This window comes from Hyphococcus sp. D3-15 (assembly GCF_055809375.1).
This window is the reverse complement of record NZ_CM147910.1, coordinates 2,682,443-2,739,305: the sequence shown is the minus strand read 5'-3', so window position 1 is coordinate 2,739,305 and position 56,863 is coordinate 2,682,443. Positions and strand designations below refer to the sequence as shown.

The following is a 56,863-nucleotide window of genomic DNA, read 5'->3' as shown; positions in this document are numbered from 1 at the left end:
CTGGCGCTGAATGGCGGCAAGCCGCAGCAATTGTCGCTGCGCGACGTGCTCGCCGCCTTTATCGATTTCCGCGAGGAAGTGATCACCCGGCGGACGAAGTTTGATCTCAACAAGGCGCGCGACCGCGCGCATATTTTGGTCGGCCTCGCCATTGCGGTCGCCAATATTGACGAGATTGTCGCGCTTATTCGCGCCGCGCCCGATCCGGCGACGGCGAAAGAGCAGTTGATGGCGAAAGCCTGGCCGGCGAAGGATCTGGCGCCGCTGGTGCTGCTGGTTGCTGATCCGCGCCATTTGATGACCGACGGCGACACGCTGAAACTGTCGGAAGAGCAGGCGAAAGCGATCCTCGATCTGCGCCTGCAACGCCTGACGGCGCTCGGCCGCGACGAGATCGGCGACGAGTTGAAAGGTCTTGCGGAAAAGATCGCAGATTACCTCGACATTCTGCGCAATCGCGACCGCGTCATGACCATCATCAAAGACGAGCTTATCGCAGTGCGCAGTGAGTTCGCGACGCCGCGCCGGACCGAGATTATCGACGCCGAGGGCGAGGTCGAGGATGAAGACCTGATCGCGCGCGAGGAGATGGTCGTCACCGTCACCCATGCGGGCTATGTGAAGCGGACGGCCCTGTCGACCTATCGCGCGCAAAAGCGCGGCGGCAAGGGCCGCGCCGGGATGAAGTTCAAGGACGAGGATTTCGTCAACCAGCTATTTGTCGGCGAGACCCATACGCCGCTCTTGTTCTTCACCTCCACCGGCATGTCCTACAAGCTGAAGCTCTGGCGCCTGCCGGAGGGCGCGCCGAATTCGCGCGGCAAGGCCTTCGTGAACTTGCTGCCGCTCGGGCCCGATGAGCGGGTCACCAACATTCTGCCGCTCCCTGAAGACGAAGAGTCCTGGGACAAGCTGCATGTCATCTTTGCGACGCGCTCCGGCAATGTCCGCCGCAACAAGCTTTCCGACTTCCAGCGCGTCAATCGCAACGGCAAGATCGCGATGAAGCTTGATGAAGGCGACCGGCTTGTCGGCGTGAAAGTCTGCCGCGAAGACGAGGACGTCTTGCTGACCACCGCGACCGGCATGTGCATTCGCTTCCCCGTCGACACGGTGCGGGTCTTCGCCGGCCGCACCTCGACCGGGGTGCGCGGCATCCGCCTTGATAAAGGCAACACCGTCATCTCCATGGCGATCCTGCATCATGTGGAGACCTCATCGGAGGAAGCCAAAGCCTATCTCAAACACGCCGCCGCCATGCGCCGCGCCGTGGGCGAGGCGGATGCGGAAGAACCGGAAGATACCGATGTGCCTGACGTGGCGATCAGTCCGGACCGGGTCGGCGTGCTTGGCGCGTCGGAACAGTTCGTCCTCACTGTCACCGAAAACGGCTATGGCAAGCGGACCTCTTCTTATGAGTACCGCACCTCCGGCCGCGGCGGCAAAGGCATCATCGCGATCCAGACTTCAAGCCGCAACGGACCGGTGGTCGCTTCCTTCCCGGTCGAAGACAGCGATCAGATCATGCTCGTCACCGATGGCGGGCAATTGATCCGCACGCCGGTGGAAGGCATCCGGGTCGCCGGGCGCAACACGCAAGGCGTCACCATCTTCCGCACCCGCGAGGATGAAAAAGTGGTCTCCGTCGGCCGCGTCGAAGATGTGGACGGGGAGGAAGATGAGGCGGAAGGCGGAGCTGAATGACCAAACTGATCGGCCTGTATCCGGGCACGTTTGACCCGCTGACCCTCGGTCATGTTGACCTGGTCGAGCGCGCGGTGAAGCTGGTCGATGAGCTGATTATCGGCGTCGCCATCAACCGCGATAAAGGCCCGCTTTTTTCGCTGGAGGAGCGCGTCGCCATGGTCGAAAAGGAAATGGCGCGCATTACCAAAGCGACCGGCACGCCGATCAGCGTCAGGCCCTTTGAAAGCCTGCTGATGAAATACGCCGAGGAAGTGAAGGCGAATATCATCATTCGCGGCCTCCGGGCGGTCTCCGATTTCGAATATGAGTTTCAGATGGTCGGCATGAATCAGGCCCTCAATGACGAGATCGAAACCGTCTTCTTGATGGCCGATGCGCGCTACCAGTCCATCGCCTCGCGGCTGGTCAAGGAAATCGCCCGGCTTGGCGGCGATATATCCTCCTTTGTGCCGGCCGATGTGGCCGGACAGCTGAAGGCGAAATTTTCCAGCTGACCCGTTCGCATTTTTCGCCGGAACCCCCTATATGGTGTCCGGATTGAAGCGCTGGCGGGCGGCGTCAAGGAGTTGAAATGCGTTTAAGATCAATGTTGTGGAGCGTTGCGGCGCTTGCGTTGGCTGCGCCTGTCATCGGGGCCCCGGCGGCTTTCGCGGCTGACGAGGACGAGGACAAGGAAACCGCGGCGCAGGTTCTTGAGCGCGCTGGCGAGCCCGATTGGCGCCCGCTCGACCCCGAAAACACAATCTATATGGACCTGCCTGCAGGCACGGTGGTGATCGAGCTGCGGCCCGATTTCGCGCCGGAACATGTGCAGCGGATCAAGGAGCTGACCCGCGAAGGCTTTTATGACGGGCTGTCCTTTCACCGCGTGATTGAGGGCTTCGTCGCCCAGGGCGGCGATCCGAAAGGCGACGGCACGGGCGGCTCCGACAAGCCGAACCTGCCGCCGGAATTCACGCGCGAGGAATCGACGGTGACCGGTCTGCACGAGATCGGCCGCGACCGCATCGCGCCGCGCATAGGATATATTGACGGCATGCCCGTCGCTGCGCAGCCGAAAGGCCTCAGGAGTTTCCTGATGGGCGGCCGCGTTGATATGTGGGCGGTGCATTGCCCGGGCGTTATGTCCATGGCCCGCGCCACCAACCCGGCGAGCGCCAACAGCCAGTTCTTCCTGATGATCGGCGATGCGCGCCTCAGTCTCGACCGCCGCTACACCGCCTGGGGCTGGATCGTCGACGGCTTCGAAGCGACGCGGCGCATTGTGCGGGGCGAGCCGCCCTCACGGCCGACGCCGATCATCCGCATGCGCGTCGCAGCGGACATCCCCCAGGCCGAATTGAAAGACATTAAAATTTTGAAGACCGACAATGAGATCTTCACGGATTATCTCAAAGCCTCTGGCGAACTCAGCGATAATGGTTTTGTGAAAGACATTTGCGAGATCAAAGTGCCGGTCAAAGTAGACGGAAAGATTGAAAGACGATGAGCGACAAACTAATCCTGACCCTCGACACCGGCGAAGTGACGATCGAGACCTTCCCGGACAAGGCGCCGGGCCATGTGGCGCGCGTTAAAGAGCTTGCCGATGCAGGCTTTTACGACGGCATTCCGCTGCACCGGGTGATCGACGGCTTCATGGCGCAGATGGGTTGCCCGCGCGGAGACGGCACTGGCGGCTCTGACAAAGAGAACCTCAAAGCCGAGTTCAATGATGTCAGCCATCAGCGCGGCGTTTGCTCCATGGCGCGGGCGCAAAACCCCAACAGCGCTAACAGCCAGTTCTTCATCTGCTTTGCAGACGCGTCATTCCTCGACGGCCAGTACACCGCCTGGGGCAAGGTTGTAGAGGGCATGGAGCATGTGGACGCCGCCGAAAAAGGCGAGCCGCCGCGCAATCCGACCAAAATCGTCTCCTTTCGGACGGCTGCATAAGCTGAAGGCAAGGAATTCTTTAAGAGAAACTGGCAAAAAGGCGCGAATCCAACGCGCCTTTTTGTTTGAGCAGAATCAGGACCGCCGGTGTCGCAACCACTGAATATCGCCTATCTCATGAACACCTACCCGCTGACGTCGACGACGTTCATCCGGCGGGAGATCGAGGCGCATGAGCGGCGCGGGCTAAACGTCAAACGCTATGCCTTGCGCCAGTGGGACGGCAAGCTGGTCGATCCGCTCGACATCGCGGAGATCGACCGCACGCATTATATCTTAAGCGGCAATGCAGGCGGGCTGGTCAAAGCCTTGTTCCGTGAGCTGATCAATAATCCTGGCGGGCTGTTGAAGGCGCTCGGGCCGTGGTGGTCGCTGTTAAGGCGCGCGCGCGGCGGCGTCATCCGTCATGTCGCTTACCTGATGGAGGCGTGCTATTTCCGCCAGCGCATGGAAGCCGACGGCATTGATCATGTGCATGTGCATTTCCTGACCAACTCGACCGCCGTCGCCATGCTGGCGCGGATCATGGGCGGGCCGAGCTATAGCGCGACCGTGCACGGGCCCGACGAACTGGTTGACGCGCCGTTGCTCGATTTTCCGGCGAAGATCGAACACGCCTCGTTCATCGCGGCGATCACGCATTTCTGTAAGTCGCAGCTAATCCGCTTCTCCTCAATCTCCATGGGCGAGAAAATGGAGATCGTGCATTGCGGTCTCAATCTTGAAGACTTCACCGCGAGCCCGCCGCCGGACAATCATACGCTGGTTTGCGTCGGGCGGCTTTGTCCGCAAAAGGGCCAGGCGCAACTGCCCGCCGCCGCTGCGGCTTTGCGCGATGAATTTCCTGATCTGAAAATCATTCTTGTGGGCGACGGGGAAAGCCGCGCGGAAATCGAAGCGGAGATCGCCCGGCTCGGCGTCGGCGATCAAGTCATCATCAAGGGCTGGATGGCCAATAGCGACGTACGCGAAGCGGTGAAGAACGCCCGCGCTTTCCTGTTGCCGACATTTGCTGAAGGCCTGCCCGTGGTGATCATGGAAGCGCTGGCGCTCGGCCGGCCGGTGATCTCAACTTACATCGCCGGCATTCCCGAGCTGGTGGATGAGGGCTGTGGCTGGATCATTCCGGCGGGCGATGGCGACGCGCTGACGCAAGCCATGCGGTCTGCGCTCACCGCATCGCCGGAACAATTGGCCGCCCTTGGCCGCGAAGGGCGCGCCCGCGTCGAACGCGGTCATGATGTGGACAAGGAAGCGGCGAAACTCGGCGCGCTGTTTGATCCTCGGAGCAGACGTTAAGACCGCATTGCTCAAACGGCAATTTCTCGCCCCCAAGCCAGACATTGCCGATCTCAACTTAAATGTCCGGTTTGTAGCTGGTTTTGCCGGTTGGCGGGGATCAATCTGTCCGCGCGCGATGGCATTATCTTAATGATATTATGCTTCAGTTTTTCAGTGTTTGCTTATATGGCCCGAGTAATCCGAATGTCATTGAAGATGCGAAACTATTTATTTGTTGCCGGTTTGGCGCTGATGGTATGCGTTCTCAATGCAGGCATTTATATTCTGGATGGTGCTGATTACGAATTTGATACCGAAAACAAATTTGGATCTGCAACCTTGATCGCTGTATTAATCGCTGGCCCATTGGCTATCGGTGTGAGTGGCTACATCGTAACGCATTTAAAATACCCTTTGAATAGGGGGAGGGCGACAGCGGCGAAAGCCGGCCTTTTTTCAGTCCTTGGATCATACATTATTCTCAGCCCAATTCTGACCTTTCTGATTCCAGTGTTCAATTTACATACAGGCGGGATTGAAACTGACGCGGCTGTACTGACGAGCAGTTTAATTGGGTTTGTGGCGACGGTTGTGGCATTCATGGTTAGTGCTTGGATTGCGGTTCCGCTGGCGATCTCATGGGCAATGGTACTATCAACACCGTTAGATAAGAATGTATGTTCAAAAAACCCAAGTATTTTGAGGCTTTCTATATTCACACTCTCTATATTTACTGCTGCGGTTTGGGTGTCGCATTTCGTGATGCCATTCTCTGAAAATAAGCAGGGTAATACGCTCAACGAAATGACTTTGCTTTGTGGTTTCGTCTCCGCCATTGTCGCGGCGTTAACTTGGTATTTTTTCATGGAAAAGGAAGAAAGCCGGTCGCGAGGGGCGTTAGCTGGCGTGACAACAGCATGGCTCGCTCTTTTACTGATTGGTCCTGTTGTGGGCATTGGTTTGCTTCATCAAGAAAACGCATTTTCATTCGATGAATTTCTCAAAACATCCATTGTAGCTGCTGTGGTTTCGTTTTTTGCAAATATTTACACAGCATGGATAGCGTTTCCAATTTCAGGTCTCATCGGATTTTTGGTCGCGAAGAATGAATCTGAACAGTAATAGGGTTCGTTGTGTGTCTGCGTGCCGCCTTACTGTCAGTTGGCAAAAACCGGGATATAACCAGACATTCGCGTTGATCTCAGCCACTGCCCAAACGGGCCCCTTTATGATCACTCAACAGCCGTTTCTAATGTTGCCTTTTGCACGCCTAACAGCCATCACGGTCGAACGCTTTTAACGTCTGCCTTTGGCGAATCATTGTCATTTCATTCAAACTAATTTTCATGGCAAATATGCCTACCGCAAACGGGCTATTTTCTATCCGACTTAGCTATACATCCCTCCTTTTACGGGGGAGGTGTCAGCGTAGCTGACGGAGGGGGTGTTTACAGTTGCGCCAAAAGAACCCCCATCGGTCGCTATGCGACCACTTCCCCGCAAGCGGGGGAAGAAAGAGCGCGCCGCAAAAGGGCTGGATATTCGACCCAATAAGTTGAATCGCAGCTTCAAAAATACATCCTATGTGATGAATTCTTTCACCAAACCCGCATTTGGTGCGTAGTTATCCTCACATGTCAGGGCGGGCTTATACTCCTTTACGGTTGTCATCCCGGGGCTGACGGAAGTCAGAACCCGGGACCCATTCTCGGCCATGCCGCTTAATGGGTCCCGCATCTGCACAGCGCTATTTCATCGCGCTGCGCGTGCGGGATGACAGCAGCAACTGGTCTAATCCCGCCGCAGAGAGCTTTTCGGCGACCGCACGGAGTCTGTCTTGAGTTACGTATACGGAATATCAGCAAGCGGATGGAATGTTTCACGTGAAACAATTCCGGCCCCGAAAACATCTGTGCGGCGCTTACTTTCCGAGCCCGCCGAACAGCGCGTATTTGATGTTGAGGTAATCCTCAAGCCCGTATTTGGAGCCTTCACGGCCGACGCCGGATTCCTTCACGCCGCCAAAGGGCGCGACGGGAGTGGAGAGGATGCCTTCATTGATCGCGACCATGCCATATTCCAGCGCTTCCATCATGCGCCAGGCGCGCCCCAGATCATTGGTGTAGAGATAAGAGGCGAGGCCGTATTCGGTGTCGTTCGCCATCTGCGCGGCTTGTTCTTCGCTGTCGAATTTGAACAGGGGCGCGACGGGGCCGAAGGTCTCGTCCTTCGCGACGATCATGTCGGGCGTCACGCCGGTGAGCACGGTGGGCTGAAAGAAGGAGCCGCCAAGTTTGTGACGCTCGCCGCCGGTGGCGGTCCTGGCGCCTTTGGAGAGCGCGTCGGCGATATGCTGCTCGACTTTCTGGACCGCTTTCTCCTCGATCATCGGGCCTTGTTCGACGCCGGCTTCCATGCCGTCGCCGACTTTCATCGCGGAAACGCGCTTGGCGAAAGCTTCGGCGAAGGCGTCATAAATGCCGGACTGGACGAGGATGCGGTTGGCGCAGACGCAAGTCTGGCCCGCATTGCGGAATTTGCAGGCGATGGCGCCTTCGACCGCCTTGTCGAGATCGGCGTCATCGAAAATGATCAGCGGCGCGTTGCCGCCAAGCTCCATGGAAACGCGCTTCATCTGACCCATGGCTTTTGCGGCGAGCTGTTTGCCGATGCCGGTGGAGCCGGTGAAGGTGATCTTCTTCACCGCAGGGTTCTCACAGAATTCGTCGGCGATTGGCGCGGGCGCGCCGGTGATCACGGAAAATACGCCCTTGGGCAGGCCGATATCGTCGGCGATCACGCCCATGGCGAGCGCGGAATAGGGCGTTTGGCTTGCGGGCTTGCAGATAATCGGACAGCCGGCGGCGAGCGCCGCGGCGGCCTTGCGCGCGATCATGGCGTTCGGGAAGTTCCACGGGGTGATCGAGGCGACAACGCCGACCGGTTCTTTGGTGACGATGATGCGCTTGCCGGCCCAGGGCGAGGGAATGACGTCGCCATAGACGCGGGTCGCCTCCTCGGCGAACCATTTGAAGAAAGCGGCGCCATAGGCGATCTCGCCTTTCGCCTCGCCAAGCGGCTTGCCCTGTTCCAGGGTCAGGAGTTCGCCAAGGGCGTCCTGATTATCCATCAGCGCTTCGTAAAAGGCGCGGCACGCCTTGCTGCGCTCATCCGCCGTCTTTGCGCGCCAGGCGGGAAAGGCCTTGGCCGCAGCGGCGATCGCCTCGCTGGTCTCGGCGCGGCCGAGATCGGGCACATGGCCTATGGTCCCGCCATTGGCCGGATTGGTCACCGCGATGGTGTTCGCCGCGCCGCGCCATTCGCCGCCAATATAGCACTCTTCGCGAAAGAAGCGGGATTGGGGTTTCGACTGGGTCATGGCGGGCTCCTCCGGTCAGGCCTTTTTCAAGGACTTAGCACTGCGCTGGCGTTTTGCAATCGCCTTGGGGCAGCGGCATGATGGCGCTCAAAATTCATGCTTAGCCACAGGAAATGCTTCCATGACGGTAAAATATGAAAGTCCGAAAACGGGCGTCGCACAGGTCACATTGAACCGGCCGGACAAGCTCAATTCCTTTAACCGGCAATTGCGCCATGACCTGACCGACGCATTGGCGAAAGCCTCCGCCGATGATGCGGTGCGCGCGGTTGTTCTCACCGGAGAAGGGCGCGCCTTTTGCGCCGGGGCGGATGTGTCGGCAGTCGATGAAATGGGCAATGTGGAAGATATTCTGAATACGGAATATGCGGGCTTTTTGAATATCGTCCAGTCCATGCCGAAGCCGGTCATCGCAGCGATCAATGGTCCCGCCGCCGGCATCGGCATGTCGCTGGCGCTGACCTGCGATCTGCGCGTCATAGGCGAGGGGGCGTATCTGATGAGCGCCTTCGCCAATATCGGTCTCGTACCCGATGGCGGCTTGTCCTGGTTGCTCACTCAGGAGGTCGGTTATGGCCGCGCCTATCAGCTCGCTATTGAAGCAGAAAAGATTGACGCCAAGCGTGCGCTCGACTGGGGGCTGGTCAATCGCGTGGTTGGTGACGCGCAAGTGGTGAGCAATGCGATTGACTGGGCCGCGTCGCTGTCCGAGCGCGCGCCGATTGCGATGGCGCTCACCAAGCGCGCCTTCCGCGTCGCCGCGCAGGACGGGCTGAAAAACGCGATGGCCTATGAAGCGATGTTGCAGCGTCAGGCGATCACGACGGAAGATTGCGCCGAAGGGGTGACGGCGCTGTTTCAAAAACGCAAGCCGGCCTTTAAGGGCAAGTAACCCTTAGGCGAAAAACGGCAGCCGCAATCCGTGCGCGATCATGGCGAGCGCGCCAGCCGCAGCGAGGGCGGGGCCGAAGGCGACGGGCGTTTCCTTTTCGACCTTCGCGCCATGGATCGCCGCCGCGCCGACGCCGGCCAGCGCTGTCAGCGCCGCGAGAAACACAATCGGCGGCAGCGCCGTCCATCCGAACCAGGCGCCGAACGCCGCGAGCAGCTTGGCGTCGCCCTGACCAAGGCCCTCCATCCCGCGCAGGCGCTGGAAGGCGAGGTCGACAAGCCGGAAAGCGGCGAAGCCGATGACGGCGCCCAGCACCGCCGCGCCCGGCGCCGCGTTGAACAGATTAAAGGCGCTGGCGCCGACGCCGAGCGCGATCAGCGGAAAGGTCAGCGCATCCGGCAAATAGCCGGTCTCATAATCGATGACGCCAAGCGCGATGAGAATGAGGAAGAAGATAAAAGCGAGCAGCGCGGTGAAAGTGACGCCGAACAATAAGAGCGCGACGATGCCGGCGATTGCGCCCGCCAGCTCCACCGCCGGATAGCGCAGGGCAATCTTCGCGCCGCAATCGGCGCATTTCCCCCTGAGCAGCGCGTAGCTGACGAGTGGGATCAGATGATGCGCGCGAATCGCCGCCCGGCAGGCGGGACAATAGGAACGGGGCGCAATCAGGTCGCCGCGCGCCGCCGGTTCCGGCGTGTCGATGAGCTTCCACATGGACGGGCCGCGATGGATGACCACATTGAGAAAGCTGCCGAAGATCGCGCCGGTCAAAGCGGCTGTGACGAAAAAGACCCAGCTCGGTATCATTGTATCAGTACCGGTTTTCGCCGCGGAAGATTTCCGGACTGTGTGCGCCGGAATTTGTCCGAATTTTTCATGCTGCGCAATCTCATGTTTCTGCGATCTAATTTATTTGTCATGCGCATTGTGTGCATTTCTTAAAGCGCCCTGTGTGCGCCCGTTAACCAATGCGCAACCTGCGCGCATGGGCGATGGCTCCGGCGCTAATTGTCATCGAACTGAAACAAACATGTCACGGCGGTGTCAAACGTCTCCTCTATCGGCAATCCGTCCGGCGCGTGGGCGCCGCCGATCATGCTTGTAACACTTTTCCCCCGGGGGTCTCTTCAATGAGCCAATTGTCCAACATGAAAAAATTTCTTCTTGCGGGCGCCGCACTAACGCTGGCGGCTTGTACGCAAGGCAGCGACATCGAATCGCCGGGCGCTTCGGCTCCTGGCACGCCGCCAGCTGGCGGCGGCGGTGGCGGCGGCGGCGGCGGTGCAACGGCGGATGCGTGCCCGACCGGCTTCGCCACAGGCACAAGCGTCGGCGGCCTTACGGTTTGCAACATCTCCGGCAGCATTCTCGCCAACCTCACATTGCCGTTCAAAGATGATGACGGCGACGGCGTTGGCGTTGCATACCGCCTTCAGGGCCGTATCGATGTGGGCGCCGACCGCGGCGCAGCAGGCACAGGCGGCACGCCGGCGACCTTGACGGTCGCGCCGGGCGTCACCGTGTTCGGCGCATCGGGCGCTGATTACATCGTCGTCAATCGCGGTTCGCAATTGATCGCAGACGGCACCCAAGCCAATCCGATCGTGTTCACTTCGCAAAATGATATTGAGCGCCGCGCCATCGACCCGACAGACACGGGCGGCTCCGCCATTTCCGAATGGGGCGGTCTTGTGCTTCTCGGCCGCGCGCCGATCAACCGCTGCTTCGGCGGCGGCACGCCGGGCATGAATGATTGCCAGAACACAATCGAAGGCGTCAGCAACCCAGAAGCCCAGTATGGCGGCGACTTCGCAGCCGACAATAGCGGCATCATCCGCTATGTGCAGGTTCGCTTCGCTGGCTTCCCATTGAGCTCCGGCAACGAGCTGAACGGCATCTCCTTCGGCGGCACCGGTTCCGGCACGATCGTTGACTATGTGCAGGTCCACAACAACGCCGATGACGGCATCGAAATGTTCGGCGGCACGACCAACCTCAAGCACATCGTGCTGACCGGTAATGACGACGAATCCCTCGACACCGACAATGGCTGGTCTGGCAATGTGCAATATATGGTCATCGCCCAGCGCGCCGATGGCGGCGACAATGGCATGGAAATGTCCAGCACGCCGGGCGTTTCGCCGGCGACCAACCCGACCATCGCCAACTTCACGCTGATCGGTCAGCAGTCGCGGGCCATTCGCCTCAACACCAACCACATTGGCCGTTTCCTCAACGGCGTGATCGTCCATCCTGACCAGTGCTTCCGCTGGGAAGACGCAGGCGATGGCGACTCGAGCGATTATGACGGTCTTGGCTTCGACCCGACCTTCAACTCGGTTCTGTTCGATTGTCCGGATCTGACCAATGAAGACCCGGAAACACCAGCTGCGGTTGGTTCAGTTGCAGCAGACCCGAACAACATTCTTGCAACGAACACGCTTTCCGCAATGTTCTTCCCGGGCATGACCGAGCAGATGGCGACCGAGTTCGACCTTTCCACGCTGGGCGGCATGTTCTTCGAGGCGACCGATTACATCGGCGCTTTCAGCCCTGAAGAAACTCCGACCAACAACTGGGCCACAGGCTGGACCTTCGCGCTCTTCCCGGATCCGGTTTGCCCAACAGGCACGAATTTGACCGGTTCGAAAAATGGCATGAATGTTTGCTCTATCGCAGGCGTTCAGACCTCGGATGTGACGCTGACACGCGGCAATATCTACGAACTCGAAGGCCGTATCGAAGTCGGCGTTGACGCTGGCGCTGACGGCTCCGGCACAGACACCGCCGACCTCACCATCGAAGCCGGCGTCTCGATCTTCGGCAATAGCGGTTCGGACTTCCTGGTTGTGAACCGCGGTTCGAAAATCTTCGCCAATGGCACGCGTCAGAACCCGATCATCTTCACGTCAGAAGGCGATCTCGACAATCCGAACCGCAACGATGCGGACACGATTGCGGAGTGGGGCGGTATCGTTCTTCTCGGCCGCGCGCCGATTAACCGCTGCTTCGGCGGCGGCACGCCGGGCATGAATGACTGCCAGAACACGATTGAAGGCGTCACCAACCCGGAAGCCCAGTATGGCGGCGACCTGGCGACAGACTCCAGCGGTTCGATCATGTACACGCAGGTTAAATATGCCGGTTTCGAACTCAGCTCCGGCAACGAGTTGAACGGCATCTCCTTCGGCGGCACCGGTTCCGGCACGATTGTTGACTATGTGCAGGTTCACAACAACGCCGATGACGGCATCGAAATGTTCGGCGGCACGACCAACCTCAAGCACATCGTGCTGACTGGTAATGACGACGAATCCCTCGACACCGACAATGGCTGGAGCGGCTTTACGCAGTTCCTGTTGATCGTTCAGCGTCTGACGGGCGGCGACAATGGCATGGAAATGTCCAGCACCGCCGGCATCTCGCCAGCAACCAACCCGACCATCGCCAACTTCACCCTGGTCGGCCAGCAGTCACGGGCCATTCGCCTCAACACCAACCACATTGGTCGCTTCCTGAACGGCGTGATCGTCCATCCTGATCAGTGCTTCCGCTGGGAAGACGCCGGCGATGGCGACTCGACTGACTATGACGGCCTCGGCTTCGATCCGACATTCAACTCCGTCGTGTTTGACTGCCCTGACCTCACCAATGAGGACCCGGAAACGCAAGCCGCTGTCGATGCTGTCGCTGCGGATGCAAATAACGACGCCGCGTTCTCAAACACCTTGATTAACACCTTTATCAACGGCCCATCGGAAAGCGCAGTGACTGAGTTCACACCGCTTTCCGGCATCGATGGGTTCTTTACAGACACCGATTATGTCGGCGCGGTTAAAGACACCAATGATCGCTGGTGGGCCGAGTGGAGCTGTGGTCTCGAAACAAGCACGCCTTGCTAGTTGAGCTGCGGGGCGGCGCGGAAATCGCGCCGCCCCTCTCATTCATTCGCACCCAGATTAAGGTTTATTTGTCATGAAGTCGTATTCCACACTAGGCGGCATGCTCCTCGCGACGACCATGCTTGTTTCGCCCTTTGCGGCGAACGCCCAAACCAGCGAGGCGGACGAGTCCGGAAATACAGCGCTGAGTATTCAGCCAACCGTTTCCGACCAGATCGTCGTGCTCGGAAGAAACATCCCGAACCCGCAACGGGCGACCTCGCAAGTCGCCACCTTTCTTGACGCAGACGATCTCGCCCGCACCGGCGACGACAACGCCGCGCTGGCGCTGACCCGCCTCAGCGGTCTCAGCGTTGTCGGCGGCCGTTTTGCTTATGTGCGCGGCCTTGGCGACCGGTACTCTTCAGCGCGTCTCAACGGCTCGCCATTGCCGAGCCCGGAGCCGCTCAAACGGACCGTGCCGCTCGATCTCTTCCCGTCCAACGTGCTTCAGGGCGCAACGGTTCAAAAGACCTTTTCGCCGAACTATCCCGGTGAATTCGGCGGCGGCATCATCGACCTCCACACGCTGCGCGACCCCGGCGAGTCTTTCCTCAATGTGAAGCTCGGCGTCGGCATGAACACCGTGACCACAGCGCATGACGGCATCTTTGTCAGCGGCGGCGGTCGCGATTGGCTGGGGTATGATAATGGCCTGCGCGATATTCCGGGACCGATCCAGTCTCTGATCGACAGCGGAACATCGCTCGTGGACATCACCGACAGCGAACGTGAAATCGCCGGTGAAAGCCTCGTCAATTCTCCCTTGTCCGTCATTCAAAGCGGCACGCTCGGCCCGAATTTCGAAGGCTCGATCGATGGCGGCTGGTCGCAAGACCTCGACAATATGACCCTGGGGCTGGTCGGCGTCATCGGCTACAAACAGGATTGGACGACTGAAAACTCCACCCGCCAGTCTGTTGCGGGCGGCACTGTCGGTCTCGATTTCGAAAGTCAGGAAACCAGCCTCGACGCTACGGTGAACGCACTCGTTTCCGGCAGCGCGACCTGGGACGATCATCTCTTGCAGACGACGCTGCTTTACATTCACTCCACTCGTAAAGAAGCGCAGGTCAAGACCGGCAACGACTTCAACGCGCCTGGCTCCGGCAATGTGCGCGATGAATCAAGCTCCTGGCTTGAGCGGCAATTGGCGATGGCGCAGGTCACCGGCGAACATGTATTCGGTGATTTTGAAATTGACTGGCGCGGCGCATTCGCCCGGTCAGAGCGTGACTCGCCTTATGAGCGCAGCCTGCGTCGCAATATCGATGACACGGGGACGCCGGTTTATTCGACGGCGAATAATTACAGCATCAACTTCTCTGACCTCGTTGATGACACAATCAGCGGCGGCATTGACTTCAGCTACAATATTCCGGTGTCCGGCGCTCGCGAAGCAATCGTTTCCGTTGGCTATGAATATACGGACAATGAACGCGAAGCGAATGTCTATAATTTCCGTTTCGCCGGCGGCAACTCCTTGCCGGCGGATGTTCAGATGGCGCGTCCGGACTTCCTGTTCTCGCCTGACAATATCGACCCGGCGCGCTTTGTGCTGATCGAGACGTCAACCACTGGTACGGAATCCTACACCGGCGATTTGACGATCCACGGCGCTTATGCGCAGGCGGATCTCGAATTGATCCCGACGGTCCGCACTACGCTTGGCGTTCGCTATGAAGATGCGGAGCAAATCGTTTCGACCTTTGACCGCTTCGGCAATGTCGGACCGGGCACAGTCATCAAGAACGACTACTGGCTTCCCTCGGCGATGGTGACCTGGAACTTCCTCGACAACCTTCAGGCGCGTCTTGGCTATTCCCACACCGTCGCGCGTCCGCAATTCCGCGAACTCGCACCGTCGCTGTTCTTCGATCCGGACACCGACCGCTCTTATCGCGGCAGCACCGGCCTCGTGGACAGCAAGTTCAAGAACTATGATGCGCGCTTTGAATATTATCTGGGCCGCAACCAGTTCGTGACGCTTGCCGGCTTCTACAAAAAGATCGACCGGCCGATTGAAGAAGTGTTGTTTGAACAGGCGACATTCGTCTTCAACACCACCTTCATCAACTCGCCGGAAGCGCGTCTTTACGGTGGTGAATTCGAATATCGCACCCGGTTTGATCTCGGTCTGAACGACTGGACCGATCGTCGCGAGTGGCTGTTCTCGGTGAACTACACCTACACCAACACCGAGATTCAGGTGCAAGCGGGCGACACGGTCATCGATCCGTTCTCCGGCAATGAAGTGGACGCGACCAATTTCGGTCTCGACGGTCAGCCCCTGCAAGGCACGCCTGAGCATATCGCAAACGCCCAGTTTGGCTGGGAAGGCGATGATGACCAGTTCACGCTCCTGTTCGGTTGGGTCGATGAGCGCATCCTGCAACGGGGCGACCCGACGCAGCTTGGCGGCGTTCCTGACGTTGTCGAAAAGCCGGGCATCCAGCTTGATGCGGTCTATCGCTATGACGTGAATATCCATGGCGCCGACTTCACCATCGGCCTGAGCGCCCGCAACCTGCTGGGTACAGAGCATCAGGAATTCCAGAACAGCAGCATCGGCCGGACGGAATTTGACAGCTACAAACGCGGTCGCAGCCTGTCAGCCAGCCTGACAGCCAAGTTCTAGCGTCCCGCAAGGACTGGAAGAGCTAAGGGGGCCGGCGGCGGACATTAACCTTTGGGTGATGTTCGCTGCCGGCCCTTTCTTTTGAAACGCGGCGCCGGGCCTGGCGCCAGTCCGGGCTAACCCAAAAGGCGAAAATGCAGGAATTACATAGCTTTCTGGCATGTTTTTGGAATAATATTTGAATGTAAGCCGCGAGCGATCAGAGCCGGCGCAATATCGTTTTGCTAAAGCTTTTTGGTTACTGTTCCTGCGGATGAGGTGTGGCCGGGCGGTTTTCCGGCACGAGGCGGTTCGAAGTGACGAGCATAAACCTTCAAAGAGCGAGCGCCGGGGCGGCCGGCGCGCAGCGTGCGCCGCGCCTTCTTGCACGCGCGCCGCGCTTGGCGGAGTGGATTTTGCTCGCGCTGATCGCGTTTTTGCTGGCGCGCGCAGTGATCGCGTTTTTTGCGCCGCTGCCGCTTCCCCAGGGCGACCGGCTGGCTGCGGCGGTGACCGCGCCGCAAGGCGAGACGCAAATCTCCGTGCGCAATCCATTTCCGGTATCCGACCTTGTCGCCGCGCCAATCGCCAACACGCCGGATGTCGCGGAAACCGCGCTTGATCTCGCGCTGACCGGGGTCTGGCCGGCGGCGGAAAAACCCTCCGCGATTATTCGCAAGCCTGACGGCAAGCAGGGCCGATTTGCGGTCGGTGAAGATATCGTTCCCGGTGTCCGCCTTTCAGAGGTCTATGCCGATCAAGTGATCATTGAACAAAATGGCGTGCGTGAATCGCTGCGATTTGAAACCAAGGCGCCGATTGAACGGCCGGCGCCTGCGCCTGCGCAATCGCAGCCGCAACAAGAACCGTCCGAGAAAATAGACAATTTCCCGTCGCGCGATCTGCTCAACGGCTTTGCGCGCTTCGGCCTTGGCATTGATCCCAAAGGCGGCGCAGCGGTGATGGTTTTCGCCGGGCGCGATCGCGCGGCGTTTGAACAGGCGGGATTTCGCGATGGCGATATCATCCGTTCGATCAATGGCGTCAAACCAAAACCGAACCCCGCGGATATGTCGACGCTGATCTCGGAAATCAGCCGTCAGGGTTCCGCGTCAATCACCATTGAACGCGATGGCGCACAACAGACCATCGCCTTTTCAGTCAGTCAGTCAGGAAACGAGTAATGATTACCTTTCGCAAGGCGATAGCCGCAGCCGGCTTTGGCGCTGCAGTACTGGCGGGGCCGGGCGTTGCCTATGCGCAGGAAAAATGCGGCGCTGCGCTGAATTACGAAGACGCGGATTTGCGCGCCGTGATTGATGAGATCGCCATTCGCACGGGCCGGACCTTTCTGCTCGACCCGGCGGTGCAGGGAAGGGTCAATGTGAAATCGCCGCCCAATGGCGGTCTTTGCGCGGACGAAGCCTGGGAGCTGTTTCAGGCGATTTTGCGGACGAATGATTTCGTGGCGACGCCGATTGGCGATGGCAAATACCGCATTGTGCCGCTGCAGGAAGCGGCGCGCACCGCCGGACCGGTGGGCGGCGGCAATGGCTCGGATCTAACGACGCAGATTGTCCGGCTCAAATATGTGGATGCGCGTGAGGCCGCCGCAAACCTCGCGCAGATCATCGGCAATAATGGCGTCGTCAGTCCCGTGCGTTCGGGCAATGCCGTGATCATCGTCGATACGGCGGACAACACGGCGCGTATTCGCGAAGTGCTGGCGCAGCTTGATCGCGACACGACGATCTACCGGACGGTGACGTTGAAATTCGCGTCAGCAGGCGAAGTGGCGCGGCTGGTGCGCGAAATCGGTCAGGAAATATCGGAAGAAAGCGGCGGGCGCGGTTCGTTCAGCGTCGTCGCAGCGGAAGCCAGCAACTCGCTGCTCATTCGCGCCGAGCCAAGCTTGATGCGCCGGCTGGAACTGGTGATCGGCGAGCTGGACAAATATGGCGAGGCGACGTCGGAACTTGCAGTTGTCTATCTGAAACACGCGGACGCCGAAGAACTGGCGCCGCTGCTGGAAGATGTTGCAAACAGCGTTGTGAAAGCGCCGAGCGAGGGCGGGGCGAGCTTTTCCTCCAACCGGGCGACGGTCTCTTATCACAAGCCGACCAACTCGATCATCATCAATGGGGACGCGAATATACAGCGCACCCTGCAAAATGTGATCTCCAAGCTTGATGTGCGCCGGGCGCAAGTGCTGGTCGAAGCGATCATCGTCGAGGTTTCGGACACCACTGCCCGCGAACTCGGCGTGCAGTACTTTCTGACCGGCAGCGAAGAAAACGGCGTTCCGTTCAGCGCCACGAATTTTTCCAGCGCGCAGCCGAATATACTGGCGGCGGCGGGCGCGGCGTTGATCCGCGGCGGCGGCTATCCCACGGGGCTTTCCGGCGGCGACGATGATTCCGCATCCGAAGATCTCGGTCGCCAATGATCTTGCGGAAGCGGCGCTGACCTCGCTGCTTGGCGCCAGCGGCTTTTCCATCGGCGGCGGCACGGATCTTGGCGGCGGCAATATTTTCGGCGCCATCCTGACCGCCATCAAGAACGATTCCGATTCAAACGTGCTGTCGACGCCATCAATCGTGACGCTCGACAATGAGACCGCCCGGCTTCAGGTCGGCCAGGAAATCCCGATCACCACAGGCGAGGCGATTGGCGATAACTTCTCCAATGCGTTCCGCACCATCAATCGCGAACAGGTCGGCGTCATTCTGGAAGTCACGCCGCAGATCAATGATGGCGATACGGTGACGCTGGAAATCTCGCAGGAAATTTCCTCCATCGCCGGGCCGATCATCGCTAGCTCAACGGACCTCATCACCAATAAGCGCGAAATTACGACAACCGCGTTGGTCGATGATGGCGATATTCTGGTCATTGGCGGTTTGATTGACGATCAGCGCGAATATTCTTCCGAAAAAGTGCCGCTGCTTGGCGATATTCCGGGCGTCGGCAACCTGTTCAGATCGACATCGAAAGAAAGACGGCGCAAAAACCTGATGGTGTTCATCCGCCCGACGGTCATCCGCGACCGGGCGACAGCCAATGCGGCGACGACGCGCAAGTTTGACTATATGCGTGCGCGGGAATTGCTCCGTGACGGCGAGCCGATTTCGGAGATGGAGCGGCTGATCAATGAAGTGACGGGCGCTGGCGCGCCCGCAGCGACGCCGGAATAGGCGGCTTACGAGCGATGAGTGAAATGCGCGAAGCAGGTACGACGCGGCTCGCCTATGCGTTTGCGAAAGAGCGCGGGCTGATCGTGCTCGACGCCGCCGCGCGGCCGGTGCTGCTCGGTGCGCGGGGATCGGCGCCCGATCCATGGGCTGTGCTTGAAGCGCGGCGCACGGTTGGCGCGCCGGTTACGGTCGAATTACTGCCTGCGGACGCGTTCGAACGGCGGCTTTCCGAAATCTATTCTGTCGAAGGCATTTCGACCGCCGACCTCGACCTTGCGGGCGATGGCGATTTGGCGTCGCTTGCAGAAGGCCTGCCGAAAACCGCCGACTTGCTGGACAGTGAAAACGACGCGCCGGTGATCCGGCTGATCAATGCGCTGATCGCCGAGGCGGTGAAGGTCAAGGCTTCCGACATTCACATTGAGCCCTATGAAAAAGCACTGTCGGTGCGTTTGCGCATCGATGGCGTGTTGCGCGAGGTGTTGTCCTTGCCGGCGCGGATGACGCCGGTCCTGACCTCGCGCGTCAAGGTGATGGCGCGCCTCGATATCGCTGAGCGCCGGGTGCCGCAGGATGGGCGCATTTCGATTGCGCTGGGCGGCAAGACGGTTGATGTGCGCGTCTCCACACTGCCCGCGCGGTTCGGCGAGCGCGTCGTGATGCGTATTCTCGATAAGGATGAAGCCCGGCTCGATCTGGACGGGCTTGGCATGCCGGCGGAAATTCTGGCGCGGTTCAAACATGTGCTCGACCGCCCGAACGGTATTGTGCTGGTCACCGGACCGACGGGGTCCGGTAAAACCACGACGCTTTATGGCGCGCTGACCCTGCTCAATGAGCCGAGCCGTAATATCCTCACCGTCGAAGATCCGGTGGAATATGCGCTGGAGGGCGTCGGCCAAACCCAGATCAATCCGAAAGTCGGGATGACCTTCGCGACAGGATTGCGCGCCATTCTCCGGCAAGATCCGGACATTGTGATGGTCGGCGAAATCCGCGATGTGGAGACCGCAGAGATCGCTGTGCAGGCGTCGCTGACCGGTCACCTTGTTCTGTCTACCGTGCACACCAATCTCGGCCGCCGGCGCGATTACGCGCCTGCGCGATATGGGCGTTGAACCGTTCCTGTTGTCTTCAACGCTGGCGGCGGTAATGGCGCAGCGGCTTGTTCGGCGTTTATGCCCGAGCTGCAAGGAAGCCTATGCGCCGGATGCGGCGACACGCGCGATGGTCGGTCTTGGTGAGCACGATGCGGCGACGCTGTATCGTCCAGCCGGGTGCGGGCGCTGCAATCACACCGGTTATGAAGGGCGCATCGGCGTCTATGAATTGATTGTCATCGATGAAAAACTGAAACGCCTCATTCATGACGGCGCCAATGAACAGGATATCGCCGCCTATGCCTTCGCCCATGGGGATACGCTGACGTCGTCAGGTTTCCGCCATGCCCTGTCGGGGGCGACCTCGATCGAGGAAGTGCTGCGTGTTGTGCGTCAGGAGGACGACAATGCCGGCCTTTGAATATGAAGCGCTGGACTTCGGCGGCAAGACGAAAAAAGGCGTGTTGTCCGCCGACAGCCAGCGTCAGGCGCGCCAGGAATTGCGGCGGATGAATTTAACGCCGCTGAAGCTTTCCGCGCCGCGCGGCGAGCACAAAACCGGCGCGCTGGGGACCACGCAAGCGCCGCGGGTGAAGCCGGGACAGCTGGTGATGATCACCCGGCAATTGGCGGCGCTGCTTGGCGCCGGCACGCCGCTGGAAGAAGCGCTGAACGCTGTCGCGATGCAGGCGGAAGGCCCGGCGCGCACTCGCCTGATCGGCGTGCGCGAACGGGTGATGGAGGGCTGGCGTTTCGCCGATGCGCTAGCGGAAGATGAAAAGTCCTTTCCGGTTCTATATCGCGCGGTGATCGCGGCCGGTGAAACATCGGGGGATCTCGCCGGCGTGCTGGACCGTCTCGCCTCGATGCTGGAAAAGAACCGCGCGATCCAAAACAAAGTCGTTGCGTCGATGATCTATCCGTTGGCGCTGATGTTTATCGCCGGCGGCGTCGTGACCGCGTTGATGGTGTTCGTGGTTCCGAAAATCATCGAGCAATTCAACAGCTTCAATGCAGAGCTTCCCTTGTTGACGCAAATTGTCGTCGGCCTTTCCAACTGGGTCGTCAGCTATGGTCTGCTGGCGGTCCTGGCGATCATCATCGCCTCGGTCGCGTTCTGGCGCGCGATGAAGGAGCCGCCCTTCAAGCTCTCTGTGGACCGGTTCATGCTGCGCCTGCCGGTGATCGGCCGCCTGATCCGGGCGATTGACGGGGCGCGGTTTGCGCGCACGCTGGCGACGCTGTTTTCAGGCGGCGCGCCGCTGCTCGACAGCATTGTCGGCGCCCAGCGGACGATTTCGAACAGCCATATCCGCACCCGTCTCGACCGCACGGTCGCGATGGTGGGCGAGGGAACCTCGCTCGCGGCCTCCCTGAAGCGCGCCGATGTCCTGCCGCCCATGCTCACCCATATGGTGGCGGCGGGCGAGCGCGCTGGGGCTTTGTCGGAATTGCTCGACAAGGCGGCGCTGCAATTGGAGGAAGAATTCGACACCGCCTCGACGATTGCGTTAAGGCTATTGGAGCCGGCCATCATCGTCGCCATGGGCGGGGCGGTGCTGGTCATCGTGCTGTCAATTTTAATGCCGATCCTGCGCATCAACACGCTCGCTGTCGGCTAATCCGGAGAAGTCATATGAAATTCATTTTCCCGTCCTCAAAAAAGCGCCGCGCGCAAAAAGGCTTTTCGCTGGTTGAACTGCTCGTCGCGCTGGCGATCCTCGCGTTGATCTCGGCGATTGTGGTGGTCAATGTGCTGCCCGCCCGCGACAAGGCGGCGGTCGATACGACCAAAATCGAAATCAGCAATATTGAAGCGACGCTCGATCAATACCGCCTCGACATGCTGAACTATCCAACATCGCAGCAAGGGCTTGAGGCGTTGATCAATGCGCCGTCCGATGTGCGCAATCCCGGCAATTACCGCCCCGGCGGATATTTGCGCGGCGGCGTGCCGACCGACCCCTGGGGCAATCCCTATCAGTACCGTTTCCCGGGCGAGCATGGCGGCGCTTACGATCTGTTTTCCTTTGGCGCGGATGGCGAGCCTGGCGGCGAGGGACTGAACGCCGATATCGGCAATTGGACGGATGAATAGACGCGCGACCATAAAGGCGCGCCAGCGCGGTGTTTCGCTGGTCGAAATTCTCATTGTGTTGATGATCGCCGCAATGGTTGCGGGCGTCGTTGTCATCAACCTGCCGCCCCCGCGCAGCAATGCGCAAGATGCGGGCGAACGTTTCGCCGCGCGCGTCACCCTGGCGGGCGAGCAGGCGGTGACCAGGGGCGAGATGATCGGCCTGCGTCTCGCAGAGGATAGCTACAGCTTTTACCGCTATAATCGCGGCGAATGGATAGAAATGGATAGCGCCGTCGCCGGCGAGGACAGCTTTCCAGAAGGCCTGACCGTCGATCTAACGCTTGCGGATGCAGCGAGAAAGAACGAGCGGTCGCAAACCAAAAAAGAAACCGAAGAACGTCCGCGCCCGAATATTCTGTTTTCGCCGACAGGTGAAACAACGCCCTTCGAAGTGTCCTTTGCACAGCGGCGGTCGACTATGCGGGTCGTTCAGGACAGCGCCGGTAAAGTGGAAGTGAAGAAAGATGTCGAGGCGCGGTAAGCAGCGCGGCGTAACGCTTGTTGAAACCCTCGTCGCTCTCGCGGTGATGGGGCTGATCATCGGCGCGCTGCTGGTGCTGATCGGCCAGAACTCCCGCTTTGCAGCGTCCATGCGCGACAAGACCATGGCCCAGATCGCGGCGGATAATCTGATGGTGGAGGCGATGGTGCTGTCTTCGGCGCTGGAGACCGGTGAAACCGAAGGCGAGATTGAAGTCGGCGAACAGCCGCTGCGGTTCAAACGCAGTATCGGGGAAACCGGTGTTGAAAATGTCCTGCGCATTGACATCACCATCAGCGCGGAAAACGGGCAGACCCTCGCCCGCGCAACCTCTATGCGGAGGTCGTCATGATCAGGGCGCAGCGTTCACAGCGCGGCATGACCTTGCCGGAAGTGCTGATCGCGCTTCTGGTTTTCGCAGCAATCGCCGCGACCAGCGTTTACGCCCTGCGCCTCGGCGTCGATAGCCGCGACCAGCTCGCCCGGGTTGATGACGAACTCAAGGCCTTTCAGATCGCCCGGGCGCTGATCAAGGAAGATATGGCGCAAGTGACCGGACGCCGGGTGCGCAATGAATATGGCGATATGGAAGAGACGGTGTTTCGCGGCAATCTCGAAAGCTTTGGCGCGCGCCGTGAAGATGACGAACGGCTGCTGGCCGCTTTTGTGCGGGGCGGCTGGATCAATCCCGATGCTGAAGCGCCCCGAAGCGCGCTGCAATATGTGGAATATATCTATCGCAACGGAGCGTTGATCCGCCGCGCGCGGGCCTATCTCGATGAGGCGTCCGGCGCCGATGTGTCGGAACGGGTTTTGTTCTCCGGTCTGAAAGACGTGCGGGCGGATTTCCTGCTGCGCGAGACGCGCGGCGAACTTGAATGGGCGGAAATCTGGCCGGTTGGCGCGGGGGCGACGCCACCACAAGCGGTTTCCCTTACCATCGAACGCGAAGGCCGTGCGCCGTTGCAGCAACTGTTCTGGATCGGCGCTGTGGGGGCAAGCCTATGAACCGGCGCGACCAACAACGCGGCGCTGCGCTTCTTATCGTGCTGTTGCTGGCGGCGACATTGTCGTTCGTCGCCTTGTCGGCGATGGAGCGCACAACCATGGCGGCGTCGCGCGCGGTAAACGTCAATGCGCGCGGGGAAGCGTTATGGGGCGCGCTCGGCGTAGAAACGCTGGCGCTTGCCGCCCTCGACGAGATTAAAAACCGGGATAATGGCGTCATGTCGCTCGACGACCCCTGGGCCACCGCGCCGATTGAGTTGCCGCTGGAAGAGGGCGCCGCCCGCGTGTTCTTTGCGGACGCGACCGCATGTTTCAATATCAATTCGCTGGGCGCGCCCTATGACGGTCGGAACGAGGAAGGCGCGGTCGCCGAATTCATCCGTCTTTCCGGCCATATCGGGATTAGCGAATTCGACGCGCGCGCGCTGGCGGAAGCCATTGGCGACTGGGTGGACGCGGACACCAACCGGCGCCCCCAAGGCGGCGAGGATGAGTATTACACTGTGCTGCCATCGCCCTATCGCACCGGGAACCAGCCGCTCGCCTCGCTGTCGGAATTGCGGGCGATCAAGGGTGTCACCCGCGAGCTTTATGGCGCGCTGAAACCTTATCTTTGTGCAGGCCGAGACGATGCGCCCATGCGGATCAATGTGAACATGCTGACTGAGCGCCACGCCCCGGTGCTGGCGGCGTTGCTTGGCGATGACGTCACCTTGCAGGCGGTAAAAGACATCATCGCGGCGCGCCCGCCGGGGGGCTACGTCAAAATCGAGGATTTCATGACCGTGCCGGCGATTGCGGGGCTGAATCTTACCGGGTCGGACCGGTTTGACGTGACCTCGCGCTACATGATGGCTCGTGCAGAGATTGTTTATGATACTGCCTTAATTGAGATGACATCGACCATTGAAACCGGAGGGCGCGGCGCGCAGGTGCTGGCGCGGCGCATCGGAGCCGAAGAGTGAACGAAACCTTAATCCTCCTTGCTGACGCGACGCCAGACGATCCCGTTCAATGGGCATTCGTCGGCGAGGATGGCGTCAATGTGTCGAACCGGTCAGATAACGCCGCAGGACTTGCGGCGATCGCCGAGCGCGCCGGAGCGGCGCGCGCCGTCGCCTGCATTCTGCGCGGCGAGACTGCGACCATGCGCGCCTTGCCGGTGCCGCCAAAATCGACGGCGCAGTTCCGGTCTGCGGCGAGCATGTTGCTGGAAGACGAACTCGCAGAAAATCTCGAGCAGGTTCATGTGGCGACGGCGCGCCATGACAGCGGCGCCGGGGTCGCGCTCGCTATCAAGAAATCGGAAATCGACGCCTGGCTCACGGCGCTTTCAGAGGCCGGCCTGTCGCCGGATATTATTACGGTCGATTATGCATTGACCCCCATGACGCCAGAGCGCGCCGTCATCATCGAAGCACCGGACCGTTTGTTCGGCGTGGTGGGGTTGAGAGGGTTCGCCGTCGACAAGCCGCTTGCAGGCAGCCTTTTGCCGTCTCTTTTAAAAGACGATGATTTACGCAAGGTCGTTTTCTGCACCTCGCCGGCATTCGTCACGGAAGGGCGCGACGGTTTAGAGGTTGAGCCGCGCGGGCGCATGGATGTCGAGGCGCTGTTCGGATTCATCGCCGAAGGGTTGGACAAGGCGCCGAATTTGCGTCACGGCGCATATCGCAAACGTCGCGACTGGCGGATGGCCATAGGGCCCTGGCGGCGCGTCGGCGTTCTCGCAGCGGCATCTGTCGCGGCCTTGATGCTGGTCAATATGGCGGTCAGCACGCGGGACATGCGAACCGCAGATCAATTGAAGGAAGAAACGCGCGCACTGCATGAAGCGGCGTTCCCGGATGCGGCGGGTGCGGACCCGCGCCTACATGCCCGTCAGATATTGGCGGCGGGCGGCGGGCGGCCGGTCTTTTTAGCGCTCACCAATTCCCTTGCTGAAGCGGTCGATGAAAATGACGGCGTTGAAATTGATCGCATCCGATATAACGCCGCACGCGGAGATTATTCAGTCAATCTGCACTTTGTCGATATCGCGCAGTTTGAAGCGTTTAAACGCGCGCTCGCTTCGCGTGGGCTAAGTGCGGCGGAAACCGGCGGCGTCGTGCGCGCGGGCGCGTTTTATCGCGGTCAATTGCAGGTGAGTTTTTCATGAGCGCTTGGTGGCATGATCTTTCTGCACGCGAACGCATGCTGATCCTTGCGGCGGCGGCGCTCGCTGGCGTGTTGCTGATCTCTTTAGGCGTCATTCGCCCGCTCGCGGACTGGCGAAGCTCAGCCGAACGCAGCGCGAAGAGTGCGCGCGACGACTATGAGCTGACCGCAGCAGCGGCGGCGGTCGCAGGCGGCGATACGCAATCCTCTCCATTTTCCCAGACGCCGATGCGTGATGCGCTGATCACCACGTCAAATGCAGCCGACATTCAGTTGATCCGTCTGGGGACGGAAATCAACAACCAGCTCGAAATTCAGGTGGAGCCGGTTGACGGTGATGTGTTCTTCGCCTGGCTTGCCGAACTGGAAAACCGGTACGGCGTCACCGTCGCTGTCGCCGACATTACACGCGGCCAATCCGGCGTGGTGAATACGCAGGTTTTGGTGTTTGAACGGCGATGACAGACCGCAAGCCCATATTCAAAGGTCTGAAAGCGCCGCTGGCCGGGGCGGCCGCAATCTTTATCGGAACGCTTATCTTTTCGGCGCCGCTCAGCGTGTTGTCGGCTTTCATCGATTTCGATGCGCAAGGCGTATCCTACAGTGAAGCGCGCGGTACGATCTGGCGCGGCGGCTATTCCGATCTTTCGGTGCGCGGCGCACCGCTGGGCGAGGTGTCGTTTCGGCTGGCGCCGTTATCCTTGCTGCGCGCTGCGCCAGCGCTGTCATTCAAGGCGCATGGCGGCGCGGTGACGGGCGAGGGGCGTGTGATCGCCGGACCGGGACAGAAACTGACGCTGGAAAACATTGCGGCTGATATCCGGTTGGGTGCGGTCGCGCCGCGCGGCGTATTTGGCGAACCGGCTCGCGGCATCGCGAAGGTCGATATCAAGCGCATCGCGTTTTCCCGCGTGAAGGGCTGCCGCGAGGCTGAGGGCGATTTGTGGACAGATGTGCTCGACGCCCCGGCGAAGCGGTTTAACCTGCCAGCGATGCCAATGTCCGGCGGCGTTGCTTGCGAGGATGAGCGGCTGGTGGTTTCGCTCGCTGGCGCCAATACGAGCGCTGACGCGCAAGTGGTGCTTCGGGTCGACCGGACGCTCGCTTATGAGATCGCGGCGACGGCGCGCCCGGCGGAAGAAAGCGTCGCCTCCGCCTTGCGGGTGTTTGGATTTGAGGACGATAATGGCGCTCTGATCTACGGATCAGCCGGCGTGTTCAGAGGGACGGGATCATGATCCGCACGACCATAGCAATTCTGTCGGCCGTCGCCCTGACGGGCGCCTGTGCGACGACCGGAACTTCTTCGGGATCGCCAGCGGGCGCCAAAGCGTCGCGTAATACTGAGTCTGCGCCGCTCGATCTGGCGAGTTCAGATTTCGCATCGCAAGGATTGCGGGCGGTCAGCGATGGCCGGATTCCGTCCAAGGAATGCGGCATGGTGTTGTGGTCGCTTGAAGGGACACGGCCCGCTGCGGTTTTTCAGTTTGTGTCGGGCAAAAATGCGGAAGTGAACATTGCCGGGAAGCCGGTTCGCCTGACGCGCACGGACTACAGCGGCGCAGCCGGATTCGGCGTTTATGAGCGCCAGCATTTTGAAAGCACTGAGGGCGTCAGCATCGAAGTGACGGCGCGTTTCGGCCTTGAATTCAGTGACGGGGCCTATCTTGAGCAGGGATTGATCAAGATCAGCGACAGCGCAGGCTGGAGCATGGTCACGCCGGCGGCCGGGATCGCCGGTTGCCGTCCATAGTCTAGAGCGCCGTCATACCGGGCTCTAATGCATCCCCGATAAATGCTGCAGGATAATCGCGGCTGTGCCGAAGACGACACCAAGCATTGCGAGGTCATAGCCGCGCTTGTCAGGTGATGCCGCCGCATGAGGCCCGAGATGCACGATCAGCACATAGATCAGCGCGCCCGCTGCGCCGCCCAGCATGGTGGCGATGGGCGGGTCTTCTGCGAGACTGAACAGGGAGCCGCCAATCACGGCGCCGGCTATTGTGGTCGCCGCCGCCGCCGCAATGGATAGGATCATGGCGCGCCGTCGCGGCAAATTCGCCTGCGCCAGCAACGCATAGGCGATGACCCCTTCGGGAAATTCGTGAAACATCAAGCCGCTGGTGGCGAGCCAGCCGGTAAAGGGCGCTTCCTGAAACGAGGCTGAATAGACCACTCCGTCAAGAAATGAGTGCACTGCCAGCACAATGATCGAAGCGTAACCGAAGGTGAGGGCGGCGCCTTCCGGACGCTGGCTGACGGCGAATTGCACGGCGATGCCGATGAGGACCATGGCCATGAAGCCGCCGGCGACCCAGCTCAAAGCAAGCCTCGAAACGCTCAACGCTTCCGGGATCAGATGAAACGCCACGCCGACGGTCAAAAGTCCAACCGCAAAAGCTGAGCAATATCCGCTATTACGGCGCGCCCAATCGCTGAACGTCGCCATGGCGAAGACGCCAAGCGTGCTCATGGCCGCAGCCATCAGGCTCGCAATGAGCCCATCAATTATCGGAATGTCCCCAAGCAACCCGAAGGGCCCTTCCAGCCACTATTATGTTGAGCCGGCGCTACTTCCCCACCGGCTCCGTTCTAATCTCGCAAGGCGGGCAAGATAGCAATGAAAATGTTATCATGTCACGTTTTTTAAGCTCGAAAGCGACATTGTAACAGTCTGGGATGATGTTGAATTAACTGTGAAATACGCCCGCGCCGCCTTGCCCTTTTCCGCGCGTACAGACTATTGTCCGCACGCTTTGTACCGGTATCCGTGCGTAGAAAACGACGACAAACGGCGAGCGAATGGTTAACTGCAGTCACGACCATCATCAGTCATCAGGAAAGGTTGCAAAGCGCCTTTTGATGGCGTTCGCCGTGATCGTGGTTTTCATGGTCGTCGAGGCGATTGGCGGCCTGATTTCCGGTTCTCTCGCGCTGCTGGCGGATGCGACGCACATGCTGACTGACGCCTTGGCGCTCGGTCTCGCTGCTAGCGCGCAATATTTTTCCCGTCGTCCTGCGGATTCTGCGTTTGCATTTCGGTTATCGCCGAACGCAGGTGCTCGCCGCATTCGTGAACGGCGTCTTGCTGGCGATCCTGCTTGTCTGGATCGTGTTCGAGGCGGTGCGCCGTTTTATGGATCCGGTCGAAATCGATACGCAATTGATGCTCTGGGTCGCGATTGTCGGTTTCATCGCCAATGTTGTCGCGTTCTTTATCCTTCACCGTCCGGAAGAGCGTAACCTCAATATGCGCGGCGCCATGTTGCATGTGGTGAGCGACCTGCTCGGATCAGCGGCCGCTATTGTTGCAGCGCTGATAATCGGCGCCACCGGCTGGGTCGCAATCGATCCGGTGTTGTCGATCGCCGTCGCTGTGTTGATCGGCATCTCCGCGCTCCGGCTCATGCGCGAGACCGGGCACATCCTGCTTGAAGGCGCGCCGCTGGATATCGACCGCGAAGAATTGAAGTCCGGCTTGATCGCCGCCGCACCGCAAATAACAGGCGTGCACAATATTCAGATATCGCAAATCACGCCCGAGCAACCGCGTTTGACGCTGCATGCCTGTGTTAGTGACGCGAGCGATGCGGCAAGCGCATTGTCCGCTGCAAAAGCGTTTCTTGAAGAGCGCTACGACATTCACCATTCGACTATTCAGGTCGAGATTGGCGAAGACTGCCCCGATGCGAATGCGCCCGGCGAAGCGCATCATTCATTTGAGCCACATGGCCATGGACACAAGGCGGCGGAAAGCTTCAGGCGCCGGGCGGCGCGGCCTATGCCGGTTCTGACTGAGGCGCACTGTTCTAAGCTTGCCCTGCCGTCGACTGCTCCAGAATTTCTCTGAGCCTTTTGCGTCCGCGCCAGTTTCGCGACCGCGCAGCAGCAAGCGCATGACCTTCGGATTTGCGCTCGCCTGCGGTGAGTTTTGTGAGGGCGGCGACGAGCGCAATGACGATCAGATACCCATCCCACATTTCAAGCGAAACGGATGCGCCGCCGACGGCGAATACGAATATCGACATTTGCGCGTAATAGGCGAAACGCCATTTCCACGGCGCGATCTGCTGACTGGCGCGGGAGAGATAAATCCGCCACGCAGAAAAGAACGCGGTGGAAAAGAGCGCCAGATAGATGGCAAGCCCGACAAAACCGGCGCCGCCCAGCACTTCGAAATAGATGCTGTGCGCCGCCTTCGCTCGTTCGGCTCGGTCAAGATCAACTGATTGGGCGATCTCTTTTTGATAGGAGTTTCGCAGTCCAGCGCCGGTGACGGGGTGTTCGATGGCGAGCTTGGTATTGATGACCCAGGCGTCGACCCGCCCCATGAAGGACGCATCCTCTGTCGCTTTGCTGATCGTGCTCATGCGGTCGGTCCATTTGGCCGGCATGAAGGCGATGGTCGGAACCATGATCAGCGCAAGACCCGCAAGGATCGTGAATTTGTGTCTGGCCCGAATCCAGAAGAACCCGGCAAAGGCGATGAGCGCGAGAAACGCGCCGCGCGATTGCGTGCCGATGATCGCAATGATGGAGAGGCCAAAAAGCACCAGCAAACTCTGGCGGATGATCGGCCGGGAAGCTTCGGCGCGCAGATAGAGGATGAGCGGCAGGATCGATGCGATGGCGATGCCGAAATGATTATTGTCTTCGAGCACCGTGTTGGGCAGGCCTTGCACATGGAACTGGCCGAGCGTGACAAGGGTGAACAGCGCGCCTTTCGCGGCGAGAAATCCGATGCAGGCGACAATGGTCCAGACCAGCGCGTTGAAGCGCAGCTTGCCGCCTGCCATTTGAGCGCACAGCACGATGAATAGAAGCGTCTTGATAAAGCGGTCGTAATAGGGTGCGGAGTTGGCCGGATCGAGCGAGAAGGCTTGTGCGATGGTCAGCCAACCGGCGAATAAAATGATCAGCGCTGAAATCGGATCGAGGCGGAACTTTGCGATCTCGCCGGAGAATACATACGCCGCCATGGTGACCCCTGCGATGATCACGTTCAGCGGAACGCCATAGACGCCATAGGCGGCCTGATGCGGGGTCAGCAAGGTAAACCACGCCCAGGTCAGCAGACCGGCGAAAGGGTGGCGCAGGGCGGCCATGAGGCAGAGCGCCGTAAAACTGAGCAAAATAAGATCGCGCATGGGCCTGACGCCGGTTCAATACGGGAAAATTCCCGATCCGGGTTAAGCATATTCAAGGACCGGGCCGCCGCCAGTCGCGACGTTTAGTTAACTCTGCGCTTCGTAAACGGCGCGGGCGATGGCGCGGGTGAGACAGTCAGCCGCCGCGGCGCCGATGCGCGCGACCAGACCATGGCGCAGGGGCGGCGGATCGGACGGCAGTTCCTTTTTCGCGGTCGCCACTGCGAAAACAATATCGCCGTCAAAGGCTGTATGCGCGGGACGCACTGCGCGTGCGATGCCGTCATGGGCCATCATGGCGATGCGTTTGGCCTCCACATTAGTGAGGTCCGCATTGGTGGCGACGATGGCGATGGTGGTGTTGGTTCCCGCTTCGATACGCATATGCAGCCGCGATTTGTCCGGGAAGGGTTCAGCATGCTCCCGCGATGTCGGAGGCTTGCGGCCGCCGAATTCATCGCCAATTTCATAGGGCCAGGCGTGAAAGTTTTCGCCATCCGCCATATAGACAGAGCCTACCGGATTGGCGGCGACCAGCGCGCCTACGGTCACGCCATTTTCCAGCAATAGCGACGCGGAACCGAGCCCGCCTTTTGCAATGCCCGCCATGGCGCCGCGCCCTGCGCCGGAAGCGCCAAGCGAAAATTCATCTCCGGCGCTTCGGACGGCTTGCATGCCAAGATCGCGATAGGGCGGGGCTTCGCCCCATTCCTTGTCGCCGTCATTGGCCAAATCATGAAGCACCGCCGCTGGAACAATGGGGATCGCCGGCCCTGCGCCGCTCAGCTTCAGGCCGACGCCGTCAACGGATAGCGCGCTGGCGGCGCCGTCAGCGGCGGCGAGGCCGAACACAGAGCCGCCGGTGAGCACAATCGCATCGGCGCGGCCAACGAGATTTTCAGATGAAAGCACGTCGGTTTCGCGCGTGCCCGGCGCGCCGCCGCGCACATCGACGGCGGTGACATAAGCATGGGCGCAGCGCAGCACCGTGACTCCGGTCTGGACTTTTTCATCCGTCGCATTGCCGACAGAGATGCCCTCCACATCGGTGATCAGATTGCGTGGGCCCGGTTTAAACATGTGCTCAGCCATTCTTTCCAGTGTCCGATCCTGCGTGCGGCGTTTCTTCAGAGTTTCGCCATCGTATCACAGGCGCCGCCGCAATCAGGCGTTTTGTATAGTCGTTTTCCGGGGCGGCGAAAATCCGCGTAGTTTCGCCTGTTTCGACGATTTCACCATCCTTCATCACCAACACCCTGTCGGCGATATCGCGGATGACGGACAAATCATGGGTGATGAACAGGAACGAAACGCCGCGCGCCGCGGAGAGCGTCTGCAGCAATTGGAGGATGTGATTGCGAGAGGCGATGTCGAGCGCTGAAGTCGCCTCGTCCAGCACAATAAGCTCCGGATCGGTGGCGAGGGCGCGGGCGATTGCGATGCGCTGGCGCTGGCCGCCGGAAAAGGCATGGGGGTATTTGTCGAGCGCATCGGCGGCCAGGCCGACGCTTTCGATCAAGCCGGCGGCGCGTTCCCGCTTTTGCGAGTTTGTCAGCGGCGTATCGAAAAGGTGAAATGGTTCGGCGAGGATCTCGGCGATGCGCTGTCGCGGATTGAAACTGGAATAGGGGTCCTGGAAAACGATCTGGATTTTCCGGCGCAGACGCCGCATCGCCGTTTCATTTTGTGCTGGGAAGCTTTCTCCGCCGATTGTTGCGCGCCCTTCGGCAAGGGGATGCAACCCAAGCAAGGCTTTTGCGAGCGTGGACTTGCCGCATCCGGACTCACCTACCAGGCCCAGCGTTTCGCCTTTTGAAATCTGGAAATTGGCGTTGCGCACGGCGCGAAACACGGTTGGCTTGGCGAACAGGGAATGGCGCGCATTGACGTAATCGCAGCAAAGATTTTCTGCGATGAGCGCGGTCTCGCCGGGCGTGCGTTCGGAAGCGCCGCGTTTCACCCGCGCCGGAATGAATTCCTTCGCCAGAGAGGCAGATGCATTTGCGTAAAAATCATCGGCGCTTTCATTGGCGACAATACGGCCTTCTTTCATCACGGCGATACGGTCGGAAATATGAGAGACGACGGCCAAATCATGCGTAATGAGAAGAAGCGCGCAGCCCTCTTCTTTTGCCAGCGTTTTCAAAAGATCGAGAATTTCCGCCTGTGTGGTGACGTCGAGGGCGGTGGTGGGCTCGTCCGCGATCAGCACTTTCGGGCGCATCGCGATAGCAATGGCGATGACGGCGCGCTGGCGCTGTCCGCCGGAAAGCTCATGCGGGCGCTTGTCGGGAGAAACCTCAGCGGCGGGAAGGCCTGCGCGAGCGAGTGCGGCCTTTGCTCTCTCCATCGCCTCGCCGCGAGTGATCTTTTCATGAGCGAGAAAGGTCTCCGCGACCTGCGCGCCGATGCTCTGCAACGGGTTGAGCGCCGTCATCGGCTCCTGAAACACCATGGCGATCTTGCGCCCGCGCAAGTCGCATTTGGCGCTTTCGCGCATAGCCAGCACATTGTCGCCGTCAATGAGGATTTCGCCTGAAATCTCCGCCGCGCCCGGCGCCAACCCGATCATGGCTAGCGCCGTCATCGACTTGCCCGATCCGGACCGGCCAATCAGTCCGGTGATCTCGCCCTTGTTCAAGGACAAGCTCACGCCTGAGAGAATTTGCGCATCGCCGATCCGCAAAGAGAGGTTTTTGATCGCTAACGCTTCGCTCACATCGCCCCCACTATGCGGTGAGGGTCGAACCGGCGGCGCAATCCGTCGCCTAAAAGATTGAGGCCGAAAACGAAAAGAAAAATTGCCAGGCCCGGAAAGATGGCGAGCCATGGCGCGAAGCTGACCATGGTCTGGCTCTCCGCCAACATGCGACCCCAGCTCGGTGCGGGCGGCTGCGCGCCGAGGCCCACATAAGAGAGCGCCGCCTCCGCGAGCACGGCCAGCGAGAACTGCACGGTCGCCTGCACGATCAGCACAGGCGTGATATTCGGCAGGACGTGTTCAAGCGATATCCGGAAGCGGTTCTTTCCGGCGGTCCGGGCGCTCAACACATAACCCCGCGTCCAGATCGGCAGCGCCGAGCCTCTGGTGAGACGCGCAAACACCGGAATGTTGAAAATGCCGATAGCAATGATCGCATTGATCGCGCCTGGGCCATACACGGCGGTGATGAGAATAGCCAAAATAAGCGCGGGAAAAGCAAAGACCACATCGCTCATTCGCATCACGGCGTCTTCGACAATCCCGCGCGTCGCCGCCGCCAGCAAGCCGAGCGGCACGCCAATGAGCATGCCCATGCCGACAGCCACCAGCGCCACGGTGATGGATGTCCGCGCGCCAACCATGATCATGGAGAAAACATCGCGCCCGAGATGATTGGCGCCAAGCCAGTGATTGAGGGATGGCGCCGACAGCCTGGCGTCGACATCAAGCGCGGTGACCGCATGCGGCGCCCAAAAGAAGGAAAGGATCCCCATCAGGACAAACAATGCGACGAGGGCAACGCCGGTCGCCAGGCCGGCATCCGACCGTAGCGAGGTAATGATGGCGCGCATGTTCATTGCCTGCCCCCGTTCAGGCGCGGATCGACAATGGCGTAGGCGAGGTCGACGAGAAATGCGATGGCGACGACAGCAAACACCAGCACCATGACGACGCTTTCCACGACGATGAGGTCGCGTTGGGCGATGGCTTGAAACACCATGCGCCCGAGCCCCGGCAAGTAGAATACATTTTCGATGATGACGCCGCCCGCGAGCAAAAACGCAAATTGCAGGCCGAGAATGGTCAGCACCGGGATCAGGGCGTTGCGCAGAGCGTGACTGGTCAGTGTTTCGCGGCGCGTCAAACCTTTCGCCCGGGCGGTTCGAATATAGTCTTCGCGCAGGGTTTCGATTGTCGATGAGCGCATGATCTGCGTGAGGATCGCCGCTTGCGGCAGGGCAAGCGCTACGGCGGGCAGGAAAAGCGCTTTTAGCGCCAGAAAAAATCCTGCGTCCCAGCCGGGAAAGCCGCCTGCGGAAAACCATCGCAGAGAGACGGCGAAAACCATCACCAGCAATATGGCGAGCCAGAAATTCGGAATGGCGACGCCCGCTTGCGCGGCCGCGACGATCGTTTTTCCGCCGGCGCGATTGCGCCATGCGGCGGCGGCGAGTCCTGCGGGAATGCCGATAGCAGTGGAGATGGCGAAAGCCATGAGCGCCAGCGGTAGGGAAACCCAAATGCGTTCCGCCATGAGTTCGGCGACGGGCGTGCGATAGGTATAGCTGACGCCGAAATCGCCCGTAAGAATGCCGCCGATCCAATCGCCATAGCGTGCGAGCAGTGATTTGTTGAGGCCAAGTTCGGCCTTAAGGGCTGCGACCGCAGCGGGATCGGCGTTCAGACCCATCATGAAGGCGGCCGGATCGCCGGGCGCGACTTCGATAAGCAAGAATATTACAAGCGAGGCCGCAAAAAGCGTCAGCGCCATGGACAGTGCGCGATTTGCAAGAAACGCCGGGCTGGCCTTCGCGAATATGGCGACGACGGCGAATGCGCCGGCGATGAAAACAAAAATAGGCCAGAGCGGCATGGTTTTCACGGTGCGCTGCTCGTCCGGTGCGATGGCGGCACGCCCTGTGACATCCGCCTTGGTGAGATCGTTTGCCTGAAGCGGCGCATTCGCCCACACGCCAGTGACGTCCTTCGACCAGACCGCGACTTTCGGACCGGACGCGATGAACACATTCACCGCATCGTCAGCAATAATCTTCTGGGCTTGCCGATAAAGCGCATCGCGCCGCGCCGGATCACTCTCGCCGCGCAAGTCAGCAATGACCCGTTTGAAACCGTCACTACTATATTGGAAGTAATAGTCGTCGCGGGCGTAAATCTCGATGTCGAGAGGCTCTGTGTGGGAAACGATGGTGAGGTCGTAATTCTTGTTGGCGAAGACCTGATCGAGCCATTGCGCCCACTCAATATTGCGGATTTCGACTTTGATCCCAACGGCTTCCAGTTCCGCCGCAATCACTTCGCCGCCGCGGCGCGCATAAGCGGGCGGGGGCAGGGCGAGCGTTGTTTTGAACCCATCAGGGTAACCGGCTTCGGCAAGCAGGCGCCGCGCCTCGGAAGGGTCATAAGCGTACAGGTCCGTCAGGTCTTCATAGGCGGGGTGGTGCGGAGGAAAGTGACTGCCGATAGGAACCCCGAAACCGAACAGGCCCGCCTCGATCACGGCGCGTTTATTCACGGCGTGGTTGAGGGCGCGGCGCACGCGGATGTCATCGAAGGGCGGTTCGCCATTGTTGATGGCGAGAATCATTTCGCCTTCGCTTGTTCCGGTGATGATGTTGAAGCGATTGTCGCGCGCAATGAGGCCAAGATTTTCCGCTGCCGGGTAATTTGGAAAACCGTCAACGTCGCCGGCCATGAGCGCAGCGAAGGCGGCCGTCGGATCGGGAATGAAAATAAAATTGATTTGATCGAGCGCAGGATGCGCCCCCCAATAGGCGTCATTGCGGATCAATGTCGCCGAAGCGCCCTTGCGCCACCGTTGAAATTTGAACGGCCCGGTGCCGACCGGGTTGCTCGCATTTGTTGCGGCGCTCTCAGGCGCAACGATGACAGCATCGCCCCAGCCGAGATAGGTCGCAAAGGCGCCAAGCGGTTCCTTCAGCGTGATGCGCACCCGGTGACTGTCTGTCGCCGTCACGCTCTCGATCATTTCAAATATCGGCCGCTGTGCGTTGGTGGAGCCGGGCGCGCGGGCGCGGTTCAGCGTAAACACTACATCCGCTGCGTCGAACAGGGTTCCATCGTGAAAGGCGACGTTCTTGCGCAGGACAAAGTCGTAGATGCGCCCATCTGCAGATACGGTCCAGCTTTCCGCAAGCAACGGCGACACGGAGCCGTCTTCATTGATGCGCGTCAGCCCCTCAAACAGATTGGCGTAGACAATCTCGTCAATTGCAGCGGCGGCGCCGCTGGTCGGATCAAGATTGGGCGGCTCCAGTTGAACGCCGATATTGAGCGCGCCGGATGCAAAGGCGGCGGGCGCAAAAAAAATGGCGAGCGCCAGAGCGGCGAGGGCGCGCAGCAAAATCAAAGGAGACCTTACGGCCATTTTGCTTCCGGCGGCAGCGACGAAAGAATGGAGTCCACATTGCCGCCGGTCTTCAGGCCAAAGGTCGTGCCGCGATCATAAAGCAGGTTGAACTCCGCGTAGCGCCCGCGCTGGATCAACTGCTTCTCCCGGTCGTCATCCGTCCAGGGCTGATCCATTCGTTTGGCGACAAGCGCCGGATAGATTTCACGAAAGGCGCGGCCCACATCCTTGGTGAAGGCGAAATCCTTGTCCCAGTCGCCGCTATTATGACGGTCATAGAAAATGCCGCCTACGCCGCGCGGCTCTTTGCGATGCGGAAGATAGAAATAATCGTCGCACCATTTTTTGTATTTCGGAAAATACGCCTCGTCATGCGCGTCGCATGCGGTTTTCATGGCGGCGTGAAAGATCTGCGTGTCTTCATGGGTTTCGCTGCGATAGGCGGGATGCATCGGGTTGAGATCGCCGCCGCCGCCGAACCAGCTTTTCGTCGTCACGATCATGCGCGTGTTCATATGCGCGGCGGGCGCGTGCGGGTTGCGCGGATGGGCGATCAGCGAAATGCCCGACGCCCAGAAGCGCGGATCTTCCTCCGCACCCGGAATTTGCTTGCGGAATTCTTCGGAGAATTCCCCATGAACCGTAGAGACGTGGATGCCGGCTTTTTCAAAGACGCGGCTATGGAGAATGCCCATGACGCCGCCGCCTTGCTCCGGCCCGCGCTCCCACGGGGTCAGCTCGAACCGGCCAGGCTCCATGCCGGCGTAAGGCGGCCCGGCCTCGGCTTCGAGTTTTTCAAAACTGGCGCAGATCTGGTCGCGCAGTTTTTCGAACCAGGCTCTGGCGGTTTGTTTCTTATTTTCGAGGTCCGTCATGTTTATTCCCAGCCAATCTGCCGTCGCGCTTCGGCCAGAGTCACCGCCGCCGCGACGGAGACATTGAGCGAACGCGCTCCGGGCGCCAAGGGCACTTTCAGCCGCGCATCAGCCCGGGCGTGGACTTCCTCCGGCGCCCCGGCGCTCTCTCGTCCCATTAAGATCACGTCATCGCTTTTAAAGTCGAAATCCCAAAGCGTTTGCTCAGCCCGGGTTGTCAGCAGCAAAAGGCGCGAATCGCCAAGGGTTTCCAGGAATTTTTCCCAGCTCGAATGGGCCGTCGGACCCGCCGCAGCCCCGTAATCCATGGCCACCCGGCGCACCTGGCGCGAATCAAGGGGAAAGCCGCAAGGCTCAATGACATCCATTCGGGCCCCGAAACAGGCCGCGGCGCGAATCGCCGCGCCGACATTTTGGGGTATATCCGGTTGATAGAGAGCTAGGCGCATGGGGCTGTTTTTGCATAGTTTTCCCCTTCTGTCCTAGCCCTGTCGCGACGCTAGGCCGCAGCGCTTCCTCGCCTAGACTTTGTACATAGGACATGCCAAACACCCCCGCGATTCTACTGTTTTGGGGCGCATCCTTCCAAAGGCGACGAGGGCCATGACGACATCCGACGTGAGCGAAAACGGCGAACCGACCCGCCGCGACTTTATTCATATTTTTGGCATAGCCACCGCCGCCGCAGGTGCGGGCGCTGTGCTGTGGCCGCTGGTTGACCAGATGAACCCAGACGCTTCGGTGCTGGCGCTGTCGACCAAAGAGGTTGATCTGGCCTCTGTGCCGGCCGGCCAGGCGATCAAGGTGATGTGGCAGGGCAAACCTGTCTTCATTCGTCACCGGACCGCCGAGGAGATCAAGGAAGGCGAAGCCACGCCGGTCTCCGCGTTGAAAGACGGCGTTGCGCGCAACGACAATATTGGCGGCAAGGACGAGGCGACCGATGATGCGCGCGTTACCGCATCCGATGGTGTCGCGCGTCCGGAATGGTTGATCCTTGTCGGTGTCTGCACCCATCTCGGCTGCATTCCACTCGGCACCAGCGCCGGCGAAAATCGCGGCGACTACAATGGCTGGTTCTGTCCCTGCCATGGGTCGCATTACGATATTGCAGGCCGCATTCGCAAAGGACCGGCGCCGGAGAATCTTCCCGTGCCGTCTTACCAGTTCGTTTCCGACACAGTCGTAAAAATCGGCTAGGAGAGCGAGAAACAATGAGCCACGCTTCCACTTACACGCCTTCAACCGGCATCGAGAAATGGCTGGACCGGCGCCTGCCAATCATCCGCATGAGTGCGGATTTCATGGATTTCCCGACTCCGAAAAACCTCAACTATTGGTGGACTTTCGGCGCGATCCTCGCCGTATGTCTGGTGATCCAGATTATCACCGGCATCATTCTCGCCATGCATTACACGCCGCATACGTCGATGGCCTTCGCCAGCGTCGAACACATCATGCGCGATGTGAATTATGGCTGGCTGTTCCGTTATGTGCACGCCAATGGCGCGTCGATGTTCTTCATCGCGGTCTATATCCACATGTTCCGGGGACTGTATTACGGATCATATAAAGAGCCGCGCGAAGTCGTCTGGATGCTCGGCGTTGTGATCTATCTTCTGATGATGGCGACGGGCTTCCTCGGATATGTGCTCCCATGGGGCCAGATGTCCTATTGGGGCGCGACGGTTATCACCAACCTGTTCTCGGCGATCCCGGTTGTCGGTGAATCGATCCGTACGCTGCTTTGGGGCGGCTTCTCAGTCGATAACCCAACGCTGAACCGGTTCTTCTCGCTGCACTACCTGCTGCCTTTCGCGATCTTTGGCGTGGTGGCGCTCCACATCTGGGCGTTCCACACTTCCGGCAACAACAACCCGGCTGGCGTCGAAGTGAAAGACGTCAAGAAAGACACAGTGCCGTTCCACCCGTATTATACGGTGAAGGACGGGTTCGCGATCGTGGTCTTCCTGATCCTGTTCGCCGCCTTCGTGTTCTTTAATCCGAACAGCCTTGGCCACGCAGACAATTATATCGAAGCGAACCCGCTTTCGACGCCGGCGTCGATCGTGCCCGAATGGTACTACCTGCCATTCTACGCGATCTTGCGCGCCATCACCTTTGATATCGGCCCGATCTCGTCGAAACTGGGCGGCGTCATTGCAATGTTCTCATCGATCCTGATCTTGTTCGTGCTGCCCTGGCTCGACACGTCGAAAGTACGCTCCATGCGCTACCGCCCGATTGCGAAGCTGTGGTTTGTGCTGTTCGTCATTGTCTGCCTGGTTCTGGGCTGGCTCGGCGGCAAACCGGCGGAAGGCGTCTATGTCATGTGGGCACAAATCTGCACGGCGTATTATTTCGGCTTCTTCCTGATCATCCTGCCTTTGCTGGGCATTTTGGAGACGCCGAAACCGCTGCCGCGCTCGATCGCTGAATCAGTGCTGCCTAAGACACCGAAAGTAGAAACCTCCGCCGCGCCCGGCGCGCCTGCGGCCGCGGAATAGGGGACCGTCAACCGATGAAACGCATGATCACCTTCCGCACCTTGATGGTCGCACTCGTTGCGGTCTTTGCTGGGCACTCGGCGGCGCTGGCCGCCAGCGGCAAAGCAAAACACCCGCATGAGCAGCACTGGCACTTTTCGGGGCCTTTCGGGACATTTGATAAAGACGCGCTGCAACGCGGCTATCAGGTGTACGAAACGGTGTGCTCGAACTGCCATGGGCTCGAGCTGGTTTCGTTCCGCAATCTTGGGCAAAAGGGCGGGCCGTTCCATCTCGACTCTTGCCCTGCGGGCATTCCGGATTCAGTCGACTGCTCGAACCCTAACGACAATCCGATCGTGAAAGCGCTCGCGTCGAACTACAAATACCAGGTTGCGGATGGTCCGGATGACAGCGGCGACATGTTCACACGTCCCGCCGTGCCGTCTGACCGCATTCCGGGGCCTTACGCCAACGAAGTGCTTGCGCGTTTGGCGAACAACAATGCGTTGCCGCCGGATCTGTCGCTGATCATCAAGGCGCGTCACAGCGGTGCGGACTATGTCTACAGCCTGCTGACCGGCTATGAAGACGTGCCGGCGACGGTCGAGATCGCACCGGGCCAGCATTACAACCCATACTTCCATGGCGACATGTCTCAGGCGTTGAAGCCGGAATTCGTGCATGACGGCCATGTGGTGGACGGTGTTGAGGTGCCGCTGGGCGGCGTGCTCGCCATGGCGCCGCCGCTCGCTGACGGCATTATCGAATATGGCGATGGCAGCCCGCAAACGGTGGATCAATACGCCACGGATGTCGTTGAGTTCTTGATGTGGGCGGCTGAGCCGAAACTCGAAGCGCGCAAGTCGCTCGGCGTGATGACGATCATCTATCTGATCATCCTCGCGATCATCCTCTACTGGTCTTACCGCAAAATCTGGGCGAATCTGAAGAAATAGATCTGACGGATTTGCGATTTTGAATTGAAGACGGCGGCGCATAGACTGCGCCGCCGTTTTTATTTGAGGAAGACATGGCGGACCACAAACGCGTTCTCGGCTTTATCGGCGGCTCTGGGGTCTATTCGATGGATGCGCTTGAGGGCGCGGAGCGGATCGACATCGATACGCCTTGGGGCGCGCCGTCGGACGCCCTGACGCGCGGCAAGCTCCACGGCGTAGACGTCGTATTCCTCGCTCGTCACGGGGCGGGGCATAAGTTACCGCCATCTCAGGTGAACTACCGCGCAAATATAGATGCGATGAAGCGCGTCGGCGTCACGGATCTGATTTCGGTCTCCGCTTGCGGCTCGTTTCGCGAGGAGCTTTCGCCGGGAACGTTTGTCGTCGTCGACCAGTTCATTGACCGCACCAGCCAGCGCGAGAAAAGTTTTTTCGGGCCAGGCTTTGTCGCCCATGTATCCATGGCTGACCCTGTCTGTCCGGCGCTGGGCGATGCGATGGAGGCATCCTGCAAGGCGCTCAACATTCCGGTGCGGCGCGGCGGAACCTATATCGCGATTGACGGCCCGCAATTTTCATCACGCGCTGAATCGCATCTCTATCGGTCCTGGGGCTGCGATGTGATAGGCATGACCAACATGCCGGAAGCCAAACTTGCGAGGGAGGCGGAGCTTCCTTACGCGACAGCGGCGATGGTGACCGACTATGATGGCTGGCGCGAGCAGGACGGGCCGGTGGAGGTCGGACTGATTCTCGAGACGCTCAAGCAAAACACCGCCAATGCAGCGCGAATGGTTTCCGATCTCACGCGGCGACTGGGCCCCGTGCGCGCTTCATCGCCCCTGGGGATAGAAACTATGCTGGATATGGCGGTGATTACGGCGCCGACGGCGCGCGATCCGGAAATGGTGAAGAAGCTGGACGCGGTAGCGGGCCGTTTGTTTACGCGTTGACTGCAAATTGCTCCGGATGCAGCGTTTCAAGATGCGCTGCGATCGGGTCGGCGGCGATCTCCACTGTCCATTCGCTCATCTCTTCGCTGATGATCGAGAGCTTCAGCCCATAAGCCGCGCCCATATGGGTCTGCCAGTCATTCAGCGCCATGACGGCGACGCCGCGATTATTGCGGCGTTCAAAGCGCAAGGCGCTGGCGATCCAGCGCGTTCCATGGGCGCCGATCCAGACAGTGTTGATGTTTTCGAGCATCGCCGGGTCTGCGGTAATGATCGACAGAAGGTGGCGGTTAAAGCCCGGCTCGAAGTCCTGTCCGGATGAAATCAGCGCGCGGGCAGGAAAGCTGGACGCAACCCTGATGAACGGACTGGTCACGCTGAGGCCCATATCGTGATCGGTTTGCGCCTCGGTTGCCGGCGCATGGCCGCGCGTCATCATCTCGAGTGATGCGTTGCTAAGCACAACGGCGAAGCCTTCCGGAAATACCCGGACCACTTCGCCTTTTATGTCGGGCAGGCCGCCAAACCGCACATCGACAACATCGCCGGTCTGTACGGCGGCGTCGCTTCTGATGGCGAGGCTGCGGGAGGTGAAATTCAGGGTGTCGCTGAGGACTTCCGGTCCGCCATTGACGGAGAACCGGACATCGAACGCTGCGTGAAAGCGCTGCGCCTTGCGGCGATCTATTGGCTCTACAACACTCATAAGGCCGAACTATAGTGAGTTCGACTTAAGCGCGCGTAAAAACATGCTGAATAAAAGGTTAAGAAAGGCGCTTAAGTGTTGAAGCGGAAATGCATGACATCGCCGTCGCGGACCACATATTCCTTGCCCTCAAGGCGCATTTTTCCTGCTTCTTTGGCGCCTTGCTCGCCCTTCAGGGCGACATAGTCGTCAAACGCAATCGTTTCGGCGCGGATGAAGCCTTTTTCAAAATCCGTGTGAATGACGCCGGCCGCTTGCGGCGCTGTGGCGCCGCGTCTTACGGTCCAGGCGCGCGCTTCTTTTGGCCCCACGGTGAAATAGGTCTGCAGACCGAGCAAATCGAAGCCAGTGCTGATCAGGCGGTTGAGGCCGGGCTCCTGCAGGCCGATGGTTTCCAAATATTCAGCCTGTTCTTCATCGGCGAGTTGCGCCAGCTCAGATTCGATCTTGGCGGAGATGACCACAGCCGCAGCGCCTTCCTTTGCAGCGCATTGCTCAACATGGCGTGAATAGTCATTGCCTTCAGCGGCGGAGGCTTCATCCACATTCGCGACAAACAGAACCGGCTTTGAGGTCAGCAATTGCAGGCCGCTCCACGCCTTTTTGTCATCATCGGCAATGTCCGCGTTGCGCGCGGGGTTGCCATCGCGCAATTGTTCAAGCGCGAGATCGACAAGAACGATCTGAGCTTTCGCTTCCTTGTCCTGGCCCTTGGCTTTTTTCTCAAGATTGGCGCGCCGCTTCTCAAGACTTTCGAGATCGGCGAGCATCAGTTCCGTTTCGGCCGTTTCAAAATCAGAAATCGGGTCGATCTTGTTCGAAACATGCGTGATGTCGTCATCATCGAAACAGCGCAGCACATAAACCACGGCATCGACTTCACGGATATTGGCGAGAAATTGATTGCCGAGGCCTTCGCCTTTCGAGGCGCCTTTAACCAGGCCTGCAATGTCGACGAACTGCATCCGTGCGGGAATGATTTCTTTTGAACCGGCGATCTCGGCCAATTGCTTCAGGCGCGGTTCGGGCACCGCGACGTCGCCCACATTCGGCTCAATCGTGCAGAACGGATAGTTCGCGGCCTGCGCCGCCGCTGTCTTGGTGAGCGCATTGAAAAGCGTGGACTTGCCCACATTCGGCAAACCGACAATGCCGCATTTAAAACCCATGTCGCGTGCTTTCTATTGATCGTCGTCGCGTCTTTTCCTGAACGCTTCTGCAAAAGGGTTCAACTCCGATTCCGGGGCTGAGGATGTGTTTTCATCTGCGCTCGCGGCAGGCTTGGGCGCGGGTGGTTTTTTCTTTGGACGCTCAGGCGCGAGTCGTTGGGCGATGGCGGTCGCAAAGCGATTTTCATTTGCATCAGCCAGAAAGTCCGCTTCGCTGGCGATGGCGGCGAGCATCGGCTCAAGCCAGTCCTGATCGGCCTTGGCGAAGTCGCCAAGCACATGACCGGTGACGCGGGCTTTGTCGCCCGGATGGCCGATGCCGATCCGCACCCGTTTGAAGCCGTTGCCGATATGCGAATCGATGGAGCGGATGCCGTTATGGCCCGCCGCGCCGCCGCCGGTCTTTATTTTAAGCTTGCCTGGCGCGAGATCGAGCTCGTCGTAGAAAACGATGACCTCGGCAGGGTCAATCTTGTAGAACCGCGCTGCCTCGCCGACCGACTGGCCGGAATCATTCATATAGGTCTGCGGCTTGAGGATCAGCGCCTTTTCGCCGCCAATCACGCCCTCGCGCAACTGCCCCTGGAATTTGGCGCGCGCCAGTCCAAAGCCTTTTGCATCGGCAATGGCGTCCACGGCCATAAAGCCGACATTGTGCCGGTGACGGGCGTATTTTTCGCCAGGATTGCCAAGACCTACAAGAAGCAGCATCACGCGCTCCAGATGGTCGGGGGCCGTGGTGAATAAAAGAGGAGGGGATTACTCCTCTTTATCACCTTCTTCTTTGTCTTCTTCGCCTTCAGCGGAAGCTTCCTCGTCGCCATCATCAGCAGAACGAAGGGCAGACGGTGCGGCGATGGTCGCAATCGTGAAGTCACGATCCGTAATCGTAAAGGTCACGCCTTCAGGCAGAGAGATCGCGGAGCCGTGGATGCCGTCGCCAACATCAAGGCCGGTGACGTCGATTTCGAACACTTCCGGGATCGCCGTCGCCGGAGCGTAAACTTCGACCGCGTGGCGCACGACGTTCAAGACGCCGCCTTTTTTGAGGCCCGGCGAATCTTCTTCATTGATGAAGCGAACCTGCACATCGACATTGATGCGGGTCTTTTCATCGACGCGCATCAGATCCACATGGACCGGAAAGCCCTTGACCGGATGCACCTGAACGTCACGCGCGATGACCGGCTGCTGGCCTTCTTCGCCGGGAACATCGATCTTGGCGAGGTGTGCGAGCAGGCGGCCGCTGAGAAACGCCTTGTTTACCTCATTCGACTTGAGGCTGATCGCCACAGGGTCCACGCCGCCGCCATAAAGCACGCCAGGCACCCAGCCTTCACGCCGCGCCGCCTGGGCTCCGCCCGTACCGGTCCGCTGGCGAGGTTCACAATGAAAAATGTCTGTCTGTGCCATGGTCTCGGCGTCCTTCGTGCAAAAGCCGCCGGAGCGGCGAGCCTCGTTTCGGGCTCCCGCAGCGGCGGAGAATTCCTAATTGAGCGGCGGTCTATAGAGGAAAGCAGGATGGACCGCAAGCGCGTAATTCGGGGCTTTTTGAGCCATTTCGCACCCTAAATCGGCGCTACGGAGGCGTCGGTCTCACCGGGGCCTCGTTTCGGCTGATTTCCGCGCCCCTGGCGGCGTTCCGGCCTTGGGGTGGGGCGTCGCTATGGTTAAGCTGGCCGCTACACGAAACGACAGGGGTGATTCAATGAAATTCTTCAAACGCCTTGGCGTGGCGGCCGTCGCTGCGGCGACAGGGCTGGCCTCGGGGCTGGCGACTATAACCGGCGCGCAAGCGGCAGAGTTCGAGACGCCGGTTGAGTACCACACGCTGGACAATGGGCTGAAAGTCGTCCTCTCAGAGGACCACGCCGTGCCCACCAGCACCATCGCCGTCTATTATGGCATCGGCTTCCGGATCGAACCGCGTGACCGCACTGGCTTTGCGCATCTGTTCGAACACATGATGTTTCAGGGATCGAAAAATCTCGGCAAGGCTGAATTCATCAATCTGGTCAATTCGAATGGCGGGGTTTTGAACGGCTCGACCCGATTTGACTTCACCAACTATTTTGAAGTGGTGCCCTCGCACAAGACCGAAACCTTCATCTGGGCCGAAGCGGACAGAATGCGCGGCCTTGATATTACGCAGGACAATCTCACCAATCAGCAAGGCGTGGTGAAGAACGAGGTCAAGGTCAACGTCCTCAACCAGCCATATGGCGGGTTCCCGTGGCTAGACCTGCCGCAGCTTGCAAACGAGAACTGGTTCAACGCGCACAATTTCTACGGCGATCTTGAAGATCTCGACAATGCGACGCTGGAAGACGTGCAGCAGTTTTTTGAAGAATTCTATGCGCCAAATAACGCTGTCGTAGTTGTCGCCGGAGATATCGACCCTGCAGAAACGCTGGCTTGGATCGAGAAATATTTCGGTGATATTCCGGCATCCGACAATCTGGTTTTTCCGGACATTTCCGAACCGCGTCAGGAGGAGGAAAAGCGCCTCGAAAAGACCGACAAGCTGGCGCCGCGTCCGGCCATCGGCTGGGCCTATCATGTGCCTGACCGCGGTACGCCGGAGTGGTTCGCCATGCAGATGATCGATGCGATCCTCACCAATGGCGATGACAGCCGCCTGTATCAGAAAATGGTGCAGGAGAAGGGATTCACTTCAAGCGTGCCCGGCGGCGTCAACTGGCCGCTCGGGAATGCGTATAATTACAACGGTCCAATTCTCTGGTCGGCCTTTATGGTTCATGACCCAAAGAACTCCGCCGACGAAATTATCGCAGAGCTCGACGGCATTGTTGAAGATCTGCAAACCAATCTCGTCAGTGATGAAGAGTTTGACCGCGCGATGACGAAGATGCGTTCAAGCTTCTATGACGTCGTTGGCGACGGCAACCGCATTGGCCTGGTGGATCTGCTCGCTGCCTTTGCATTGTTTGATGATGACCCTGGCCGCATCAACCGGCTTGAAGATGAGTTCGATGTGGTGACGCCGGAACTGATCCGTGAAACCGCGAGAGAATATCTGCGCCCGACCAATCGGTCCGTCGTGGTGTTGAAACCTGGCGCCGGTAATTAAGGGCGGGAGAGAAAGACATGAAAAAATTTCTGATGCTTGCCTCAGTCGTCGCATCCGCTGCGATGCTGTCGTTTTCATCTCATGCTCAAGAAAAGGAAACGCCGCCGCCGGGATCGGAGCCTCGCGGCTTTAACCTGCCTGCCGTGGAAACCTATTCGCTTCGCAACGGCATGGAGGTGACCTTGGTGCCGTTTGGCCGTGTGCCGAAAACCTATGTGATGGCGACCATTCAGGTCGGCAATCTTAACGATGGCGAGACGCCCTGGTTATCCGATTTGACGGCGGACATGATGGGCGAGGGCTCGGACGGCAAGACCGCCTCCGAGATAGCGCTGGAGGCCGCCCTGATGGGCGGGGATGCAAATATCGGTGTCGGCCTCGACCGGACGACAGTGAGCATGGATGTGCTCAGTGACAGCGTGCCTGATGCCGTTGCGCTAATCGCAGGCATTCTTCAGCGACCGAATTTTCCGGAAGGAGAGTTCGATCGTATTCAGCAAAACATGTTGCGGAACATCTCCATCTCCGCGACGCAGCCAGGATCGCTGGCGCAGAATGCGTTCACCCAGGCGATCTATCCAAACCACCCTTATGCCCGCGCCGTTTTGCCGGATGCAGAAGCCTTTGGCGCGCTGACATTGGATGACGCCAAAGCGTTTCACGCGGCGAATTTCGGCGCCCAGCGCGCGCATATTTACGTGGTCGGCCAATTCAATCGTCGTGCGGTTCGCAAGGCGATCAAAAAGCATTTCCAGAAATGGGAAAGCGGCGCTGCGCCATTGGAGCTGACGCCAGACATGCCGGCGGAACCGACAATTGCGCTGGTGGACCGGCCCGGTGCGGTTCAATCCACTATCAGGCTCGGCAAACGCGTCCCGCCGGTTGATTCTTCTCTGGACCTTGAGGCAGCGGACACCATTCTGGGCGGCTATTTCTCGTCGCGGATTACGCGCAACATCCGTGAAGACAAAGGCTACACCTATTCGCCCAATTCAGCGGTCAGCCTCGAGCGCAACGCCGCTTATTGGCGCCAAAACGCCGATATCACCAGCGAGGCGACCGGACCGGCAATTGCTGAGATCGTCAAGGAGATACGCGGCCTTCAGGATGCGCCGCCGCCGGATGCCGAACTGCGCGGGATCAAGAACTATCTGAACGGCATCTTCGTCCTTCAACTGGCATCGCGGGGCGGTGTCGCCGGAAGATTAGCCTTCGTAAATCTCCATGATCTCGGAGTTGAGTATCTTGAAAACTATGTGCCAACGGTTGAAGCGTTGACGCCGGAAGCCGTTCAGGCGGCTGCCGTCGAGCAGTTGCAGGTTGGTGATATGAGCCTGGCCGTTGTCGGCGACCTTGCCTCCGTTCGTGCTCAGCTATCCGCATTGCCTGACTTCAAGGACCGGCTGCCGGCGGAGTAGCGTCCAACATAACAAGTGAATTGAAACGGGGACTCGCGACGGGTCCCCGTTTTTCATGGCGTCGCAAGCGGTTGACATCGCAGATTTCGATTGTATTAGCGTGTTAACACAGTACAACGGCTGGCGATGGCCAGACCATCAGATCGCAGGAGCGGGTTTCCCAGTGAAGGGTCCGGCAAAAAAAGATGTCAAATCCCTTCGGATAGAAGACGAGAAGGCGCTTTTCGAGGTGTTTTCACTGCTGAAGGGTGCTGAGGAGGCGGCGCGCTTCCTGCGCGACCTTGCGACCCCCGGAGAGCTTGAATCCTTCGCTGAGCGTTGGCGCATCGCACGGATGCTGGATGAGGGCGACCACTCCTATCGCGAGATTGCAGCAGCCACCGGCGCCTCGACGACCACGATCGCGCGCGTCGCCAGATTTTTGCGCGAAGAAGACCATCAGGGTTACCGCCTTGTTCTTGACCGCCTTCAAAAGAAGAGAAAGACGACATGAGTGACCAACACAGATTGCGCATCGCCATCCAGAAATCCGGCCGGCTGTCCGATGGCAGTTTCGAGCTTTTGAAGAATTGCGGCCTGACGATCTCGCGCGGCCGCGACAGGCTTTATGGGCGAGTGCAGGAATTGCCGGTTGATGTGCTGCTTTTGCGCGATGACGATATTCCTGAGTTTGTTGCAGATGACGCCTGCGATATCGGGATTGTCGGGCAGAATGTTTTTCAGGAGGAACTTCTGAACAACACACATGAAGAGCCCGCTGAACAGGTGATGCCATTGGGGTTTGCCGGATGCCGCCTGATGCTGGCGGCGCCGAAGGAATGGACCTTTAACGGCGCCTCGATGCTCGAAGGAAAGCGTATCGCCACGTCCTATCCGGCGCTGACGCGCGATTGGCTGGCGCGCGAAGGCGTCAACGCCAAGGCCGTGATGATGAAGGGGTCGGTTGAGGTCGCGCCGCGACTCAAGATCGCCGATGCGGTTTGCGATATCGTTTCAACCGGGGCCACGCTCGACGCCAATGGATTGAAGCCGGTCGCGACTGTATTTGACTCCGAGGCGATCCTGATCCGCAATCGCAAGGCTTTTTCGGCGGAAAAGCAAGCGGTGTACGAAGCGCTCCTGAAACGCATCAATGGCGTGCAGACCTCGCGGGACGCCAAATACATCATGATGAATGCGCCGCGCGCCGCTCTTCCGGCCATCATGGAGTTTTTGCCGGGGGCGGATTCTCCAACTGTGCTGGAATTGGCTGGCGACCCGGACAAAGTGGCCATTCACGCCGTGTGCCGGGAAAGCGTGTTCTGGGACACGCTTGAGGAATTGAAAAAGCTCGGCGCGAGTGCGATTCTTGTTCTGCCTATTGAAAAAATGATGCCGTAAATTTTCAACGCGCTGCGACCGGCGCTGGCATGCTTAAGCGGTTAGCCTGCCCCACGGGGGCTGCGAGGTGGAAAATGGTGCTGCCGGAGCGCACCGCCGCCACCTGTCCCCGTTTCTTCTAACTCCTTGAATTGTCGTAAATATGCCGGTTGGGACCAGCTCATCCCTTGCCGTCCTTTCAATTTTCGGGGTAAATACCGGGGCAAACACCGGGGTAAATGGGCCTGGATTTTTCGGAGCGCGCTTCCATGGTGAAACACAAGAAACCCAGGCGCCGCGAAGATCGCTATCTTGATAATCGAACCGATGGCGGATTCCGCTATCAGCGTTACGTCCCCGAACGCTTCCAGGCGCTTGACGGCCGGCGGATGGTGAAGTGTTCGCTGCATACCGGCGATCTCGCCACGGCTCGACTGCGCCGCGATGCCCAGGAGGCGGCTGACAATGAACTGTGGGCGGCCCTGACCGCTGGCGACGAGGTTGCCGCCGCGACGGCCCGATACAAGGCCGCCACAGCGCGCGCAGCAGCGCTCGGCTTCGATTACCGGCCCGTCGCCGATCTCGCGCAGAACGCGCCCCTCGGCGAAATATGGGCCCGCCTTGCGCGCCTTGAGGAAGTCGGCGGCGGCGGCGCCGCGCCGATCGACTATGCGGCGCTGGTGGGGACGGCGACCGCGCCTGTGGTCACCGTCTCGCAAGCCATGGACATATATATCAACGAAATAGAAGCCAGCCAGAAGCGAACGAAAAGCGACGGCCAATATGCGCAATGGCTCTATTTCAAGCAGCGCGCCCTGAAAAACTTCCTGGCGGCGGTGGGGCGCGACAAGCCTATTTTCGAACTGACGCGCGCCGATGCGAAAGCCTATTGGCAATGGTGGCAGGGCCGGATTGAAAAAAGGAGGTGCTGCCGAATACGGCGGTGCGAGATTTCGGCAATATGCGAGCGCTGTTTAACGCCTATGCAAAATGGGTCGACAGGACCGACATCGCCAACCCCTTCCGCAATCTGAATTTTGGACGCGATAAGAAGCGCCGCCGCCCGCCATTCCCTACGAAATGGATCCGCGACAAATTTCTGAAGGGCGACCGCCTGGCCGCAATGAATGACGAAGCGCGCGGCATCTTTCTCGCAATAATTGAAACCGGCGCACGGCCGTCAGAGATTGCAAACCTGCTGCCCGACGCCATCCGTATCGACGCCAAGGTTCCGCATATCATCATCGCGGCGCGCGACGGCGACGATCGACGCGAAGTCAAGGCCGAGGCTTCGGAGCGGCAGATTCCGTTAACGGGGGTTTCGCTCGCCGTGTTTGCGGCGCATCCGCTGGGTTTTCCGAATTACCGCGACAAGACCGACGCCTGGTCGGCCTATGTGGGCAAATATCTGAAAGCCAGAGAGTTGCTCCCTAGTGATCGCCATTCGGCCTATTGCCTGCGACATAGTTTCGAAAAGCGTATGACCGAAGGCGATCTCGATTCAGAACTGCGGGCTCGGCTGATGGGGCACAAAATCGACCGTCCGTTGTATGGCGATGGCGGCGATCTGGAATGGCAGGCCGCTCAACTCGCCAAGATTGCGCTGCCGTTTGACGCGGCGGTGGTCTAAGGTCGGCTCCCGCACGGGAGCAGGGCGGCGGTGTTCAGGCGGTTTTTCGTGAAATGATCCCGTACGGGATCAACCGGGAATGTGATCGTTCGGTTACTGACAGGCCTGGCTTTCGGCCGCGCTCTATCCAACTGAGCTAAGGGGATGGTCCGACGCGTCGCCCCTGCGGGACTTGAACCCGCGACCTCGACCTACTCACCAGTTTCGTCTGCCAATCCGAACGCGGGAATCGCCGCCATTGCTGATGCGGTGGGCCTCGGCCGCGCCTCTGTACCCGCCTCGATTCTTAAGCGTCGTCGCGATCGTCTGCAAGCGCGCGGAGATCATCAAGCCAATGGGCAGGGACCAGCGCAACTCTTTCCTCTTTCCGCTGAATGACGATGACCTCGCCGGCGATCACGCGGTCGAGGAGCTGCGACAGCGATCGTCGCGCCTTGCTCATGCGGACAGTGCAGGTATCGCGGCCCCTGACTTGCGGGAGATCGAGGCGCATCTTCGGCCGAGGGGAAAGAGGATTGCGAACCCATCTGCGGACGGCCAATTCGCAGCCCGATATCAACGCAATACCATTTGCGCAGCCGTTGTGTGTCGATCGGCGCCCGCATCCGCAACGGCATTTCCCGATCCGCCGGCGATCCTTCTTTTCCTCGCAATAGCGAACATGACGCAACGCCGAGGCTTCGACGCCCCATTGTTCAGTTCCGCCTTTCATGGCCGCGGCGAGGGCTGCGTCTGAGAGTTTTGTGAGATCGATCATGATGGCCAAGATGATTCTTCCCGGGGATCCCGGACCCTAAAATCGTCGACCGTCAGCAAGGCCGGCTCCATCGTCACGCAGGCGCCAATCCATGCCGCAAGCAGCATTTGCGCAGGGTGGGTCACGGGGTTCTTTTCGTGCTCGGCGCGATACGCCGCGAGAAAGCCTTCCAGCTGGTCACGTTTCAGGGCGGCGAACTCTTCAAGCGTGATGATGTCGTCGTGCCCGTAGCGGTGGTTAAGTCGTTTCGTCATGTTTCGACCTCGGGTCCTTTTTCCATTTGTCCGCATGTTCGGGGCAGAGATCCTTTCCCGGCGCCGGTTCGTAAGCGCAACGCTCGCAGAGCGGCTTGTCGCAGGTTCCGGATTTTTTCCGCGCAACTTTCCAGTCGCACAGTTTCGTCGCCTTGCGCCCGCACGGACAGCGCTGCGAGACGCCTCGGCCGCAGACGATGGCGGTGACGCCGTCAACATTAACGACATGGCACGGCATCAGGCGAACCCCATCTCTTTGAGGAAAGCGGTGAGATCAGGCGGCGGGCCGTCCGGCGCCTGCAGCTTGCGCTTCAGGTTCCGCCAGTTCTGCTGGAACAGCCTCCAGAGCTGGGCCCGCTTTTCCGGCTTCCATTTGTGGGGGTAGCGCTCGGCGTGACGGATTTTCCGCCAGAGCGAGCGGTAGCGCCTGGTCTCCAGCGGGCAAAGCTTCATGCATTTGTTGCAGACGACTTCTGGCGCCCCCCTGTACCGATAGGTCCGGTTGCATCGCGGATTGATGCAGGGAACGCGGCGGTCGGTCATACGCTGTCCGTCCAGGCGCGACAGCGGCGGATGTTGACGACCAGCGTATTACCGACTGCCTCGCCCCAGTAATCGGACCCAGCGTCGACATAGGCGATCTCGACGGCGCCGCGATCCGCGGCTTCAGTATACCCGCGCCCGAGCTTCAGGGCGGCGAGAGCGACGATCGCCGCGGCGAACCAGTGAAGCGGCCCCGCGACATAGTCGAACTCGCGGGCGTCCTCTTTGCGCCGTCCACCGAACAGCACGACGCGGGCGAGCCGGCGCCGGAGGTCGGCCTCTTCGCGAGCGAGATCTTTGGCGATCTCAGCGTGATCGGCTTCCGTCATACCGAACTCGTCCCTCGCCGAGGGAAGAAACTTCTCATGGGTCGCCGGCTCGATGAGCTCATCCAGTTTTGTCATGTCTTACTCCTCATCCCAGTATTTCGTCGCGTCGCTGTGGTCTGGAAAATGCTCGAGGAGCCAGGCGCGCGCCGCCTGTTCCGCATGCTCCTGCTTCGCATAATCGCGTTGCTCGTATGGTTCGGAAGTCCAGATCGCCGCCGGCGGAACGGCGCCGCGGTCAATGACGCGGGTGCATTGCGGACACTCATCCTTCTTGAAATAGGAATCGACGATATAGCGGCAGAGCATGACAGCGTCGGCGCGGCGGTCATAAAACGCGGCCTTGTAGAACACGCCGATGCGTTCACGCCCTTTTTCGTCGAGAATGTCGGAGTGCATGGAATGGCCGGTCGCCTTGCGCGTCCATCCATCCGGCAGGGTTGCTTTCTGGAAGATGTCGTCGATTTGTTCGCCGAAGCTGAACCCGACCGCCTCGAACGCATGCTTGCCGGGCCGCAATTCAAGCGGCATGTCGGTCGAGTTCACCAGCGCGGTCTGTCCGCGCTTTTCCTGCGCCTCAATGCCTCCGGGCGTCGTCGCGGCGATGACGTTTTCAAGATCGCCACTCACGGCGCCGGCGAGCGCAGCGGGGTTGACTGTCATTTTTTCGGTTTCCTTCTTTGGCTGAAATCCTTTGACGGCTTCGATGTCGCCCGGTCCAAGCAATTTGCACGCGATCAGAATGACCTCATCCCCGCGGACATCCGGCGTGTAATCATTGGGCCTGAGATCGACGAACAGCTGCGGGCCGTCGAGCTCCGGAATGATCGAGGGAAACGTGCCGATCTCTCTGTCACACTGAAAGACCTTGATGCGTTTCGGAATCCTGGCGCGATAGCGACCCGCCCCCTTGCAGCGATCGCAATCGCAAATGATCTCCTCAAGCACCTGAGTTTGAGCGAAATCTTTGTCATGGACAGCAAACGCTGCGGCGCCTTCCTGCCAACCTAAACGCGTCTTCCGCATGCGTCCCGCGCCATTGCACTGACGGCATCGAACGAAAGGCGGCTTAAATTCAAGTTTGAATCCGTCAAGCATTGCGCCTCACTCCTCCAGAAATTGTTTCATCCGGTCGGCGCGCGCCTTGCGCCGTTCATATTCATCATGCAGGCGGTCGAAGAGCGGCATGGCGGCGGGGCCGTGTTTCTTCATGGCGGCCGCGAGGATCCGCAGCCCGCGTTCCAGGTTTTCGTCAGAGACATCCTGACCGCCAGCGGCGACAATGGGATGGGTGAGGGGAGCGGTCATCGGCCTCGGTTGATCCCCCTTGCCATTCGCAGCATTGCCTCGAGGTCGCCGGGGCGCAGCGGCGCGCCGTCTTCGGTCTCGAAATAGAAATCTCCCGGCGCCGGCCACATTCCGGTCGCGGCCGGCGGCGGCGGGGCTGGGTCTGGCTCATGCCGGTAGGTTTCCAACATCTTGACGGCTTTCTCGCCAGCGGCGATTTCAAGAGCGGCCTGTTTCTTCATGGCGGCGCCGGCGGCCCTTGCGGCCGCAATCTTCTGGTCAAGCATGGCCTCGACGATCTCACCCTTGAACTTGCTCTTCAGTCGCTCCCATTGGTCGGCGTCGGCGAATCGGGTGTTCGCCTCGCGGGCGCTTGCCGTCCTGGTGTCCTCAATCCATTGGCGCACGTTCTTTTTGATCAGCTCGGCAATGTTTTGGGTTACGTCCGGAAACCCTCGTTCAGCCTGGCTCGAAAAAAACATCTCGAAATGATCGGCGATGATCTGGCGCGCGAAGGCGTCAATTTTCCTGCTCGGATCCTCGGCATCGCCGGTCTTGTCGAAGCGGGCCCGCGCCGCCGGGTCGATGAGAATATTGTAGGCGAGCGCCAGCGCGCCGAACTTCTCTTTTGCGTCCGGGTCGCCCGGATTTGCATCAGGATGGGTCGTCTTCGCCTTTTTACGATACGCCGTCCGGATTTCTTCGGGAGTCGCGTCCTTGCCGACGCCTATGGTTTCATAGGGGCTGGTCACGGGCGGCGCTCCTGTGAAATCAGGTTCTCCTGAATTTCGGCTTGCGACATCGGGAGGCGCTCGCCGATTTCGGTAAGCCACGTCTCTGCGTCGCCCGAACGTTCCGGATAGAATTTTTCAAACATCGCTTTCGCGACAGCCGGCCCCGCCAGATCAAGCCTGACGCGACGGTCGATCCGTCCCGGACGCAGCAACGCCGGATCGAGACGGTCAGCATGGTTTGACGTCAGAAAGACAATACGCCCCTCTGCGGCGGCAATACCGTCAAGCGCATTCAAAAGCCCGGAGGGCGTTATATCTTCATTCGCGCGCCGGCCTGACGGCGCGTTGCTTTGCGGTTTTTCGGCGCCGCGATCCCTGGCGGCAAACGCGGCGTCGACATCCTCAATCACGACGATCCCGTTACGGGCGCCCATCATGGCGTCCTGCAACTCGTGATCTCCGTCGAGCGCTGTCGGCGAAATCAGGAAGATCGGCTTTCGAATTGCCCCGGCGATTGCAAAAATCAGAGATGTCTTTCCGGTGCCTGGAGGGCCCTCCAAAAGAATGCCGCGGCGCCAGGGGATTCCGCGCTCGGCGTACCAGTCCCGCCTTTCTTGGAAGCGCTCGAGATCCTCGACCAAGTCTTCGGCGATGCGATCTTCGAGAATAACTGACGACAGCGGCCGAACGCTGCGGCGTTGCAGCGGCCGAAAATAGCCATGCAGCCAGACATTCAGCGAGACTGTTTCGCCCGTTGTGTGGTCTTCAGCAAGGTTGCGGAGAAAGTTAGTAAAAAAATCCGGCTTACGACCAAGTGATGTGAGAACGATGGTTTCGGTGGCGCGTCTGCTCATGCCAACACCGCCGCTGACGCCAGAGACTTCCCGGTCTCGGAATACCCACCAGAACCGCCCTTTATGCCGTATCAGGTGGTTGCCATATCCAAGCGTCACACGATGCTCTGCGGCGTCGCCGTGATGTTGCGTCACCGCGGTCAGCCGCCGCGCTTTCGCAACCGACGGATGCTGTGACAGCCAGAGATCTACCGCGTGAAAGACGGCCTGGTCGGAACTGATCGTGAGCGTTACGGCAAGCTGACTCTTGGCCAGGCGCCAGAGCGCTACAGGCGCGGCGCGAAGCTGGAACGCCAGAAACCCCATCACCGACACAAGAAAGCCGCCGGCGAAAATCGACGTAAAGATTTCAGGTTGGATCTGGGAACGGATGGTTGCGATCAGT

At 59.7% G+C, this 56,863-nt stretch carries 55 protein-coding genes, 1 tRNA gene and 2 pseudogenes (2 of these 58 cut by a window edge); 35 read left to right on the top strand and 23 right to left on the bottom strand.

The features are described 5' to 3' along the window. The 6 genes from gyrA to AC0L8G_RS13620 form a co-directional block, all read left to right on the top strand. Positions 1–1,704, top strand: the 3' portion of a protein-coding gene (gyrA, locus tag AC0L8G_RS13645; protein WP_473384730.1) for a DNA gyrase subunit A. It extends 993 nt beyond the left edge of the window; 1,704 of the gene's 2,697 nt are visible here — the last part of the coding sequence; the start codon falls outside the window, past its left edge; the stop codon is at positions 1,702–1,704. Beyond that, entirely contained in the window at positions 1,701–2,201 is a 501-nt protein-coding gene (gene coaD, locus AC0L8G_RS13640) for a pantetheine-phosphate adenylyltransferase (protein ID WP_473384729.1), read from the top strand. The genes gyrA and coaD overlap by 4 nt, the downstream gene beginning before the upstream one ends. Before the next feature lie 77 nt (positions 2,202–2,278). Further along, a complete protein-coding gene (locus AC0L8G_RS13635) occupies positions 2,279–3,196 on the top strand; it encodes a peptidylprolyl isomerase (RefSeq protein WP_473384728.1) in 918 nt (305 codons plus the stop codon). Beyond that, a complete protein-coding gene (locus AC0L8G_RS13630) occupies positions 3,193–3,642 on the top strand; it encodes a peptidylprolyl isomerase (RefSeq protein WP_473384727.1) in 450 nt (149 codons plus the stop codon). Before AC0L8G_RS13635 ends, AC0L8G_RS13630 begins: the two co-directional genes overlap by 4 nt. Positions 3,643–3,741: 99 nt before the next feature. Continuing rightward, positions 3,742–4,941 carry a glycosyltransferase family 4 protein gene (locus AC0L8G_RS13625; RefSeq protein ID WP_473388868.1) on the top strand — a complete coding sequence of 400 codons (1,200 nt, stop codon included), beginning with the start codon at positions 3,742–3,744 and terminating at the stop codon, positions 4,939–4,941. Positions 4,942–5,127: 186 nt separating this feature from the next. Then, positions 5,128–6,045, top strand: a complete 918-nt coding sequence (locus AC0L8G_RS13620) for a hypothetical protein (protein ID WP_473384726.1) — start codon at positions 5,128–5,130, stop codon at positions 6,043–6,045. 799 nt (positions 6,046–6,844) lie between these two features. Here AC0L8G_RS13620 and AC0L8G_RS13615 read toward each other — a convergent pair. Then, on the bottom strand, positions 6,845–8,302 hold the full coding sequence (locus tag AC0L8G_RS13615; protein ID WP_473384725.1) for an NAD-dependent succinate-semialdehyde dehydrogenase: 1,458 nt from the start codon (positions 8,300–8,302) through the stop codon (positions 6,845–6,847). Positions 8,303–8,423: 121 nt separating this feature from the next. Between AC0L8G_RS13615 and AC0L8G_RS13610 the strand changes: the two genes are divergently transcribed. After that, on the top strand, positions 8,424–9,194 hold the full coding sequence (locus tag AC0L8G_RS13610; RefSeq protein ID WP_473384724.1) for an enoyl-CoA hydratase/isomerase family protein: 771 nt from the start codon (positions 8,424–8,426) through the stop codon (positions 9,192–9,194). 3 nt (positions 9,195–9,197) lie between these two features. On the opposite strand, the gene AC0L8G_RS13605 is transcribed toward AC0L8G_RS13610, so the two are convergent. Beyond that, the gene (locus AC0L8G_RS13605; RefSeq protein ID WP_473384723.1) at positions 9,198–10,004 is read right to left on the bottom strand and encodes a prepilin peptidase; all 807 of its coding nucleotides are present in this window, start codon (positions 10,002–10,004) and stop codon (positions 9,198–9,200) included. A gap of 341 nt (positions 10,005–10,345) precedes the next feature. Here AC0L8G_RS13605 and AC0L8G_RS13600 point away from each other — a divergent pair, with 341 nt between their 5' ends. The 16 genes and pseudogenes from AC0L8G_RS13600 to AC0L8G_RS13525 all read left to right on the top strand — a co-directional run bounded on the left by AC0L8G_RS13600 (position 10,346) and on the right by AC0L8G_RS13525 (position 27,588). Further along, complete coding sequence (locus AC0L8G_RS13600; protein WP_473384722.1) at positions 10,346–13,099, top strand: hypothetical protein; 2,754 nt, start codon at positions 10,346–10,348, stop codon at positions 13,097–13,099. A 73-nt stretch (positions 13,100–13,172) separates the two neighbouring features. Further along, the gene (locus AC0L8G_RS13595) at positions 13,173–15,776 is read left to right on the top strand and encodes a TonB-dependent receptor domain-containing protein (RefSeq protein WP_473384721.1); all 2,604 of its coding nucleotides are present in this window, start codon (positions 13,173–13,175) and stop codon (positions 15,774–15,776) included. A gap of 296 nt (positions 15,777–16,072) precedes the next feature. Continuing rightward, positions 16,073–16,939, top strand: a complete 867-nt coding sequence (locus tag AC0L8G_RS13590) for a type II secretion system protein N (RefSeq protein WP_473384720.1) — start codon at positions 16,073–16,075, stop codon at positions 16,937–16,939. After that, the gene (locus tag AC0L8G_RS13585) at positions 16,939–18,201 is read left to right on the top strand and encodes a secretin N-terminal domain-containing protein (RefSeq protein WP_473384719.1); all 1,263 of its coding nucleotides are present in this window, start codon (positions 16,939–16,941) and stop codon (positions 18,199–18,201) included. Before AC0L8G_RS13590 ends, AC0L8G_RS13585 begins: the two co-directional genes overlap by 1 nt. Next, positions 18,167–18,949, top strand: coding sequence for a hypothetical protein (locus AC0L8G_RS13580; protein WP_473384718.1), 783 nt, complete (start codon positions 18,167–18,169; stop codon positions 18,947–18,949). The genes AC0L8G_RS13585 and AC0L8G_RS13580 overlap by 35 nt, the downstream gene beginning before the upstream one ends. 14 nt (positions 18,950–18,963) lie before the next feature. Continuing rightward, positions 18,964–20,470, top strand: a pseudogene (gene gspE / locus AC0L8G_RS13575) (type II secretion system ATPase GspE). Further along, positions 20,457–21,671, top strand: a complete 1,215-nt coding sequence (gene gspF / locus AC0L8G_RS13570; RefSeq protein WP_473384717.1) for a type II secretion system inner membrane protein GspF — start codon at positions 20,457–20,459, stop codon at positions 21,669–21,671. The pseudogene gspE and the gene gspF overlap by 14 nt, the downstream one beginning before the upstream one ends. A 14-nt stretch (positions 21,672–21,685) precedes the next feature. Next, positions 21,686–22,147 (top strand): type II secretion system major pseudopilin GspG, encoded by a 462-nt coding sequence (gspG, locus tag AC0L8G_RS13565; protein ID WP_473384716.1) that lies wholly within the window; start codon positions 21,686–21,688, stop codon positions 22,145–22,147. After that, a complete protein-coding gene (gspH, locus tag AC0L8G_RS13560; RefSeq protein ID WP_473384715.1) occupies positions 22,140–22,670 on the top strand; it encodes a type II secretion system minor pseudopilin GspH in 531 nt (176 codons plus the stop codon). The genes gspG and gspH overlap by 8 nt, the downstream gene beginning before the upstream one ends. Beyond that, on the top strand, positions 22,654–23,022 hold the full coding sequence (gene gspI / locus AC0L8G_RS13555; RefSeq protein WP_473384714.1) for a type II secretion system minor pseudopilin GspI: 369 nt from the start codon (positions 22,654–22,656) through the stop codon (positions 23,020–23,022). The genes gspH and gspI overlap by 17 nt, the downstream gene beginning before the upstream one ends. Next, a complete protein-coding gene (gene gspJ, locus AC0L8G_RS13550) occupies positions 23,019–23,678 on the top strand; it encodes a type II secretion system minor pseudopilin GspJ (protein ID WP_473384713.1) in 660 nt (219 codons plus the stop codon). The genes gspI and gspJ overlap by 4 nt, the downstream gene beginning before the upstream one ends. Further along, positions 23,675–24,643, top strand: a complete 969-nt coding sequence (gene gspK, locus AC0L8G_RS13545) for a type II secretion system minor pseudopilin GspK (protein ID WP_473384712.1) — start codon at positions 23,675–23,677, stop codon at positions 24,641–24,643. Before gspJ ends, gspK begins: the two co-directional genes overlap by 4 nt. Then, entirely contained in the window at positions 24,640–25,836 is a 1,197-nt protein-coding gene (gene gspL / locus AC0L8G_RS13540) for a type II secretion system protein GspL (protein WP_473384711.1), read from the top strand. The genes gspK and gspL overlap by 4 nt, the downstream gene beginning before the upstream one ends. Beyond that, positions 25,833–26,297 (top strand): type II secretion system protein GspM, encoded by a 465-nt coding sequence (gene gspM, locus AC0L8G_RS13535; protein WP_473384710.1) that lies wholly within the window; start codon positions 25,833–25,835, stop codon positions 26,295–26,297. The genes gspL and gspM overlap by 4 nt, the downstream gene beginning before the upstream one ends. Continuing rightward, positions 26,294–27,073 carry a type II secretion system protein N gene (gene gspN / locus AC0L8G_RS13530; protein WP_473384709.1) on the top strand — a complete coding sequence of 260 codons (780 nt, stop codon included), beginning with the start codon at positions 26,294–26,296 and terminating at the stop codon, positions 27,071–27,073. Before gspM ends, gspN begins: the two co-directional genes overlap by 4 nt. Beyond that, complete coding sequence (locus tag AC0L8G_RS13525; RefSeq protein WP_473384708.1) at positions 27,070–27,588, top strand: hypothetical protein; 519 nt, start codon at positions 27,070–27,072, stop codon at positions 27,586–27,588. Before gspN ends, AC0L8G_RS13525 begins: the two co-directional genes overlap by 4 nt. A gap of 24 nt (positions 27,589–27,612) precedes the next feature. Here the strand turns inward: AC0L8G_RS13525 and AC0L8G_RS13520 are convergent, their stop codons facing one another. Continuing rightward, entirely contained in the window at positions 27,613–28,308 is a 696-nt protein-coding gene (locus AC0L8G_RS13520; RefSeq protein WP_473384707.1) for a ZIP family metal transporter, read from the bottom strand. Between the two features lie 329 nt (positions 28,309–28,637). On the opposite strand from AC0L8G_RS13520, the pseudogene AC0L8G_RS13515 reads away from it, so the two are divergent. Beyond that, positions 28,638–28,814: pseudogene (locus AC0L8G_RS13515) on the top strand (cation efflux transmembrane domain-containing protein); the annotation flags it as partial. 52 nt (positions 28,815–28,866) lie between these two features. After that, positions 28,867–29,685, top strand: coding sequence for a cation diffusion facilitator family transporter (locus tag AC0L8G_RS13510; RefSeq protein ID WP_473384706.1), 819 nt, complete (start codon positions 28,867–28,869; stop codon positions 29,683–29,685). Here AC0L8G_RS13510 and AC0L8G_RS13505 read toward each other — a convergent pair. The 7 genes from AC0L8G_RS13505 to AC0L8G_RS13475 form a co-directional block, all read right to left on the bottom strand. Continuing rightward, a complete protein-coding gene (locus tag AC0L8G_RS13505; protein WP_473384705.1) occupies positions 29,645–30,982 on the bottom strand; it encodes a putative O-glycosylation ligase, exosortase A system-associated in 1,338 nt (445 codons plus the stop codon). The genes AC0L8G_RS13510 and AC0L8G_RS13505 overlap by 41 nt on opposite strands. An 87-nt stretch (positions 30,983–31,069) precedes the next feature. After that, positions 31,070–32,062, bottom strand: a complete 993-nt coding sequence (locus tag AC0L8G_RS13500) for a P1 family peptidase (RefSeq protein WP_473384704.1) — start codon at positions 32,060–32,062, stop codon at positions 31,070–31,072. Between the two features lie 4 nt (positions 32,063–32,066). Beyond that, positions 32,067–33,701, bottom strand: a complete 1,635-nt coding sequence (locus tag AC0L8G_RS13495) for a dipeptide ABC transporter ATP-binding protein (RefSeq protein WP_473384703.1) — start codon at positions 33,699–33,701, stop codon at positions 32,067–32,069. Further along, entirely contained in the window at positions 33,698–34,537 is an 840-nt protein-coding gene (locus AC0L8G_RS13490) for an ABC transporter permease (RefSeq protein ID WP_473384702.1), read from the bottom strand. Before AC0L8G_RS13490 ends, AC0L8G_RS13495 begins: the two co-directional genes overlap by 4 nt. Positions 34,538–34,539: 2 nt before the next feature. Next, positions 34,540–37,092 (bottom strand): ABC transporter substrate-binding protein, encoded by a 2,553-nt coding sequence (locus AC0L8G_RS13485; RefSeq protein ID WP_473384701.1) that lies wholly within the window; start codon positions 37,090–37,092, stop codon positions 34,540–34,542. After that, positions 37,083–37,949: an oxygen-dependent coproporphyrinogen oxidase gene (hemF, locus tag AC0L8G_RS13480; RefSeq protein WP_473384700.1), complete on the bottom strand. Its 867-nt coding sequence runs from the start codon at positions 37,947–37,949 to the stop codon at positions 37,083–37,085. Before hemF ends, AC0L8G_RS13485 begins: the two co-directional genes overlap by 10 nt. A 2-nt stretch (positions 37,950–37,951) precedes the next feature. Next, entirely contained in the window at positions 37,952–38,398 is a 447-nt protein-coding gene (locus AC0L8G_RS13475) for a tRNA (cytidine(34)-2'-O)-methyltransferase (protein WP_473384699.1), read from the bottom strand. 154 nt (positions 38,399–38,552) lie between these two features. Here AC0L8G_RS13475 and petA point away from each other — a divergent pair, with 154 nt between their 5' ends. From petA to AC0L8G_RS13455, 4 genes are all read left to right on the top strand, one after another. Further along, positions 38,553–39,149 carry a ubiquinol-cytochrome c reductase iron-sulfur subunit gene (gene petA / locus AC0L8G_RS13470; RefSeq protein WP_473384698.1) on the top strand — a complete coding sequence of 199 codons (597 nt, stop codon included), beginning with the start codon at positions 38,553–38,555 and terminating at the stop codon, positions 39,147–39,149. Between the two features lie 14 nt (positions 39,150–39,163). Further along, the gene (locus AC0L8G_RS13465) at positions 39,164–40,456 is read left to right on the top strand and encodes a cytochrome b (protein WP_473384697.1); all 1,293 of its coding nucleotides are present in this window, start codon (positions 39,164–39,166) and stop codon (positions 40,454–40,456) included. 14 nt (positions 40,457–40,470) lie between these two features. After that, positions 40,471–41,394 carry a cytochrome c1 gene (locus AC0L8G_RS13460; RefSeq protein ID WP_473384696.1) on the top strand — a complete coding sequence of 308 codons (924 nt, stop codon included), beginning with the start codon at positions 40,471–40,473 and terminating at the stop codon, positions 41,392–41,394. Between the two features lie 74 nt (positions 41,395–41,468). Then, positions 41,469–42,350 carry an S-methyl-5'-thioadenosine phosphorylase gene (locus tag AC0L8G_RS13455; protein WP_473384695.1) on the top strand — a complete coding sequence of 294 codons (882 nt, stop codon included), beginning with the start codon at positions 41,469–41,471 and terminating at the stop codon, positions 42,348–42,350. On the opposite strand, the gene AC0L8G_RS13450 is transcribed toward AC0L8G_RS13455, so the two are convergent. The 4 genes from AC0L8G_RS13450 to AC0L8G_RS13435 form a co-directional block, all read right to left on the bottom strand. Beyond that, the gene (locus AC0L8G_RS13450) at positions 42,340–43,056 is read right to left on the bottom strand and encodes a hypothetical protein (protein WP_473384694.1); all 717 of its coding nucleotides are present in this window, start codon (positions 43,054–43,056) and stop codon (positions 42,340–42,342) included. The two genes, AC0L8G_RS13455 and AC0L8G_RS13450, sit on opposite strands and share 11 nt — an antisense overlap. 71 nt (positions 43,057–43,127) lie before the next feature. Then, positions 43,128–44,225 carry a redox-regulated ATPase YchF gene (ychF, locus tag AC0L8G_RS13445; RefSeq protein WP_473384693.1) on the bottom strand — a complete coding sequence of 366 codons (1,098 nt, stop codon included), beginning with the start codon at positions 44,223–44,225 and terminating at the stop codon, positions 43,128–43,130. A gap of 12 nt (positions 44,226–44,237) precedes the next feature. Beyond that, the gene (gene pth / locus AC0L8G_RS13440) at positions 44,238–44,936 is read right to left on the bottom strand and encodes an aminoacyl-tRNA hydrolase (protein WP_473384692.1); all 699 of its coding nucleotides are present in this window, start codon (positions 44,934–44,936) and stop codon (positions 44,238–44,240) included. 48 nt (positions 44,937–44,984) lie between these two features. Further along, a complete protein-coding gene (locus AC0L8G_RS13435; RefSeq protein WP_473384691.1) occupies positions 44,985–45,638 on the bottom strand; it encodes a 50S ribosomal protein L25/general stress protein Ctc in 654 nt (217 codons plus the stop codon). 295 nt (positions 45,639–45,933) lie between these two features. Here AC0L8G_RS13435 and AC0L8G_RS13430 point away from each other — a divergent pair, with 295 nt between their 5' ends. The 6 genes from AC0L8G_RS13430 to AC0L8G_RS13405 all read left to right on the top strand — a co-directional run bounded on the left by AC0L8G_RS13430 (position 45,934) and on the right by AC0L8G_RS13405 (position 51,723). After that, on the top strand, positions 45,934–47,316 hold the full coding sequence (locus AC0L8G_RS13430) for a M16 family metallopeptidase (RefSeq protein WP_473384690.1): 1,383 nt from the start codon (positions 45,934–45,936) through the stop codon (positions 47,314–47,316). Between the two features lie 17 nt (positions 47,317–47,333). Beyond that, positions 47,334–48,734, top strand: coding sequence for a M16 family metallopeptidase (locus AC0L8G_RS13425; protein ID WP_473384689.1), 1,401 nt, complete (start codon positions 47,334–47,336; stop codon positions 48,732–48,734). A 55-nt stretch (positions 48,735–48,789) separates the two neighbouring features. After that, complete coding sequence (locus AC0L8G_RS13420; RefSeq protein WP_473384688.1) at positions 48,790–49,227, top strand: YerC/YecD family TrpR-related protein; 438 nt, start codon at positions 48,790–48,792, stop codon at positions 49,225–49,227. Further along, the gene (gene hisG, locus AC0L8G_RS13415; protein ID WP_473384687.1) at positions 49,224–50,114 is read left to right on the top strand and encodes an ATP phosphoribosyltransferase; all 891 of its coding nucleotides are present in this window, start codon (positions 49,224–49,226) and stop codon (positions 50,112–50,114) included. The genes AC0L8G_RS13420 and hisG overlap by 4 nt, the downstream gene beginning before the upstream one ends. A 248-nt stretch (positions 50,115–50,362) precedes the next feature. Further along, the gene (locus AC0L8G_RS13410; protein ID WP_473384686.1) at positions 50,363–51,127 is read left to right on the top strand and encodes a DUF6538 domain-containing protein; all 765 of its coding nucleotides are present in this window, start codon (positions 50,363–50,365) and stop codon (positions 51,125–51,127) included. Further along, positions 51,055–51,723 (top strand): site-specific integrase, encoded by a 669-nt coding sequence (locus AC0L8G_RS13405; RefSeq protein WP_473388945.1) that lies wholly within the window; start codon positions 51,055–51,057, stop codon positions 51,721–51,723. The genes AC0L8G_RS13410 and AC0L8G_RS13405 overlap by 73 nt, the downstream gene beginning before the upstream one ends. 157 nt (positions 51,724–51,880) lie before the next feature. On the opposite strand, the gene AC0L8G_RS13400 is transcribed toward AC0L8G_RS13405, so the two are convergent. From AC0L8G_RS13400 to AC0L8G_RS13360, 9 genes are all read right to left on the bottom strand, one after another. Continuing rightward, a tRNA-OTHER gene (locus AC0L8G_RS13400) sits at positions 51,881–51,948 on the bottom strand. A 61-nt stretch (positions 51,949–52,009) separates the two neighbouring features. Then, positions 52,010–52,489, bottom strand: coding sequence for a type II toxin-antitoxin system Phd/YefM family antitoxin (locus AC0L8G_RS13395; protein ID WP_473384685.1), 480 nt, complete (start codon positions 52,487–52,489; stop codon positions 52,010–52,012). Then, positions 52,477–52,734: a hypothetical protein gene (locus AC0L8G_RS13390; protein WP_473384684.1), complete on the bottom strand. Its 258-nt coding sequence runs from the start codon at positions 52,732–52,734 to the stop codon at positions 52,477–52,479. Before AC0L8G_RS13390 ends, AC0L8G_RS13395 begins: the two co-directional genes overlap by 13 nt. 237 nt (positions 52,735–52,971) lie before the next feature. Continuing rightward, positions 52,972–53,277, bottom strand: coding sequence for a hypothetical protein (locus tag AC0L8G_RS13385; RefSeq protein WP_473384683.1), 306 nt, complete (start codon positions 53,275–53,277; stop codon positions 52,972–52,974). After that, positions 53,274–53,681 (bottom strand): hypothetical protein, encoded by a 408-nt coding sequence (locus AC0L8G_RS13380; protein ID WP_473384682.1) that lies wholly within the window; start codon positions 53,679–53,681, stop codon positions 53,274–53,276. Before AC0L8G_RS13380 ends, AC0L8G_RS13385 begins: the two co-directional genes overlap by 4 nt. Before the next feature lie 3 nt (positions 53,682–53,684). Further along, positions 53,685–54,629: a hypothetical protein gene (locus AC0L8G_RS13375; RefSeq protein WP_473384681.1), complete on the bottom strand. Its 945-nt coding sequence runs from the start codon at positions 54,627–54,629 to the stop codon at positions 53,685–53,687. Positions 54,630–54,707: 78 nt separating this feature from the next. Beyond that, positions 54,708–54,911: a hypothetical protein gene (locus tag AC0L8G_RS13370; RefSeq protein WP_473384680.1), complete on the bottom strand. Its 204-nt coding sequence runs from the start codon at positions 54,909–54,911 to the stop codon at positions 54,708–54,710. Further along, on the bottom strand, positions 54,908–55,642 hold the full coding sequence (locus AC0L8G_RS13365) for a J domain-containing protein (RefSeq protein ID WP_473384679.1): 735 nt from the start codon (positions 55,640–55,642) through the stop codon (positions 54,908–54,910). Before AC0L8G_RS13365 ends, AC0L8G_RS13370 begins: the two co-directional genes overlap by 4 nt. Beyond that, positions 55,639–56,863, bottom strand: the 3' portion of a protein-coding gene (locus AC0L8G_RS13360) for an AAA family ATPase (RefSeq protein WP_473384678.1). 8 nt of this gene lie beyond the right edge of the window; 1,225 of the gene's 1,233 nt are visible here — the last part of the coding sequence; its start codon lies off the right edge, out of view; the stop codon is at positions 55,639–55,641. Before AC0L8G_RS13360 ends, AC0L8G_RS13365 begins: the two co-directional genes overlap by 4 nt.

Coding starts and splice junctions, on each gene's coding strand:
- gspK (WP_473384712.1), top strand. CDS start 23,675: ATGAACCGGCGCGACCAACAACGCGGCGCTGCGCTTCTTATCGTGCTG.
- AC0L8G_RS13500 (WP_473384704.1), bottom strand. CDS start 32,062: ATGTTTAAACCGGGCCCACGCAATCTGATCACCGATGTGGAGGGCATC.
- AC0L8G_RS13455 (WP_473384695.1), top strand. CDS start 41,469: ATGGCGGACCACAAACGCGTTCTCGGCTTTATCGGCGGCTCTGGGGTC.
- AC0L8G_RS13420 (WP_473384688.1), top strand. CDS start 48,790: ATGGCGTCGCAAGCGGTTGACATCGCAGATTTCGATTGTATTAGCGTG.
- gspI (WP_473384714.1), top strand. CDS start 22,654: ATGTCGAGGCGCGGTAAGCAGCGCGGCGTAACGCTTGTTGAAACCCTC.
- AC0L8G_RS13370 (WP_473384680.1), bottom strand. CDS start 54,911: ATGACCGCTCCCCTCACCCATCCCATTGTCGCCGCTGGCGGTCAGGAT.
- pth (WP_473384692.1), bottom strand. CDS start 44,936: ATGCTGCTTCTTGTAGGTCTTGGCAATCCTGGCGAAAAATACGCCCGT.
- hisG (WP_473384687.1), top strand. CDS start 49,224: ATGAGTGACCAACACAGATTGCGCATCGCCATCCAGAAATCCGGCCGG.
- AC0L8G_RS13610 (WP_473384724.1), top strand. CDS start 8,424: ATGACGGTAAAATATGAAAGTCCGAAAACGGGCGTCGCACAGGTCACA.
- AC0L8G_RS13475 (WP_473384699.1), bottom strand. CDS start 38,398: ATGCGCCTAGCTCTCTATCAACCGGATATACCCCAAAATGTCGGCGCG.
- AC0L8G_RS13430 (WP_473384690.1), top strand. CDS start 45,934: ATGAAATTCTTCAAACGCCTTGGCGTGGCGGCCGTCGCTGCGGCGACA.
- AC0L8G_RS13605 (WP_473384723.1), bottom strand. CDS start 10,004: ATGATACCGAGCTGGGTCTTTTTCGTCACAGCCGCTTTGACCGGCGCG.
- AC0L8G_RS13435 (WP_473384691.1), bottom strand. CDS start 45,638: ATGGCACAGACAGACATTTTTCATTGTGAACCTCGCCAGCGGACCGGT.
- gspH (WP_473384715.1), top strand. CDS start 22,140: ATGAATAGACGCGCGACCATAAAGGCGCGCCAGCGCGGTGTTTCGCTG.
- AC0L8G_RS13380 (WP_473384682.1), bottom strand. CDS start 53,681: ATGACAAAACTGGATGAGCTCATCGAGCCGGCGACCCATGAGAAGTTT.
- hemF (WP_473384700.1), bottom strand. CDS start 37,949: ATGACGGACCTCGAAAATAAGAAACAAACCGCCAGAGCCTGGTTCGAA.
- ychF (WP_473384693.1), bottom strand. CDS start 44,225: ATGGGTTTTAAATGCGGCATTGTCGGTTTGCCGAATGTGGGCAAGTCC.
- AC0L8G_RS13450 (WP_473384694.1), bottom strand. CDS start 43,056: ATGAGTGTTGTAGAGCCAATAGATCGCCGCAAGGCGCAGCGCTTTCAC.
- AC0L8G_RS13460 (WP_473384696.1), top strand. CDS start 40,471: ATGAAACGCATGATCACCTTCCGCACCTTGATGGTCGCACTCGTTGCG.
- AC0L8G_RS13485 (WP_473384701.1), bottom strand. CDS start 37,092: ATGGCCGTAAGGTCTCCTTTGATTTTGCTGCGCGCCCTCGCCGCTCTG.
- AC0L8G_RS13490 (WP_473384702.1), bottom strand. CDS start 34,537: ATGCGCGCCATCATTACCTCGCTACGGTCGGATGCCGGCCTGGCGACC.
- AC0L8G_RS13405 (WP_473388945.1), top strand. CDS start 51,055: ATGCGAGCGCTGTTTAACGCCTATGCAAAATGGGTCGACAGGACCGAC.
- AC0L8G_RS13635 (WP_473384728.1), top strand. CDS start 2,279: ATGCGTTTAAGATCAATGTTGTGGAGCGTTGCGGCGCTTGCGTTGGCT.
- AC0L8G_RS13425 (WP_473384689.1), top strand. CDS start 47,334: ATGAAAAAATTTCTGATGCTTGCCTCAGTCGTCGCATCCGCTGCGATG.
- AC0L8G_RS13390 (WP_473384684.1), bottom strand. CDS start 52,734: ATGACGAAACGACTTAACCACCGCTACGGGCACGACGACATCATCACG.
- AC0L8G_RS13580 (WP_473384718.1), top strand. CDS start 18,167: ATGATTCCGCATCCGAAGATCTCGGTCGCCAATGATCTTGCGGAAGCG.
- AC0L8G_RS13525 (WP_473384708.1), top strand. CDS start 27,070: ATGATCCGCACGACCATAGCAATTCTGTCGGCCGTCGCCCTGACGGGC.
- AC0L8G_RS13620 (WP_473384726.1), top strand. CDS start 5,128: ATGTCATTGAAGATGCGAAACTATTTATTTGTTGCCGGTTTGGCGCTG.
- AC0L8G_RS13615 (WP_473384725.1), bottom strand. CDS start 8,302: ATGACCCAGTCGAAACCCCAATCCCGCTTCTTTCGCGAAGAGTGCTAT.
- AC0L8G_RS13520 (WP_473384707.1), bottom strand. CDS start 28,308: ATGAGCACGCTTGGCGTCTTCGCCATGGCGACGTTCAGCGATTGGGCG.
- gspG (WP_473384716.1), top strand. CDS start 21,686: ATGAAATTCATTTTCCCGTCCTCAAAAAAGCGCCGCGCGCAAAAAGGC.
- AC0L8G_RS13385 (WP_473384683.1), bottom strand. CDS start 53,277: ATGACCGACCGCCGCGTTCCCTGCATCAATCCGCGATGCAACCGGACC.
- gspN (WP_473384709.1), top strand. CDS start 26,294: ATGACAGACCGCAAGCCCATATTCAAAGGTCTGAAAGCGCCGCTGGCC.
- AC0L8G_RS13410 (WP_473384686.1), top strand. CDS start 50,363: ATGGTGAAACACAAGAAACCCAGGCGCCGCGAAGATCGCTATCTTGAT.
- coaD (WP_473384729.1), top strand. CDS start 1,701: ATGACCAAACTGATCGGCCTGTATCCGGGCACGTTTGACCCGCTGACC.
- gspM (WP_473384710.1), top strand. CDS start 25,833: ATGAGCGCTTGGTGGCATGATCTTTCTGCACGCGAACGCATGCTGATC.
- AC0L8G_RS13585 (WP_473384719.1), top strand. CDS start 16,939: ATGATTACCTTTCGCAAGGCGATAGCCGCAGCCGGCTTTGGCGCTGCA.
- gspF (WP_473384717.1), top strand. CDS start 20,457: ATGCCGGCCTTTGAATATGAAGCGCTGGACTTCGGCGGCAAGACGAAA.
- AC0L8G_RS13595 (WP_473384721.1), top strand. CDS start 13,173: ATGAAGTCGTATTCCACACTAGGCGGCATGCTCCTCGCGACGACCATG.
- AC0L8G_RS13600 (WP_473384722.1), top strand. CDS start 10,346: ATGAAAAAATTTCTTCTTGCGGGCGCCGCACTAACGCTGGCGGCTTGT.
- gspJ (WP_473384713.1), top strand. CDS start 23,019: ATGATCAGGGCGCAGCGTTCACAGCGCGGCATGACCTTGCCGGAAGTG.
- petA (WP_473384698.1), top strand. CDS start 38,553: ATGACGACATCCGACGTGAGCGAAAACGGCGAACCGACCCGCCGCGAC.
- AC0L8G_RS13505 (WP_473384705.1), bottom strand. CDS start 30,982: ATGCGCGATCTTATTTTGCTCAGTTTTACGGCGCTCTGCCTCATGGCC.
- AC0L8G_RS13375 (WP_473384681.1), bottom strand. CDS start 54,629: ATGCGGAAGACGCGTTTAGGTTGGCAGGAAGGCGCCGCAGCGTTTGCT.
- AC0L8G_RS13465 (WP_473384697.1), top strand. CDS start 39,164: ATGAGCCACGCTTCCACTTACACGCCTTCAACCGGCATCGAGAAATGG.
- AC0L8G_RS13630 (WP_473384727.1), top strand. CDS start 3,193: ATGAGCGACAAACTAATCCTGACCCTCGACACCGGCGAAGTGACGATC.